This window comes from Bradyrhizobium sp. SZCCHNRI20481 (genome assembly GCF_032485055.1).
Taxonomy (GTDB): Bacteria; Pseudomonadota; Alphaproteobacteria; order Rhizobiales; family Xanthobacteraceae; genus Bradyrhizobium.
The window spans coordinates 56,201-112,419 of the sequence record NZ_JAUEUE010000007.1 but is presented as its reverse complement, the minus strand read 5'-3'; the positions used below and the strand labels follow the sequence as shown (position 1 = coordinate 112,419).

Below are 56,219 nucleotides of genomic sequence, written 5' to 3'. Positions count from 1 at the left end.
TGCGGCCGGCTTTCCGCTGGTGACCACCAAGCGGCTGCCGCTGAAGGCGATCGTGCACGAGCTGCTGTGGTTCCTGAAGGGCGACACCAACATCGGATATCTGCACGACAACGGCGTCACCATCTGGGACGAATGGGCCGATGCCAATGGCGATCTCGGCCCCGTCTACGGCTATCAGTGGCGCTCCTGGCCGACGCCGGACGGCGGCCATATCGACCAGATCGCGGGCGTGATCGATATGATCAGGCGCAACCCGGATTCGCGCCGGCTGATCGTGACCGCCTGGAACCCGGCCGATGTCGAGAAGATGGCGCTGCCGCCCTGCCACTGCCTGTTCCAGTTCTACGTCGTGAACGGCAAATTGTCGTGCCAGCTCTATCAGCGCTCGGCCGACGTGTTCCTCGGCGTGCCCTTCAACATCGCCTCCTACGCGTTGCTGACGATGATGGTGGCGCAGGTGACGGGATTGAAGCCCGGCGAATTCGTGCACTCCTTCGGCGACGTGCATCTCTATTCCAACCACATCGAGCAGGCGCGGCTGCAACTCACTCGCGCGCCCCGTCCGCTGCCAACCATGACGCTCAATCCGGACGTCACGGACATCTTCGGCTTCCGCTACGAGGACTTCGCGCTCGCCGGCTACGATCCGCATCCGCATATCAAGGCCGAGGTCGCGGTCTGACGCATGCCACTGTCGATCCGCAGCGCCCGGCCTGACGACATCGGAAGCGTGTTCGCGCTGATCCGGGAGCTCGCCGACTACGAGAAGCTCTCGCACGAGGTTTCAGCCAGCGAGGCGGACATCGCCGCGGCGCTGTTCTGCGCGCATCCCACGCTGTTCTGCGACATCGCCGAGTGGAACGGCGAGGTCGCGGGCTTTGCGGTCTGGTTCGTCAATTTCTCCACCTTCGCCGGAAAGCCCGGCATCTATCTCGAGGACCTGTTCGTTCGCCCAGCGTTCCGCCGCAACGGCATCGGCCAGGCGCTGCTCGGCCATCTCGCTCGCACCTGTGTCAAGCGCAACTGGGCGCGGCTGCAATGGTCGGTGCTCGACTGGAACGCGCCGTCGATCACCTTCTACAAGTCGCTCGGTGCCGAGCTGATGGACGACTGGAAGCTCTGCAAGGTCATGGGCGAGGCGCTCGCTCAGCTCGCGGAGAGGGCGCCGTGATCGAGATCGTGCTGATCGTCGCAGTCGCCGACAACGGCATCATCGGCGCCGCCGGTGCGATCCCGTGGCGGCAGAAGAGTGACATGCAGCGCTTCAAGGCGATGACCATGGGCCGCCCGATCGTGATGGGCCGCAAGACCTTCATCTCGTTTCCGCGCCGGCCGCTGCCGGGCCGCACCAACATCGTCGTCACCCGCGATGCCGAGTTTCGCGCGCCGGGCGCGATCGTGACCCATACCGTCGATGAAGCGCTCGGCATCGCGCGTGGTGATGCGCTGCGGCGTTCAGCCGCGGAGATCGCGGTTATCGGAGGCACCGAGCTCTTTGCTGCGACGATGCCGATCGCCGACCGGTTGGAGATCACCGAGGTGCATGCGAGCCCGCCGGGCGATACCGTGTTTCCGGCGATCGACGCGGCGCAATGGGAGGAGGTGGCGCGGGAGCGCCATGCCTCGGGGCCTGACGATCAGGCCGAATTCTCCTACGTCACCTATCGCCGGCGGCGGTGAGCGTTTGCCGGTGGGACCGGCGCGACGGCCGTTCAAGACCGTCCGTTAATGATGAAGTCGCGTTGTTTGGCCGCGTGGCGGATTTGAGGCCGCGGCAAACCGGCGCTTCCGGCCCTGTTTACATTGACAAAACCCGGTTCGGGCTTAGCTGGAGCGCTACGTTGTAAGGGGCGGGGCCGTCCCTTATAACCCGGCGACCGTCGGGGCCGGCGTTGGTGCACACTCAGCCTCTCGGAGGAGATCGATCGATGGCGTGGAAGAATCAGGGCGGAGGCCCGTGGGGTCAGGGTCCGAAGGGGCCCTGGGGCTCGGGACCGCAACCGGTCGGTCCAAGGCCGCCCGACCTGGAAGATCTTCTGCGGCGCGGCCAGGACCGGCTGCAGCAGTTCATCCCCGGTGGCGGCTTCGGCACCGCCGGCGTCCTGCTGATCGTGCTCGGCGCCATCATCATCTGGCTCGCCTCCGGTATCTACCGCGTGCAGTCCGAGGAGCTCGGCGTTGTGCTCCGCTTCGGCAAATATGTCCGCGATGAGCAGCCGGGCCTGCGCTATCACCTGCCTTATCCGATCGAGACCGTGCTGCTGCCCAAGGCGCTGCGCGTCAACTCGATCTCGATCGGCATCACCGCCAATGACGATCCCGGCCGGCGCGGCCGCGGCGGTCGCGATGTCCCCGAGGAAAGCCTGATGCTGACCGGCGACGAGAACATCGTCGACGTCGACGTCACCGTTCTCTGGCGCATCAAGCCGAAGGGCGCCGCCGACTTCCTGTTCAACATCCAGAACCCCGAGGGCACCGTGAAGGCGGTGGCCGAGAGCGCGATGCGCGAGGTGATCGGCCGGTCGAACATCCAGCCGATTCTCACCGGCGCCCGCACCGTGATCGAGCAGAACGTGCAGGAGCTGATGCAGAAGACGCTCGATAACTACGGCTCCGGCATCCAGATCACCCAGGTGCAGATGCAGAAGGTCGATCCGCCGGCCCAGGTGATCGAGGCGTTCCGCGACGTCCAGGCGGCGCGTGCCGACCTCGAGCGTCTCCAGAACGAAGCCCAGACCTACGCCAACAAGGTCGTGCCGGATGCGCGCGGTCGCGCCGCGCAGATCCTGCAGGTCGCCGAAGGCTACAAGGAGCAGGCGATCGCCGAGGCCAAGGGCCAGAGCGCGCGCTTCCTCAAGGTCTATGACGAGTACAAGAAGGCGCCCGACGTGACCCGCGAACGGATCTATCTCGAGACCATGGAGCGCGTGCTCGGCGGCTCGGAGAAGCTCGTGCTCGACAGCGGTGCCTCCGGCGGCCCCGTGCCGCTGCTGCCGCTCGGCGATCTTCTGCCGCGCCGTACGGCGCCGGCCGCTCAGCAGGGAGGCGTCCGATGAGGTCCCCCGTTGCAGGCATCGTCGCGCTCGTCGCCGTGCTCGTGCTCGTCGTCATCGGCTACAGCTCGCTGTTCACCGTGCAGCAGACCGAGCAGGCGCTGGTCGTGCGGTTCGGCAAGCCGGTCGACGTCGTCACCGAGCCTGGCCTGAACTTCAAGGCGCCGTTCATCGACAACGTGATCTCGATCGACAAGCGCATCCTCGACCTCGAGAACCCCTCGCAGGAAGTGATCGCCTTCGACCAGAAGCGGCTCGTCGTCGACGCCTTCGCGCGCTACAAGATCAAGAACGCGCTGCAATTCTACCAGAGCGTCGGCTCGATCCAGACCGCCAACGTCCAGCTCGGCACGCTGCTCAACGCCTCGTTGCGCCGCGTGCTCGGCGAGGTCACCTTCACGCAAGTCGTGCGCGACGAGCGCGAGGGCCTGATGCGCAAGATCCGCGATCAGCTCGACAAGGAGGCCGACGCCTATGGCATCCAGGTGGTCGACGTCCGCATCCGCCGCGCCGACCTGCCGGAGGCCAACAGCCAGGCCGTGTACAACCGGATGAAGACCGAGCGGCAGCGCGAGGCCGAGGAGTTCCGGGCGTTCGGCGGCCAGAAGGCCCAGGAGATCAGGTCGAAGGCCGATCGCGAGGCCACCGTGATCGTCGCCGAGGCCAACTCGCAGGCGGAGCAGACCCGCGGCGCCGGCGATGCCGAACGCAACCGGCTGTTCGCCGAGGCCTACAGCAAGGACCGCGACTTCTTCGCCTTCTATCGCTCGATGACGGCGTATGAGAACGGCCTGAAATCCGGCGACACCCGCTTCCTGCTGCGGCCCGATTCGGAGTTCTTCCGCTACTTCGCCAACCCCTCGGGGAAGCCGGCGGCGGAGACCTCGTCCACCGCCGGCTCGACCGCGGCCGTCGCGGTGCCGGCGCCCAAGCCCTGATGGCACCTGCCTGATGCCCAGGGCGGTTGATCCGGGCGAATAGGAGTTGACATGGACGGGGCGAAGCCGTTGCTTCGCCCCGTTACATATCAAGAAGGTTGAACGGGAGGTCCGGGTCCGATGAGGTCCATTGCGTTTTCCGATTTCCTCATCGGATTAGGTATCCTGTTCGTGCTCGAAGGCTTGATGTTCGCGGCCAGTCCGGAGTGGATGCGGCGGGCCATGAAGACTGCGATGACCACGCCCGACAACGTGCTGCGCGCGGTCGGCATCGGCTCCGCGGTGGCCGGTTTGGTCCTGATCTGGGTGATCCGGCGACCGATCTGAGCGGCGGATTGTTGTGCGTTTGCGCGTTCGCCGAACGAGGGGCGGCCGCGGCAAACGACGGTCCGCCGGCCGGCCAACGCCATTGTGAGGCGATGGCTGCGCCATTTTGCCGTATTAGGTCGCCCTCAATGATGAATCTGCGGTCCGATCCGGCGTGCTTGCGTCCCCCGCCGGTTCCGGCGCACTGTAACGGTTGAATTTGCCGACTTTTCTGGAGATCCGCCCGATGACCGCAACCCTTGCTTTCAGCCGTCGACTGCGCCCGATCCTGACCGCGGCGGTTCTTGCCGCGGGCTGGGCGCTCGCGCCGGCCCCGGCCTCGGCGCGGGGGCCGGAGGGGATCGCCGATGTCGCCGAAAAGGTGATCGACGCCGTCGTCAACATCTCGACCTCGCAGACTGTCGAGCCCAAGGGCGGCTCGTCCGAGGGGCGGAACGCCAATCCGCAGGTGCCACCGGGCTCGCCGTTCGAGGAGTTCTTCGACGACTTCTTCAAGAACCGCCGCGGCGGTCCGGGCGGCCGGGGCGGTGCCGACAACTCGCCACGCCGCACCAACTCGCTGGGCTCGGGCTTCATCGTCGACGACTCGGGCGTTGTCGTCACCAACAACCACGTCATTGCCGATGCCGATGAGATCAACGTGATCCTCAACGACGGCACCAAGATCAAGGCCGAGCTGGTCGGCGTCGACAAGAAGACCGACCTTGCGGTGCTCAAGTTCAAGCCGCCGCGGCCGCTGACCGTCGTCAAGTTCGGCGACTCCGACAAGCTCCGGCTCGGCGATTGGGTGGTCGCGATCGGCAACCCGTTCAGCCTCGGTGGCACCGTCACCGCCGGCATCGTCTCGGCCAAGAACCGCGACATCTCGTCGGGGCCCTATGACAGCTACATCCAGACCGACGCCGCCATCAACCGCGGCAATTCCGGCGGCCCGCTGTTCAACCTCGAGGGCGAGGTCATCGGCGTCAACACGCTGATCATCTCGCCGTCGGGCGGCTCGATCGGCATCGGCTTCGCGGTGCCATCGAAGACCGTGGCCGGCGTCGTCGACCAGTTGCGCCAGTTCGGCGAGCTGCGCCGCGGCTGGCTCGGCGTGCGCATCCAGGGCGTCACCGACGAGATCGCGGAGAGCCTCAACATCAAGCCGGCGCGCGGCGCGCTGGTCGCCGGCGTCGACGACAAGGGACCGGCCAAGCCGGCTGGCATCGAGCCGGGCGACGTCGTCGTCAAGTTCGACGGCCATGACATCAAGGAGCCGAAGGACCTGTCGCGCATCGTCGCCGACACCGCCGTCGGCAAGGAGGTCGACGTCATCGTCATCCGCAAGGGCCAGGAGCAGACGCTCAAGGTCAAGCTCGGTCGGCTCGAGGATACCGAGAAGGTGCAGCAGGCGGCGATCAAGAAGGACGAGCCGGCCGAGAAGCCGGTGACCCAGAAGGCGCTCGGGCTCGATCTCGCCGCGTTGTCGAAGGACCTGCGCGCCCGCTACAAGATCAAGGACAGCGTCAAGGGCGTCGTCGTCACCGGCGTTGACCAGGCCTCCGATGCCGCCGAGAAGCGGCTGTCGGCCGGCGACGTCATCGTCGAGGTCGCCCAGGAGGCGGTGACCTCGGGCGTCGACATCAAGAAGCGCGTCGACCAGCTCAAGAAGGACGGCAAGAAGTCGGTGCTGCTGCTCGTCTCCAACGCCGACGGCGAGCTGCGCTTCGTGGCGTTGAGTTTGCAGTAGGGCAGGAGTCCACGCCTCCACATCGCGGGGCACGGTGCGTAGGGTGGGGCAAAGGCGCACCGTGACCTACGCTTGGTACGACGCTCTCTCGCGCGCCGTGCCCACCATGTGGCTCTGCGTTCGCGGCACGACGGTGGGCACGCTGCCGCCCTGCGGACGGCTGCTTTGCCCACCCTACGGCAGCTCCACACTCCGCTGTCGTCCCGGCCTTGAGCCGGGACCCATAGCCCCAGGGAGCAGTTTGGGCCGGGCTGATCATTGGCCGTTTGCTCGTCACGACGGCCGCGGCGTATGGGTCCCGGATCGGCGCCCCGACGCGCTGGCGCGCGCCGTGGCTTGTCCGGGACGACGACGGTTCGCAAGGCGAATTCACGGCTCAAACAGCGATCGACATAGCTTTGCAGTCTCGCGGCGCATCGCGCCCGAGGTCTGCAATCAGTTCGTCCCTCGCGACAATGCAGAGGGCGCAGGGAATGCCGGGTGAAGGCCTCACCCATGGCCCGCCTGCTGAAAAAATGCAGGCGGCAGGTACCACAGGCAAAGCCGATTCAACCGGCATTCCCTGCGCGACGGTCTTCACGCTTATACGCAGTCTCCCTGGTGCGCCGGGCTTGTTGGCCACCATTGCCCATGCAATGCGAAGCATTGTCACGAGCGTGACACCAGCATCGGGGTGTCAGGACGCTGCGACTTCACGTCCGCGAGCGATCGTTCGTCCGCACTCTCATTGAAGAGAATGCTGCGATCTCTCGCGGCCACCGCTCCCCGCCTCGCGTGTCGTGACGATCGCGCGCTACGCCCCTCCGCAGTGAGGCGGGATGGCGCTAGACAATCATAAATTCTGTAAAATAGCAAGTAATTTATTTTTTTCAGAAGCCGACGGTAAGCCGTCGGCAGCCGCTCCACGGCAGGCGCCGGCTCAGAGCGACCGCTGGTTGACCCGCTTCGAAAGCTCCTCGGCACTTTCCTTGCGCTCGGAATAGCGGTCGACCAGATAGTCCGCCCGGTCGCGCGTCAGCAGCGTGAACTTGACGAGCTCCTCCATGACGTCCACGACGCGGTCGTAGTAGGACGACGGCTTCATGCGATCGGTGTCGTCGAACTCCGCGAACGCCTTTGGCACCGATGACTGGTTCGGGATGGTGATCAGCCGCATCCAGCGGCCGAGGACCCGAAGCTGATTGACCGCGTTGAACGACTGCGAGCCGCCGCTGACCTGCATCACGGCCAATGTCTTGCCCTGCGTCGGCCTGACGGCCCCGAGCGACAGCGGGATCCAGTCGATCTGCGTCTTCATCACGCCGGTCATCGCGCCGTGCCGCTCCGGCGAGCACCACACCATGCCTTCGCACCAGGTCACGAGGTCGCGCAGCTCGCGGACCTTCGGATGATCCGGCTCGGCGTCGTCGACCAGCGGCAAGCCGTGCGGATCGAAAGTCCGTGTCTCCGCGCCATAGCGGGCGAGAATGCGCGCCGCTTCCTCGGTCAGCAGCCGGCTGAACGAGCGTTGCCGGAGCGATCCGTAGAGCAGCAGGATTCGCGGAGGGTGGGAGGAGAGCGCAGGCTCCAGCAGCTTCGCGCGGTCGATGGCACGGAATGAGGTTTCGTCCAATTGAGGCATCGTGTCAGACAACGCGGTATCCTCCGGCAAAATGATCGGCGTTGGCCGTCCTCGTTCGAGATCCGCCGGTACAAGCGCTCAGAACGCGATGTCCGCAGCGGCGGCTTCGATGCCGGCGTTCGCGCAGATGTCGTCGTTGTCGCCTCCGGGCGCGCCGGATACGCCGATCGCTCCGACCTGCTGGCCAGCGGCCTCTATTGGCATGCCGCCGCCGACCATGACAACGCCGGGAACGTTGACGATGGCCCGTTCCCGAGCATCCGGTCGTGCCAGGCGGGCTGCGAGCGTGCTCGTCGCCTCGCGCCAGCTCGCGGCCGTCCGCGCCTTGCCCGTCGCGGCCTCTAGCGTATGCCAGCCGGCGAAACGATCGCGCAGGGTGACCAGCGCGAGCCCCGACGGATCGCTCACGGTCACGGCAGCCTGCCAGCCGCGTTTGCGGCACTCCGCGAGCGCCGCCTGTGCCGCCTTGAGCGCCGTGTCCGGCGCGATGATCCGGCGCGTCCACGTGGGTTCGTCGGCGCGCGCCACGACAGCCGGGCCGAGCAGGAGGACCACTGCGAGCAGCGGACGCAACACCATCACGCCGACAGCCATTTCGCCATGTCTTCTGGCTTCGGCAGGCCGCCCGCATGGACGACCTTGCCGTCGATCACCACGCCCGGCGTCGAGGCGATGCCGAACCGGGCGATGTCGGCGAAGTCCGTGATCTTTTCCAGCTCGATCTCGATGCCGAGCTTGCTTGCTTCCGAGGAGGCCATTGCTGCGGTCTGAACACAGCGCTTGCAGCCGGCGCCGAGAATTTTGACGTTCTTCATGGGGCTTGTCCTTTCATCAGAACAGGGCGTTGAAGAGATAGCCGACGGCGACGATGCCGGCGGCGACCACGCCCGCGAAGACAGCGATCAGCCGGAGCGTCAGCACCTTGCGCAGAATGAGCATCTCGGGAAACGAAAGCGCGATGACGCTCATCATGAAGGCGAGCACCGTTCCGAGCGCCGCGCCCTTGCCGAGCAGCGCCTCGACGACGGGAATGATGCCCGCAGCGTTGGCGTACATCGGCACGCCGATCAGCACCACGGCCGGCACGGACCACCATTGGTCCTTGCCCATGATCGAGGCGAGCAGGTCGTTCGGGACATAGCCGTGAATGAATGCGCCCGCCGCAATGCCGATGATGATCCAGGCCCAGACGCGGCCGACGATGTCGCGCACCGCGTCGATCCCGGCCCGGATCCGATCGGCGACGGTCTGTGAATCGGGCTGCAGCTCCGCCTGTCCTGCGCGCACGTCGCGAACCCATTGCTCGAGCCAGCCTTCGAGATGCAGTCGTCCGATGATCCATCCCGCCACGATCGCGATCGCCAGGCCGAAGGCCAGATAGATCGCGGCGATCCTCCAGCCGACCAGCGCGAACAGCAGGCCGAGCGCGACCTCGTTCACCATTGGCGCCGCAATCAGGAACGAGAAGGTCACGCCGAGTGGGACGCTCGCCGAGACGAAGCCGACGAAGAGCGGCACCGCCGAGCACGAGCAGAAGGGAGTGAATACGCCGAGGATCGCAGCCGCGACGTTGCCGAGGCCCTCGCGCTTGCCGGCGAGCAAATGCGCGGGTTCGCTCGGCTGAAAAGAAGCTGCGCACGACGCCCATGCCGAATACGACCAGCGTCATCAGCATCAGCACCTTGGGCGCGTCGAACACGAAGAAGCGCGTGGCTTGTTCCAGATGGCTGCCGCGGGGCACCGGCAGCAACGACACCAGCCATGCCGAGAGCGCCTCAAGCTGCCAGTAGATCGCAAACCACATCGCGACGGCAGTTGCCGTCGCCATGATCCAGATCGCAGCCGATGCCGACCCGTCAGGATAGGTCGAAGCTTCGGTTTTCATGCTGCGCTCCTGTCCGGCTCAGGCATGGCCGCCATGACGGCGTCGAGGATGGCGCGCCGATCGGGCGTCAGGTCAGGGCTCAGCCGATACCGGACCCACTGGGCGTCACGGCGGTCGATGACGAGACCTGCGGCCTTGAGGGCGGACATGTGCCGGCTCATGCGCGATGCGCTGGCTCGGAGCTGCTGCATGAGCTCGCAGACGCAATGCTCGCCGCCGTCCCAAAGGATGCGCAGGGCGGCGAGACGGGTCGGCTCGGCCAGAGCGACGAGCAGCGGGACGGGATCGGACATGGCGGCGATATATGCGTATTTTCGTATTTGCGCAATAACGCATATAATGGTTATGGATATGCGGTTTGACCGGCAATCGGCGCGGCGCGCGGCGTCAGGCTGACAATGGCTGGTGATGCATGGCCCGCGCGGCGACGCCCTGCGAGATCCAGGTTGGGAAATTAGGCGAGCTGCTTGGCGTCAGGCCAATGCACGCGCAGGATGGTCTTGCCGCCGGCGGCCGGAATGTCCGTGCGACTGGTCTCGACGACGCGGCCGCCGAGCGGGGCATGAAAGCGGAGAGCGGCGATGTTGGCCTCGAAGACCCAAAGGTGCAGCGGGCTGGGCGTCTGGGCTGTCCGCGGAGCGGATGTCCAGGATCTTCACCACGCGCGACGCCACGCGTTTTCTCGGATAGGGAGCGCGGCCTCGCCGAGCGAGACGCGCGCTGCCTATGTGACGATGGGTTGCTCGCGTCGCTCAGTTGCGAACGCTGCCCACGGTGGTCGGAGCGACGAGAGCGGCGCTGCGACGGTGCTGGGCGAGCACGGCGAGCTGGTGCGGGGAGGCGGCGCTGTCCGCGGCGATGGTCTGCTGCGCGGCCGATGCACCGACGACAGAAAGCTGGTGCGGGGTGGCCGGCAGCGCGCCGACTTCGTAGCTCGGCAGCTCACCGGCGACAGCCGCGCCGGTCAGCAGCGCGAGGGCAAGAAGAGAGCCGGGAATGATGTGCTTGATGGTCATCGGGAGGTCCTTTTGTGACGATGATCGATTGCATCGCGTGCAATCGCTTTCGTTTCCTTGGACACTCCCTAGCCTTGTCAGCTTTATATGCGCTGCAGCATGATTTGACAATTCATCGATTGGTGATGCGGTTAAAGCGACACTGCGCGCCCCGCCTTGATGCGGAGGGCGAATGATCTGATCTGCGATCTGAGATGAGATTGGAATGAAGTTACGTGCGAGTGCATAGGATTGAAATAAAATCCTAATGATGTGCTGATCAGGCTTTTCGTAACGGCTTTGCTTGCCTTGCGTCCGACTCTGGATTGCTTCGCTGCGCCGCTGCGCTCGCAATGACGGCCTGGCGGCTGCCCATGAATGCGTCCTCTCTCACAACAAGGGGAGAGGGCGCCGTATTGCGCTTCGCTTGCACGCGTCGTTTGACATCCGCGCCACGGCGGCGGCCCTGTCAGTCGACGAACTGATCGCGCGTGTAGCCTTGCGCATAGAGCAGGGCGGTGAGGTCGCCGTGGTCGATGCGGGCCGAGGCGGCGGCCGAGACCGCGGGCTTGGCGTGATAGGCGACGCCGAGGCCGGCCGCCTCGATCATGCCGAGGTCGTTGGCGCCGTCGCCGACCGCCAGGGTGTCGATCTCGTCGAGATCGAACGACTCGCGCAGCTCGATCAGGGTGGCGAGCTTGGCGTCGCGGCCGATGATCGGCTCGCGCACCTCGCCGGTGAGCTTGCCGCCATCGATGACGAGCTCATTGGCGCGGTTCTCCTGGAAGCCGATCTTGGCCGCGATGGCGCTGGTGAACAGCGTGAAGCCGCCGGAGATCAGGCAGGTATAGGCGCCGTGTGCGCGCATGGTCATCACCAGATGACGGCCGCCCGGCGTCAGCTTGATGCGTTTGGTCAGGACCTCGTCGACGACGCTCACCGGCAGGTCCTTCAGCAATGCGACGCGTTCGCGCAACGCCGGCTCGAACGCGATCTCGCCGCGCATGGCGCGCTCGGTAATGGCGGCGACACGCGGCTTCAGCCCGGCGAAGTCGGCGAGCTCGTCGATGCATTCCTGGCCGATCATGGTGCTATCCATGTCGGCGAGAAAAAGCTTCTTGCGCCGGACGGCTTCGGGCTGCACGACGATGTCGATCGGCATGTCGCCGCGCAGGTCGCGCAGGCGCGCCTCGAGCTTGTGGACCTCGCCGTCGTGGGCGAAGGGGATGTCGATCGCGACCTCGTCGAACAGCCAGCGCGGCGTGCCCGGCGAGGGCAGCACGGCCAGGAAGGCCTCCACGATCGTGGTATCAAGCGCGGGATCGGCGGGATTGCAGATGAAGGTGGCGACGAGAGACATCAGGTGACTTTGCCAGGGATCAACAAAGCCGTGCTTATCGCAGGGCCGACCGCCAGCGGCAAGTCGGCGCTGGCGATGGAACTTGCGCAAAAAGCGGGCGGGGTCGTTATCAACACCGATTCCATGCAGGTTTACCGTGACCTGAGAATCCTGACGGCGCGGCCAACACCTGACGACGAGGCTGATGTGCCGCACCGGCTCTACGGCCATGTCGATGCAGCCGTGAACTACTCGGCCGGCCACTATGTCCGGGATGCCGCGGTCGTTCTTGCCGAGGTGCACGCGGCCGGGCGGCTGCCGATTTTCATCGGCGGCACCGGGCTGTACTTCAAAGCGCTGACACGGGGATTGGCGGCGGTCCCGCCCGTCCCTGACGACGTCCGAGACGCGGTGCGCCTGCGGCTCGACCGCGACGGGGTCGAGGCGCTGCATGCCGAGCTGGCGCGGCGCGATCCGGCGGCGGGCGCGCGGCTGAACGTGCGCGACCGCACCCGCGTCGCCCGCGCGCTGGAGGTGATCGAAGCCACCGGTCGGCCATTGGCCGAGTGGCATGCCGAGACCACCCCGCCGCTGCTGCCGGCGGGCAGCTATCGGGCGCTGTTCATCGCGCCGGAGCGCGAGACGCTCTATGCGCGGATCGACGCGAGGTTCGATCTGATGCTGGATCGCGGCGCGCCGGAGGAGGTTGAACAGCTGGCGGCCCGCGGGCTCGATCCGCTGCTCCCGGCCATGAAGGCGCACGGCGTGCCGGCGCTGATCCGTTATCTCCGCGGGGAGATCACGCGGGAGGAGGCGGCCGTCATCGGCAAGGCCGACACCCGCCATTATGCCAAGCGGCAGTTCACCTGGTTTCGGCATCAGCTGCCGGAGTTCGGGTGGATGACGCCGGAGCAGGCGCGGGCGTGGGTGGCAGCGTTGAGCGAGCTTTGATATCGTGATATCGTAATGGCGGAGGCATAGATGGCTGACATCCTGATCCGCAAAGTGGACGATGCGACCAAGGAGCTGTTGCGGCTTCGCGCCGAACGGCGTGGCAAGAGCTTGGAAGCCGACCTGAGGGAGACGCTCGAAAAGCTCGCGCGTGAGGAAGCATCGTCGCCTGATGATGCAGAGCCGTTTGGCACTTGGCTCTTTAACATTACGAGACCGGGCGTCGACCTCGATGCGGAGCTTGAATTGCTTCGGTCCGCACCCATTCGGCCTGTCGAGTTCGAATGATCCTGCTTGATACCAACGTTATCTCGGAGGTGCAGAAACTTGCGCCGGCCATGCAAGTGATCGGTTGGCTTGATGCAAACTTTGCGAATACCGCAATTTCGAGCATTACGATTGTCGAATTGGCGGCCGGGCTGGCGTTGCTCAATGACGGCCGGCGGAAAGACAGTCTTCAAAAGGCTGTCAGCAGGACGATCCGCCGCTTCGGAAGCCGGGTCTACGCGTTCGACGCTGCTGCCGCTCAATCGGCAGCACTGCTGCTTGCACAAGCGCGGTCGCGAGGGCTGCCGTTGCATCAGATCCCGAACAAGCTTGCCGACCTGCAGATCGCCGGTATCGCGTCGGCCTATGGTCTCGATCTCGCAACACGTAACGTCGGAGATTTCGCCGGGCTGGGACTTGCGCTGATCGATCCTTGGGAGTGACCCGTCGCGGGCACTCCTGCGGAACGACCGGGGTGGCCAAATTACCGCTCGCCGAACGGCAAATTCCGCGTTAACCTGATAAAATCGCGTTCATGAGCTCGCTTTGCCTTGACATTGGGGCATCGCTGGCTATCTTTCGCGCAACCTTTGGGAAGTTCGATCGGCACCATGCGCAACATTATTACCGCCATCCTTATTGTAGTCGTACCCAGGCGCATCGCCGGGGATGGCTAGCGGCCATCCATGATCCGAGCGGTGCGCAGGGCCTTCCAGGGCCCTTTTTTATTGCCCGGAAGCCGTCGAACCGACCAGCCGAGCCACTGACCGAAGCCATCCGCTAGACCCGACCGACCAAGACGACAAGCCGCTGACAGAAGCGATCCGGAGCCTGCCATGACCGACAAGAGCCACGATCCGAACCAGATGACCGGCGCCGCGATGATCGTGCGCGCGCTCATCGACCACGGCGTGCAGCACCTCTTCGGCTATCCCGGCGGCGCGGTGCTTCCGATCTATGACGAGATCTTCCAGCAGAGCGAGGTCCAGCACATCCTGGTCCGCCACGAGCAGGGCGCCGGCCATGCTGCCGAAGGCTATGCCCGCTCGACCGGCAAGCCCGGCGTGGTGCTGGTGACCTCCGGCCCCGGCGCCACCAACATGGTGACCCCGCTGGCCGACGCGCTGATGGACTCGATCCCGCTGGTCTGCATCACCGGCCAGGTGCCGACGCACCTGATCGGCAACGACGCCTTCCAGGAGTGCGACACGGTCGGCATCACCCGGCCCTGCACCAAGCACAATTGGCTGGTCCGCAACGTCAACGATCTCGCCAAGGTGCTGCACGAGGCGTTCTACGTCGCGACCACGGGCCGTCCCGGCCCTGTTGTCGTCGACGTGCCGAAGGACGTGCAGTTCGCGACCGGAACCTATCATCCGCCGCGCAAGTCCGACGTGCACATCTCCTACGCCCCGCGCGTCAAGGGCGATGCGACGCAGATCCGCAAGGCGGTGGCGCTGCTGGCCGGCGCCAAGCGGCCGGTGATCTATTCCGGTGGCGGCGTCATCAATGCGGGGACCGAGGCCTCGAAGCTGTTGCGCGAGCTGGTCGAGGTGACGGGCTTCCCGATCACCTCGACCCTGATGGGGCTGGGCGCCTATCCGGCGTCGGGCACCAACTGGCTCGGCATGCTCGGCATGCACGGCACCTACGAGGCCAACATGACGATGCATGATTGCGACGTCATGCTGTGCGTCGGCGCGCGCTTCGACGACCGCATCACCGGCCGCACCGACGCGTTCTCGCCGAACTCGAAGAAGATCCACATCGACATCGATCCGTCCTCGATCAACAAGAACATCCGCGTCGACGTGCCGATCATCGGCGATTGCGGCGACGTGCTCGCCGACATCCTGCAGGTGTTCAGGGCCGAGGCGAAGAAGCCCGACATCAAGGCGTGGTGGCAGCAGATCGCCACCTGGCGCGCGCGCAACTCGCTCGCCTTCAAGCCGAACCGCGACGTCATCATGCCGCAATATGCGATCCAGCGGCTGTTCGAGCTGACGCGCGGGCGCGACACCTACATCACCACCGAGGTCGGCCAGCACCAGATGTGGGCGGCGCAGTTCTACGGCTTCGAGGAGCCGCACCGCTGGATGACCTCGGGCGGGCTCGGCACAATGGGCTACGGCCTGCCGGCGGCGATCGGCGTCCAGGTCGCCCATCCCGACAGCCTCGTCATCGACATCGGCGGCGACGCCTCGGTGCAGATGACGATGCAGGAGATGTCGACGGCCGTGCAGTACGAGCTGCCGGTCAAGATCTTCATCCTCAACAACCAGTACATGGGCATGGTGCGGCAGTGGCAGCAGCTCCTGCACGGCAACCGCCTGTCGCATTCCTACTCGGAGGCGCTGCCGGACTTCGTCAAGCTGGCGGAAGCCTATGGCGGCGTCGGCCTGCAGGTGTCTAAGCCCGGCGATCTCGACGGCGCGATCAAGGAGATGATCTCGGTCAAGAAGCCGGTGCTGTTCGACTGCCGCGTCGCGGCGCTGGAGAACTGCTTCCCGATGATTCCGTCCGGCAAGGCGCACAACGAGATGATCCTGCCCGCGGAAGCGTCCGATCCGGCCGCGGCGTTCGCCGGCGGCAAGGCGCTGGTGTGAGGACTGATCGTGAGGGCGATGCCAACCCAACACTCCGCTGCCATCGCCCGGCTTGCCGCCTTCGCTAAAGCTTCGGCGCGCCCTGAACGCGCGGCCTCGTCGAAGCCTTGGCGAAGACGGGACCGGGCGATCCAGTACGCCGCGGCAGCCGTGGCTCTCACGACTGCTGGTGGGTACTGGATGCCCACTTTCACGGGCATGACAGTCGTTATGAGGAGGTGGCCGTGTTCACACTAGCCGAGCTCGAAGCCGCCCACGCCATCGTCGCGGCCGCGGTGCCGGCGACGCCGGCGCATGCGTGGCCGCTGCTGGCGCAGCGGCTGGGGACGCATGTCGTCGTCAAGCACGAGAACCATACGCCGGCGGGCGCCTTCAAGGTGCGCGGCGGGCTGGTCTATGTCGACAACCTCAAGCGCACGCGGCCGGACGTCCGCGGCCTGATCACCGCGACGCGCGGCAATCATGGCCAGAGCGTCGCGTTTGCCGGCCGTCGCAACGGCCTGCCGGTGACGATCTACGTGCCGCGTGGCAATTCGGTCGAGAAGAACCGCGCCATGGCGGCGTTCGGCGCCGAGCTGATCGAGCACGGCAGCGACTTCCAGGAGGCGCGCGAGGAGGCTGGCCGCCACGCCGCGCGCGACGGCCTGCACATGGTGCCGTCGTTCCATCCCGATCTCGTGCGCGGCGTCGCCACCTACGCGCTGGAGCTGTTCCGCAGCGCGCCCGATCTCGACGTGCTCTACGTCTCGATCGGGCAGGGCTCAGGCATCTGCGGCTGCATCCTGGCGCGTGATCTCTTGGGCCTGAAGACCGAGATCGTCGGCGTGCAATCGACCGAGGCGCCGTCCTACGCGCTGTCGTTTGCGGCCCGCACCGTCGTGACGACCAACAGCGCCGATACGCACGCCGACGGCCTTGCCACCCGCAGTCCCGATGCCGATGCGCTGGCGATCATTCTTAAAGGCGCCTCGCGCATCGTGCAGGTCAGCGACGCCGAGATCGCCGAGGCCGTGCGCATTCTCTGGACCGACACCCACAATCTCGCCGAAGGCGCCGGCGCGGCACCGCTCGCAGGTGCGTTGCAGGAAAAGGGCAGGCTCGCCGGCAAGCGCGTCGGCCTGGTGCTCACGGGCGGCAACATCGATCTCGACCTGTTCAGGCGCTGGGTGCTGCCGGCGGCCACGCATGCCGAAGCGGGGGCCGCATGAGGAGCTCGCAACTCGCCACAAACACCGCCGTCATGCCCGGGCTTGACCCGGGCATCCACGAACCGCGCGCTCGACGCTCGACGTGGATGGCCGGGAGCGCAGACAAGTCTACGCAGTCTGCGCAAGGCAGACTGCTATGCCCGGCCATCACGGCTGAAATCCTATGGGGACACCAATGAACCAGCCAGCATCGGCCTATTTCATGGAAGAGCGTCACGATCCGAACGAGACGCACACGCTTGCGGTGCTGGTCCAGAACGAGCCGGGCGTGCTCGCGCGCGTCATCGGCCTGTTCTCGGGCCGCGGCTACAACATCGAGAGCCTCACCGTCTCCGAGACCGAGAGCCAGAAGCATCTGTCGCGCATCACCATCGTGACGACCGGCACGCCGATGGTGATCCAGCAGATCAAGCACCAGCTCGACCGCATGATCCCGGTCTACCGCGTCGTCGACATGACGCTGACCAAGCGCGCGATCGAGCGCGAGCTCGCAATGGTCAAGGTGCGCGGCACCGGCGAGCCGCGCGTCGAGGCGCTGCGGCTGGCGGATGCGTTCCGCGCCCGGGTGATCGACGCCACCACGGAAAGCTTCGTGTTCGAGATCACAGGCAATACCGACAAGATCACGCAATTCATCGATCTGATGCGTCCGCTCGGCCTGGTGGAAGTCGCCAGGACCGGCATTGCGGCGATCGGGCGGGGATCGGAAGGGATGTGAGCCATGCTGGCGCGCGACTGGTACTACAACGAACGCAACCGGATCGGGCTCGACCATGCCGTGGCCTCGATCTATGGCTCGGGCGATGATGCCGACGAGCGCGCGCGCGCCGCTCTGACGATGCTCGGCGTCAAGCCGGGTTGGCGGGTGGCCGACATCGGCTGCGGCAACGGCGTGCTGGCGACCGAAGCGGCGCTGCTGGGCGCGGTGGTCGACGCCATCGACATCTCGCCGGCGATGCTGGCGCTGACCCGGATCTACAGCCGCGACCGCCGTACCGCGGTGCGGATGCATTCGGCGGGGCTGCTGTCGTTCGCCTATGAGGCTGCGACCTACGACCTGATCGCCAGCGAGTTCACGCTGCACCATCTGCCGGACTTCTGGAAGGCGGTGGCGCTGGCGCGCATCTTCGCGGCGCTGAAGCCGGGCGCGCAGTTCTTCCTGCGCGACATCGTCTATGTCAGCATGCCCGACGGCGCCGAGCGCTCGGTCGAGCAGTGGGCGGACTTCAACATCAAGAACCACGACCTCGCTCGCGACAGCGTCATCACCCACATGCGTGACGAGAACTCGACCTTCGCCTGGGTGATGGAGCGCATGCTCGCCGAGGTCGGATTCGTGACCGTCTCCGCCGACTACCACGCGCCGATGCACGCCACCTACGTGCTGCAGAAGCCGACGGGGCAGGGCTAGGCGCTGATGCTTGTGCACGACGGTGAGGTGGCCACGCTGCCACCCTCCCCTGGAGGGGGAGGGTCGGCTCACATCGCGCGAAGCTGCGATGTGAGCCGGGGTGGGGTGATGCCTCCACGCCGGAGCCGTGTCTGCGGCCCACCCCACCCCGATCGCGCATTGCATGCGCGATCGACCCTCCCCCTCCAGGGGAGGGTGAAGAGTCGTCGTGCGGAGAGAACTCATTAGAATGTCCCAGCAGCTCCTCATCGCCTTCGTCACCTTCGCGTTCGTGATGGCGTTCACGCCGGGGCCGAACAACATCATGCTGCTGTCGTCGGGCGTGACCTACGGCTTCCGCCGCACGGTGCCGCACATGATGGGCGTCAGCTTCGGCTTCGCCTTCATGGTCGGGGCCGTCGGCTTCGGCCTCGCCACGGTGTTCATCTCCTATCCGGTGCTGCAGGAGGTGCTGAAATATCTTGGCGTCGCCTACCTGATCTATCTCGCCGTGGTGATCGCGTTCTCCGGATCGGCCAAGCCGGATGACGACACGACGCCGCGCGGCCCGATGTCGTTCTGGGGCGCGGCGCTGTTCCAGTGGGTCAACGCCAAGGGCTGGGTGATGGTGATCAGCACCATCACCGCCTATGCCGCGATCGCCAGCTTCCCTGCCAATGTCGCGCTGCAGGTCGGGATCAGCTTCGTGATGGCGATCGGCTCGACCATCACCTGGACCCTGTTCGGCACCGCACTGCGGCCGCTGCTGAGTTCCGAACGCGCGGTGCGCGGCTTCAACATCCTGATGGCGGTGCTGCTGCTCGCCTCGCTCTATCCCGTCTTCATGGACGCATGAGGGAGGCGGCCGCCATGCGAGATCGGGGTTTCCAACCACGCCCAAAATGCTCTAGACACGGGCCGGATTTCGTCCGGGCGCAGCCGCCCGTGCCTCACCCAAGCGTCTGACTTTTCAGCCAATTCCGGCCATCTCAAAGAGGAAACGACAATGCGTGTCTACTACGATCGCGACGCCGATCTGAACCTGATCAAGGGCAAGAAGGTCGTCATCGTCGGCTACGGCAGCCAGGGCCATGCCCACGCGCTCAACCTGAAGGATTCCGGCGTCAAGGACGTCGCGATCGCGCTGCGCAAGGGCTCGGCTTCGGCCAAGAAGGCCGAGGGCGCCGGCTTCAAGGTGATGGAAGTCGCCGAGGCCGCCAAATGGGCCGACCTGGTGATGATGCTGACCCCGGACGAGCTGCAGGGCGACATCTATCGCGAGCACCTGCACGACAACATGAAGCAGGGCGCCGCGCTCGTATTCGCCCACGGCCTCAACGTGCATTTCAACCTGCTCGACCCGCGCCCCGATCTCGACGTGCTGATGATCGCCCCGAAGGGCCCCGGCCACACCGTCCGCTCCGAATACCAGCGCGGCGGCGGCGTGCCGTGCCTGATTGCGATCGCCAAGGATTCCTCGGGCAACGCCCATGACCTCGGCCTGTCCTACGCCTCGGCGATCGGCGGCGGCCGCGCCGGCATCATCGAGACCACCTTCAAGGAAGAGTGCGAGACCGACCTGTTCGGCGAGCAGGCGGTGCTGTGCGGCGGCCTGGTCGAGCTGATCAAGGCCGGCTACGAGACCCTGACCGAGGCCGGCTACGCCCCGGAGATGGCCTATTTCGAGTGCCTCCACGAGGTGAAGCTGATCGTCGACCTGATCTATGAAGGCGGCATCGCCAACATGAACTACTCGATCTCCAACACCGCCGAATATGGCGAATACGTCACCGGCCCGCGCATCGTCACGGCCGAGACCAAGGCGGAGATGAAGAAGGTGCTCGGCGACATCCAGTCCGGCCGCTTCGCACGTGACTGGATGCTGGAGAACAAGGTCAACCAGACCTCGTTCAAGGCGACCCGCGCCAAGCTCGCCCAGCATCCGATCGAGGAGGTCGGCGCCCGGCTGCGCGACATGATGCCCTGGATCAAGAAGGGCGCGCTGGTCGACAAGTCGAAGAACTGAGTTCGCGCAGGACTTGCTGAGAATTGAGAACGGCGGGCCGAGGCCCGCCGTTTTTGTTTGGTAGGTGAGTCCTTAGGCTGTTTCAGGACGTCGCGCGGCGTGAGGCCAGCGGCGCGAGCAGGCGGACGATCTCGCTGACAGCGACCAGGCCGACGAGCCAGGCGGTGCTGGTCAGGCCGAGGCGGGCGACGATCGGGAGCGTGAAGCTCGCGGCACCGCCGAGCGCGGGCGTGGCGGCCAGCAGCACCAGCTCATACGCCGTGTAGGCGCCCAGCAGGGCGGCGGCAAAGGCGAGCGGAGCCGGGCTTGCGCGCAGAGCCTGCAGCACGCCCCGGGCCGTGGCAGTGGCGCTGAGCGCGGCGGCGCCGATCATCGCGCCCCAGGCCAGCGTGTTGGCATCGACCGGATAGTGCAGGGCGCCGAAGCCGATGCCCTGGTTGACCAGCCAGGCGCCGAGCATCACCGGCAGCGCCGTGCGCAGCGGAAGCATGGCGGCCGCAATCACGGCGAAGGCCGCAAACGGCGTCGCACAGGCGAACACGAAGCTCGCCAGCGCACAGGCGGTCGTCAGCAGCGCGAAACAAAACGCGGCTGCATGCCGCGGCGGGACGGGCGCGAGGCGAGCCTCGGAACCAGAGGGGGCGAGGACGTCGAGAGTCATGGAACATCTCCTGTTGTTGCAATTGTAGTCCAGTTTTGAGGCGGCTGTCAGCCGCTTCGGGAGGTCTGCATCACTGCACGCCGAAGCTCGCGAGCCGGATGCCGCCGAACACGCCGAAGCCGGGCGCCAAGAAGCCGGTCGGGTTCTGGGTGTGACGGTTGAACAGGTTATCGATCCGGCCAAACACCTTGACCTGGTCGGACAGCGCGTAGTCGCCGCGCAGGTTCACGAGCGCATAGCCGGGTGCGACGAGGCCGGTGGTCATGCCGTCGCGGCTGACATCGAGCCAGTCGCCGACCCGCAGCAAGGTGGCCGACAGGCTCAGCGCATCGATCGGCAGCCAGGTGGCGGTGGCGCTCCATTTCTCCTTCGGCCGGCGCAGCAACTGCTGGCCGGTAGCCGCGTCGACGGCGCGGGTGAAGGTGTAGTCCGCGCGCAGCGATATCCGATCGGTGAGCCGCGCCGTCACGAAGCTCTCGGTGCCTTCGGTGGTGGCGAGGCCGACATTGGCGTAGGAGGTGAAGGTCGCGTTGAAATTGATCAGGTTGGTGATGCTGTTGTGGAAGTAGGTCGTGCCGAAGCGGACGCGATCGTCGAACAGCGGCTGTTCGAAGCCGGCATCGTAGCCGGTGCTCTGCTCCGGCCGGAGGTTGGGATTGGCGAAGAAGTTGAACGCCGGAAAATCCTGGTGCAACTGGCTCAAGGTCGGTGCCTTGAAGCCGGTGCCGTAGCTCGCCTTCAGCTTGGTCTCGGTGACCGGCAGGATCACCGCCGGCGCGATCCGGTAGGTGCCATGGCCGCCGAACTGGTCGTTGACGTCGTTGCGCAGGCTCGCGACGACGAACCAGCGCTTCGCGAACTCGGTCTGCAGCTCGACGAAGCCGGCCTTGTTGCCGTTCTCGGCCGAAAGGTCGGTGGTCTTCAGCCGTTCGGTCTGCTGCTCCAGGCCGACGATCAGATTGTTGCGCGGGGCGAGCTCGGTCACCGCGTGCCAGTCATATTTGATGCGCTCGCCGGTCGCGACCGCGGCGACGGGATTACCGGCCGTCAGATCGGACGACCAGTTGTTCACATAGTTGACGCCGAAGTAGTTCCTGATGCGGCCGCCGAGCAGCGACCATACGGCTTCCTCGCGCGTCGCCAGTTGATGGACGGTGTGGTTGCTCTGGGCGGCGTCGGGAAAGCTGGGAAAGCCGCTGTCGCCGGTGAACAGCAGGGTGGCGTCGGTGTAGCGGACCACCGAATTGAGCGTCCAGGCCTCGTTGAGATCGACGCCGAGCTTGGACGAGGCGGTGACGTTGTCGTAGGCGTTGCCGATCGCCTTCTGCCCCGCAGGCAGCAATTGCCACGGGGTCACCGGAACGTCACCAGCGTCCAGACGCGCGACGTTGACTGCGTAGTTGACATTGTCCTGGGAGCCGCTGACGCCGGCTGACTGGTTGAAGGTCTTGAACGAGCCGCTCTCGACCGAGGCGGTCGCCCGCGCCGGTCCGTCGCCCTTGCGCGTGACCACCGAGATGACGCCGCCGATGGCATCGGAGCCGTACAGCCCGCTCTGCGGCCCGCGCAGCACCTCGAGCTGTTGGATGTCGGCGGCGAGCAGATGTGCGAAATCGAACGCGCCGTTGCCGTTGGTGACGTCGCCTGCGTCGATGCCGTCGATGATGAGCTTGGTGTGGTTGGCATTGGTGCCGCGCATGAAGACGTTGGTCTGGCCGCCCGGGCCGCCGGCCTGCACGATGTTCAATCCGGGGACCGTGCTCAGGATGTCCGGCACGGTGCGGGCCTGCTGCGCGGCGATATCCTTGTCGGTCACCACGGTGATCGCATTCGCGACGTTGGCGACCGGCGTCACAACGCCGGTCGGGCTGACGGCGACGGGGGCGCTGGCCGGCGCTGCCGGCTTTGCAGCCGGCGTCTGCCGTCGCGCGGCGTTGCGGGTTGGAGAACCGCCGGACACCGCCGGCCCTGCGGCAGCCGGCTTGCGCGGCGCGTCAACCTCGACCGGGGGCAGAAGGTCGGGGGAGGCGGATTGCTGCGCTGCTGTGGGCGAGGGGCCGAGCAGGGCGAATGACGAGAGGACGCAGAACGACGACAGAACGGCGCGACTGCGCCTGGCATGGGGAACGGGAGACACGAGGGACCTCGGCATGACGTCAGTGGCACGTCACCGCGAACGAGGTCTCACGCAGACCTTTGCAGACCTGCCTGAAAACGATGCCAATAACGCCCCGACCGGCATCCTCGCGTGTGACCACGGCTGACGGCAGGTCTCCTGGCTCGCGGGTCGTCACCTCCACGTCGCCTTCCCGGGACCGAGATTTCCCAGTGGCCTATGACGCGAGATTCGCCGCTTACAGTTGCGGGGGCAGCTGCGGCCTTCGATCACGTCTCTTGCGAGACGCATCCGGCACCGCATTCCCTTTTGAGCCCCGGTCGAGGGGCACCGTCACGATCACCGTAGGAGTGCGGGCGCACCAAAGTCAATCCGGCGCCCGGCGATCTCCTGGCGATAACGCTGGCCGGTCGGCTTGATGATGCCCGGCCGCCTGCGACAACCATAGCTGTCGTCCCTGCGTTCGCAGGGACGACAGCGGAGTATGAGGAGGCTCGCGAGTCGTTGCTGATGAGGATTGCGTCTTGTGAGCACCCGCTCACTTCTCGACCTTGTTGTGCACCATCCAGAATCGCAGCGTGCGCTGGGCGGTGTCGAGCGACAGGCGGCCGTAGTCGCGCTCGGCGAGCTTCAGGGTGTCGCTGTCGATGGCGTGCTTGATCGGCCGGTGGGTCAGGATCTTCGCCACCACCGACCAGGCCAGCCTGGCGGCACGGCAGGGGATCAGCACGATGTCGGTGCGCGGGCCCTCGAGCACCTTGGCCATCATCTCGGTCGGCACGTTGTTGAGCAGGCCGAGTGCGGCGGAAACCTCGCCGAACCGGCGGGTCTCGGCGAAGAAGGCGATGGCGGCATCGTTGAGCTCGTTCAGCCCTTTCATGCGCTTGACGGCCTCTTCGGCCAGCGTGAAGTCGCGCCCGACTAGGCCGCCGTCGCTGCGCGCAACGTCGGCGATCGCCTTGAGGATCTTCTTGATTTCCTGTTGCAACGCCGGCGGCGCCGAGGCCATTAGCTTGGCGCGCACGGCTTCGGTGGCGCGGCGCAGGAGGTCGCGCAGGTGCTTGGTGGGCAGATCGACGCGCAGCCCGATGATCTCGGACAATTCGTCGTCGTCCTCGGCATGCGCCATCATCCCGGAATAGCCGGTATCGGAGAAGCGCGCGGTCTGGTTGTTGGCGAGCTTGCGGATGACCCGGCGCTCGCCGCGGTCGACGATGATGTCGGTCACCGCCTCGGTCAGATGCGGACGGCTGGAGATCGCCATCAGGTGATCCTGGCCCTTGGTCGCCGCGACCTCGACCAGCGTATGCTCGGTCAGCCGGCTCGAGTGCATCAGCACGCTCTCGGCCACCGAGATTTCGTCGTCACGGGCGAGCTGCTGGATCAATTCGACGGGCGCGTAGTCGACCGGCGCGAGATGCTTGGAGAGCTCGGCCCGCGCGCGGGTCTCTACTCGCGAGACCAGCATGCACAGCACATTGTCGAACACCTTGATCTGGTCCTCGGTGAGGCGTTCGCCGTCATGCAGGAACAGATTGGTGACCTGGCGCAGCGTGTTGACGCGCTTCGCCGAGGAGCCGCTGCGGACGGCCTCTTCGAGCTCGGTGATGATGGAGTGTTCTGAAGGCGGGAGCTGTTCTGGCTGTGACACGATCGCGCTCGTTTGTCCGGATGGCCGGAGCGACAGCGACGCGCTTGTGATCCCGCTGCAAGGCTCTCGGCCGGAGCAGTTTTCGGCACGGGCGATAACAACGCGTTAGGGTCGGAGGACGTAGTACCCCGGAGAAACACGGATACGGAAAATTAAGGCGATACGCGTAGAGGGGACGACGAGCTGGAGCGCGGTTTTCCGGAGATTCGCCGGACAGGCGATGGAATGAGGCCCGAACACCTCCCCGCGGACGCGGCGACGACAGGCCAGCGAAACGGAAAGGTTAATGATCTCATAAGGTCACGGACCTTCCTTCATCCAGTTTGCTCGCTGCCCTCGATCTCACGTCAGCTGTCATCCTCCCAAGCATTGAAACTTAAACCCCATTCTTGCCGCGGCCATTTTGCTGATGCGCCGTGCGCTGCGTGCGGTCTCCCGGTGTTCCAGGGCGGGCTCGGAAGAGGGATGATCTCGCGCGAAAAATCAGCGCCAGCATCGCGCTGCATCCCGTGCGATAATCGCCGCGCAAATCGTTGAGGTCGCCATGAAATCCGTCGTCATCACCGGCGCGTCCACCGGCATCGGCTTCGCCTGTTCGAAGCTCCTGCTCGCGCGTGGCTTCCAGGTGTTCGGCAGCGTTCGCAAGCAGGCTGATGCAGACCGTCTGCGCAGCGAGCTCGGCGCCAACTTCACGCCGCTGCTGTTCGATGTGACCGACGAAGCGGCGGTGAAGGCGGCCGCCGGCGAGGTGCGAGCGGCGCTCAAGGGCGAGACGCTCGCCGGTCTGGTCAACAATGCCGGCATCGCCGTCGCGGGGCCGGTGACGGAGCTGCCGATCGAGCAGTTTCGCCATCAGATGGAAGTGAACGTCATCGGTCCGGTCATTGCGACCCAGGCGTTCGCGCCGCTGCTCGGCGCCGATCCGGCCATGAAGGGAGAGCGCGGCCGGATCGTGATGATCAGCTCGGTCGCGGGCCGCAACGGCAACCCGCTGATGGCGCCGTATTCGACCTCGAAGCATGCGGTCGAGGGGCTATCCGAGAGCCTGCGCCGCGAGCTGATGCTGTTCGGCATCGACGTCATCGTCATCGCGCCGGGGGCGGTGAAGACGCCGATCTGGGCCAAGGCCGAGGAGGTCGACCTGTCGCCGTATCAGGCCTCGCCGTTCTTCCCGGCGCTGCAGAAGATTCGTGGCTTCATACTGCATCTCGGCAAGACCGGGCTGCCGGCCGAGACCATCGCCGCGCGGGTGGCCGACGCCTTGACCCTGCCGGCGCCCAGGGTGCGCTACGAGATCGCGCCCGATGCTATCAGGCAATGGATCGTGCGGGTGCTTCCGAAGCGGACCGTCGATCGCATCATTGCCAAGCGGCTCGGCCTGACGCCGGTGACCAGGGCCTGATGCGGGCGATGACGACCATCGGCAAGACCCAGGCGGAGCTGACCCGCCTGGTCGAGGAGGAGATTCGCGCGCAGCCGGGGTGCGAGACGGCACGCGTGCCGGCCGTTCATGCGCTCGACGTGCGCAGTGGCCGCAACTGGGAGATCCCGCACGTCGTTCTCGGCGACAGCCTGATCAGCGACGTCGACCGCGCCGTGATGAGCGTGCAGCGCCGACTCGGGCGCGAGTTTCACCTGATCGATGATCCCGTCACGGAGCCAGCGTCGGAAGCCGCCGCGACGCCGCAGATCGACACCGACGACTCCTGACATTCCCTGCGCTGACGTGAGCGCTGCGGGCTCAGGTCAGCAGGCCCTGCCGCAGCGCCAGCCGTACCAGCTCGATGTCGCTGGCGACGCCGAGCTTGTCCTTGATCAGCGAGTGCAGGTTGGCAACCGTCTTCGGGCTGAGATGCAGCGCTGACGCGATCTCGTCGGTGGTCCGTTCGGCCAGCAGCATCTGCATCACCTCGAACTCGCGCGCGGACAGGACGTCGGCGGCCGCCCGCTCGCCGGACAGCCGGCTGAGCGCGAGCTCGTGATCGATGTCGGGGCTGATCGCGATGCGGCCGGCGAGCACGTCCATGACGGCGCGCACGAGCGTCTCCGGAGGGCTGCTCTTGGTGACATAGCCGCGGGCGCCGGCGCGGATCGCCTGCACCGCGAAGCCCGCATTCTCATGCATCGTGAAGACGAGGATGCGCGCGCTACGATCCCATTGCCGGATGCGGCGGATGCCCTCGATGCCGCCGACGCCCGGCATGGTCAGGTCCATGATAACGAGATCGGGCCTGACCTCCTTGAACAGCCGGTAGGCTTCGGCGCCATCGGCGGCCTCGGCGACCACGCGCAGCCCCGGCTGCTTCTGCAGCATCGACCTGTAGCCCTCGCGGACCACGGCATGGTCATCAACCAGCAGGATGGTGCCGGCGGGCGCCGTCATGCCGCGCAAGCCGTTTCCGGCTGGGTCGGCGAGAGATCGGGCAGGGCCGGCAGCGGAATCTCGACGCGGAGTCGCGCGCCACCGCCGGAGGTGGCCGCGAAGCTCATCTGGCCTCCCATGGAGGCGACGCGCTCGCGCATGCCGAGCAGGCCCATGCCCGGCTTGTCGGGAGCTTCACCTGCGGGACCGTCGTCTTCGACGGTGAGCACGGTCGCGCTCGCCGGCCCGTCCTGAAGCGTCAGCTGCAGCCGCACGCGCGTCGCTCCGGCGTGCTTGACGGTATTGGTGAGCGCCTCCTGGGCGATGCGGTAGAGGTTGGTGGCGATGATGCCGGGCAGTCGGTCGATGCCGCCCGACAGGCTGATCTCGAAAACGGTGCGGCCGTGCTGCCGCCTGTTCCATCCGGCGACGAGGCCTTCGAGGCTGGCGGCGAGGCCGAGCTCGTCGACATCAGGTGGGCGCAGCCGCATCAGCGCGCCGCGCAACTGGTCCATCATGTCGCTCGCGGTGCGCGCGATGCCGTCGCAATCGCCCACCAGAGCGGGGCAATCCTGCGCCGCGCTGTGACGGATCGACGCCGCGAGCGCCCGGATCGCCGCCAGCGACTGGCCGAATTCATCATGCAGCTCGCGCGCGAGGTTGCGGCGCTCGTCGTCCTCCAGGGCGATCAGGCGCCGGGTCAATTCGCTGCGCTGGGCCAGCGCTGTCTCCAGCCCCTCGGCGAGCTGGTTGAAGGCATCGCGGATCGCCGACAGCTCGGCAAGGTCGAACGGCGGCAGCCGTGCCGACAGATCATGGGCCGTGATCCGCTCCAGCCCGGCGCGGATCAGCCGGGTCGGGCGCAGCGCGCGGGCCAGCGCGGCGTAGGCCAGAATGCACAGCAGCGCCAGCGCCGTCCCGAGCACGGGCAGTAGCCGGCTGAGCTCGCGCCAGGCCTCCGCGGTCATGACGCCGGCATCGGCCCAGACGACGGCATCGCCGGTCGTTTCGCCGCGAAAGCTGACCGGCCGTGCCGCTTCCCGGCCCGGATCGAACAGCCGCCGATACAGCATCGCGAAGGCGCGGGGCGGATCGTCCGTCTGCGCCTCGGCGCCGCCGCAGATGCGCTGCACGATCGCGCCGTCGACGCCGCGATAGGCGATGCACAGGCCCGGTCGCATCGCGGCGGCGGCGACCGCATCGAGGTCGGGAAAGCCGGCCGGCGGGCTGTTGACCCAATGCATCTTGCTTTGCTGCAATTGCAGCGTCCTGGCCGTGATCTCGGCGATCCGCTCATTGCGCGCATGCACCGAGCGGTCGGTGTCGAACAGCACATAGGCGCAGATCGCCCCAAAGCAGAGCGCCGAGACCACCGAGATGCGCAGTGTCAGACGGTATTTGAGGTCGTAGCGGGTCCACATCTTCGGCACGTCCATGGTAGCCCTGCCCGCCGGCATTTAACGGCAGAACCGCCTGGGCCAAAAGCGCTGCGGCCTGGTCGCCGTCACCGTCGTGAAAATTTCCCGTGCCGCGCCGGGACCGCGGCCGCTGCGGCCATAGCGCCGCTGCGTCTAGCCTTGGATCGCCACACATCTCTGCAGGGGGATCCCATGTCAAACCGTCGCGTCGTCCGTTGTCTCGTTCTCGCGCTTGCTTTCGCGGCCGGTCCGGTCCGCGCCGCCTCCGGCGATGTCCCGGCTGTGCTGGTCGACGATTTCAGCTATCTCGACACGTCCGGCGAGCCGGTCGATCAGACCGCAGCGCATCAGCGGCGGCTGGATGCATTCATCGCCGCGCTCCGCAGCGACGTCGCCGCCGACGCGCGGCTGCGGCCGGTCAGCCCGTCCTGCGCGCCGTCCTGTCCCACCGATGCGTCCCCGGAGGCCCGGCTGCAGATGGCGGCCGCGGCCGGCGCAACCGTCGTGATCACCGGCGGAGTCCAGAAGCTCTCCACGCTGGTGCAGTGGGCGCGCGCCGCGGCCATCGACGTCGCCTCCCATCGGGTCGTCTTCGACAAGGTCTTCACCTTCCGCGGCGACAGCGACGAGGCCTGGCAGCGCGCTGCGATCTTCGTTTCGCGCCAGGTCCGTGACGCGCTGGCGCCGCCGGAGCCGATCCGGCTGGCGCTGCTGCCGTTCGAGCTCGACGACACCAGCGCAGGTGCGGCGCTCGGCGAGACCGAATCCGACCAGAAGGGGCTGCAGGAGGCGACCGACGCGGTGCGGCAGCTGCTGGCGCAGTCCGGGCGCTATCGCCTGGTGGACGCGGCCGGCGAGATCAAGCCGGGGCAGCCCGTGCGTGAGTGCGACGATTGCGAGGCCCGGGCGGCCCGCGCCGTCGGCGCCCAGCAATCGCTGCTCGGCATCGTCCGGCGGATCGGCCGCACCGAATACATCATCGGCTTTCGTGTCCGCCAGGCCGACAGTGGCGCGCTCGTCGCCGCCGGTGACAGCGGATTGCGCCTCGGCGCCAATTATTCCTGGAGTCGCGGCGCGGTGCGTCTGGTGCGCGAGCGGCTGCTCGAGACCGGCACCCAGAATTGAAAAAGGGCGAGGATCGGTACGCGAGGACGGCAGTGATGCCACCTCTCGTCGTGGCGCGAGACGACACGCCGCCCTCCGTGTAAATCCGGGCTGTTGTGATTTGTGACGATTTCATTACGGTCGGATGACAGGATAGGCTTCCTTGATCTGTCGGCATGCGCCGGCGAAGGGCGCCTGCATTCGACCGCCTGATGTCACTGACCCCGAACGACCAACCGATCACCACGCTCGCCGCGGCGAGCGCAACACGCTCCGCGGCCGTCCGGCTGTCCGCCGTCGCCGCGCCGCATGTCGCGGCGCTGGCCCTGATGCTGCACACCGAGACCGATTTCGGCTCGCGGCTCGGCTTCGTGCTGGCCTGGGGCATCCTGAACTGCTTCTGGCTGGTGCTGCTGCGGCGGCCTGCGGTGTCCGGCGCGTTGGCGTTGACCATGGTCGTGGTGCTGGTGCTGCTGTCGCAGCTCAAGCACGCCGTGGTCCAGATGACGGCGAACTTCGTCGACGTGATGCTGATCGATCACGACAGCGCGGCGTTCCTGTTCACGATCTTCCCGAACCTGAAGCTGTCGGTGCTGGTGGCGGCCGCCGTCGTGCTGCCGCTGATGGGGCTGCTGTGGTGGGCGGATCCGTTCCGGATCGCGCGGCTGCCGGCGCTGGCCGGCAAGCTCGCCTGCCTTGCCGCGCTCACGCTGTATTCGCTCAACTGGCGCGACGAGACCTGGCGCGGCTATTATGACGACGGCTATCTGTCGAAATTCGCCCGCTCCGGCGTCACGGCGGTGTCGGACTTCCTCGCCAACGGCTTCATGGAATCCGACGCCACGGCTGATCGAAGTCTGGCTGCCTTCGTCCCGGATTCCTGTCATCCGGCCGGACGGCGCCCGAACATCGTGCTGATCCACGACGAATCCAGCTTCGACATCCGCTCGGCGCCAGGCATCAAGGTGCCGGATGGCTATGGCAGCCATTTCAAGTCGTTCGACGGCAAGGCGCGGCAGTTCATGGCCGAGAGCAATGGCGGACCGAGCTGGTTCACCGAGTACAACGTGCTTGCCGGCCTGTCGTCGCGCTCGTTCGGCCGCTTCGCCTATTTCGTGACCCGGATCGCGTCCGGCCGGGTCGAGCGCGGCCTGCCGCTGGCGCTGCGCAATTGCGGCTACGACACGGTGTCGCTCTATCCCGCGCAGGGCGCCTTCATGAGCGCGCGCAGCTTCCAGACCACGGTCGGCGTCGACCGCTTCCTCGACGCGCGCGATCTCGGCGCCAAGGGCGTCGAGCCCGACGGCTTCTTCTACGATGCCGCGCTCGATCTGATGCAGCACCGGCCGCGCGGAAAGCCGCTGTTCATGTTCGTCTATCTCGCCGCCAACCATTTCCCGTGGGAGACGACGTTCCGGCCCGACCTGACGCCATCCTGGCGAGCGCCCGGCAATCTGCCTTCGATCGATGAGTATCTGCGCCGCCAGGCGATGAGCGCGACGGACTATCAGCGCTTCCTCGCCAGCCTGAAGAAGCGCTTCGGCGACCAGCCGTTCCTGATCGTGCGCTACGGCGATCACCAGCCGGAGTTCTCGCCGCACATTCTCGATCCCAAGCTCGACGAGGCCGGCATCGGCGAGAAGCTCGAGAGCTATGATCCGCGCTATTATCGGACCTATTACGCCGTCGATGCCGTCAATTTCGAGCCGCGCCAGAGCGCGGTCGTGATGGATCGGATCGACGCCGCCTATCTGCCGCTGGTCACGCTCGAAGCCGCCGGCATTCCGCTCGATCCGTCCTTCGCCGAGCAGAAGGACATCATGCTCCGCTGCAAGGGCGTGTTCTACGCCTGCGGCGACGGCGCCGAGGCGCGCCGCTTCAACCGCATGCTGATCGACGCCGAGCTGATCCGGGGGCTGTGACCGGCCGACGCCAAGGTCGGCCGGGCAACGTGTTTGCAACGCCCGCTGCTACTCCGCCGCCGTGTCGGTGACGATGCCGCCGATGTTCTGCCAGTGCGCGCCGTCGAACTGGATCATCTGCAACTGCTTGTTGACGCGATAGTCCGTCGGCGAGGTCGTGATGCTGATGCCCGGCAGCAGCATGCCGAGCTCGACACGGTTGAGGTTAGTGGCCTGCTTCAGCACGTTCTCCCGCGTCAGCTCGTCGCCGCACTGCTTCAGCACCTGGACCAGGAGCTCGGCGGTGATGTAGCCATAGACGTTGAAGTTCGAGCCCTTGTCGCCGTCGGGATAGTACTTCTCCATGAAGGCGAGATAGCGCTGCACGCCGGGGTCGTTCTTGAAGCCCTCCTCGAGCGGGTCCTTGACGTAGCCGACGCTGATAAGGCCCTTGGCATTCTCGAGCCCGGCGGGCTTCAGGGTGGCGCCCATCGAATTGGCGTTGATGTCGACGATGTGGACCGGCTTCCAGCCGAGCTCGGCGACCTTCCTGATCGCCTGCGCGGCCTGCTTCGGCGTCGAGGCGCTGAACAGCAGGTCGGCGCCAGCATCCTTCAGCTTCAGAATCTGCGAGTCGATCGTGGGCTCGGTGATCTCGTAGGAGGTCTCGGCGACGATCATCTTGGCGGCCTTGTCGCCCAGCCCGGCCTTCAGGCCGGCGAGATAGTCGCGGCCGAGATCGTCGTTCTGGTAGAGCACGCCGATCTTGGCGTCGGGATAGGTCTTGAGGATGTATTGGCCGTAGATGCGGCCTTCGACGACGTAGCTCGGATTGAATCCCATCGTCCAAGGAAAATGCTTGGGATCGGTGAAGCGCGAGGCGCCGGTGGCCGCGAACAGCTGCGGCACCTTCTTCGTGTTGAGATATTTCTGCACGGCGACATTCGGCGCGGTGCCGATGATCTGGAACGTCAGCAGCACCTCGTCGCTCTCGACCAGCTTGCGCACCTGCTCGACCGTCTTCGGCGGTGAATAGGCGTCGTCATACTGGATCAGGTTGATCTTGCGCCCGTTCACGCCGCCCTGGTCGTTGATCATCTTCATATAGGCGGCCTGCGCCTTGCCGATGGTGGCATAGGCCGACGCCGGGCCGCTCAGCGGCACGGTCTGCCCGACCTTGATCTCGCTGTCGCTGGCGCCGGTATCGTACTTCTTCTCGGCGGCCAGCGCCGGCGCGGTTGCCGCGAGCGACAGCAGAGCAAGCGCGGCCAGCGCGGTGGTCCCAATCCTCATCACATCCACTCCCTGAATATCTTTTGTGAAACTCACTCGGCCTTGATGGCGGCGTCGCGGATGACCGCGCTCCATTTTTTGGTTTCGTCGGCGATGAACTGGCCGAATGCTGCAGCGTCGCGCGGCTGCGGATCGAGCCCCTGGGCGAGCAGCTTCTGCTTCACCTCGGGGGCGGCGAGATCGGTGAGGATTTCGCGCGACAGCCGGTCGACGATGGGCTGCGGCGTCGCGCCCGGCGCCATGAAGCCGTACCAGCCCGACGCGACCACGTTCGGCAGGCCCTGCTCGCGCAGGGGCGGCGCCTGCGGATAGATCGCGCTGGGCTCGGTGGCGGCGACGCCGAGCACGCGGAACTGGCCGGCCTGGATGTAGGGCAGCGCGGTGCTGATCGCGGTCAGCGTCGCATCGACGCGGCCGGCGAGCAGCTCGGTGTAGGCCATCGAGTCGCCGCGGAAGGGAATGTTGAGGCCGGTCACCTTGGCGTCGCGGAACAGCAGCTCGGCGGCGAGATGCGGCTGCGAGCCGGCGCCCGGCGAGGCGAAGGTCAGGCCCTCGGGCTTGGACTTGCCGTAGGCGATCAGCTCGGCCAGCGTCTTGAACGGCGCGTTGGCGCTGATCATCAGGAAGATCGGCGCAACGACGGTGCCGGCCACGGGGCGCAGGTCCTTCACCGGATCGTAGGTCAGCTTGCCGAACAGCGCTTCGGCGGTGACGTAGGGCGCGGCGGCGTAGAGCAGGGTGTAGCCGTCGGGTGCGGCGCGGGCGACGAGGTCGTTGGCGATGCGGCTGCCGGCGCCGGGCTTGTTCTCGATGATGAACTGCTGGCCGAGGTGATGTTCGAACTCCGCCGCCAGAAGGCGCAGCGAGATGTCGCTGGCGCCGCCGGCGCCATAGGGACAGATCAGCCGCACCATGCGGGTCGGCCAATCGCCCTCGGCTCGTGCACGATGGCCGTAGCCCAGCGCCAGCGCGGCCCCTGCACCGAGCAGGCCGCGGCGCGTCATCGTCGGTTGTCTCATCGCGCGTCTCCCTGTCTGCTGCATCCCTTGTCCGGGCTGCTCCGACGCGTTCTTCGCCGCGCCTTGTCGTCTTTGCTCGCGCCGCGTCAGATCACCTTCCTGCGGGCGAGATCGTCCATCTCCTGGTCTGATAGTCCGAGCCAGCCCTGGTAGATCTCGCGGTTGTCCTGGCCGACGTCGCCGGCGGCATGGCGCAGCGTGGCGGGATCGTTGCCAAAGCGCGGCACGACGTTCGACATCGCCACCGAGCCGAAATCGCGGTCGGGCACGCGCGTGATCATCTCGCGCGCGATCGCCTGCGGATCAGTCGCGATCTGGTCGATCGCGTAGATCGGTGCGATCGTTCCCTTGGCCTCGGTGAAGCGGGCGACGACATCATCCAGGTCATGCGCGGCGCACCAGGCGGCGAAGATCGCGTTGAGTTCGGCCGCATGCTTCACCCGCGAGGCATTGTTCGCGAAGCGCGGATCGTCGATCAGGTCGGGACGATCGATCGCGCGACAATTGGCGGCGTAGAGCGCGTTGGTCGAGCCGGCGAGCGTCACCCAGCGATCGTCGCGGGTGCGATAGACCGCGGCCGGCGCCGAGTAGCCGTTGGCATTGCCGATCCGGCTGCGGCTGAAGCCGAGCTGATCGTGCTCGACCGGCAGCACGTCGAGCAGCCGGAACACGGCCTCCGTCAGCGCCAGGTCGATCTCCTCGCCCGGCGCCTCGGGATCAACAGCCCGCTTCCACAACGCTGCCAGCACGCCGAGTGCGCCGAACGCGCCGCCGATGGCATCGCCGATCGGATAGCCCGGATGGGTCGGCTCGCCCTCGGCCTCGCCGGTGATGTAGGTGAGCCCGCCCATCGCCTCGAAGATGCGGGCAAAGCCCGGACGGTCGCGGTACGGCCCGTCCTGGCCGAACGCGGTGGCGCGCAGGATGACGAGGCGCGGCTGGATCGACCACAGCACCTCTTTCGTCAGGCCCCAGCGGTCGAGCGTGCCGGGGCGGAAGTTCTCCATCAGGACGTCGAAGCGCGGCAGCAGCCGCTTGAACAGCGCGAGCCCCTCCGGCGTGCGCAGGTCGAGCGTCGCGAGGCTCTTGTTGCGGTTGGCGGTCTTCCACCACAGCGGCTTGCCGTCCTTGAACGGCGGAAAGGTGCGGACAGCGTCGCCATGGCCCGGCATCTCGATCTTCAGAACCTCGGCGCCGTAGTCGGCGAGCAGCGTCGCCGCGAACGGTGCAGCGATGATCGTCGCGATGTCCAGAACGCGCAAACCCTGGAGTGGCCCGGCCATGTCGTGATGCACCTGTCTCAGCCGGCTTCGGCCGCAAGCGCCGGCTCCGGCGCGCGCCTGATGATCTCGGGCTCGGCTTCGTTGATGAGCGCCCGGATGCTGGCGGCGAGCGCCGTGATGCGCGGACCGATCTCGGCCTCGAGCTGACCCGGCTGCAGCCGGAAAGCGGGAATGCCGCAATTGATCGCGAAGGCGCGGCCGGAGCTGTTCGCGTAATGCAGCGGCGCAGCGACGGCGTGAATCGCGGGCATGTATTCGCCGATGCAGGTGCAGAAGCCGCGCTCGGCACATTGCGTGATGCCGTCGAAATAGAGCGTGCGGAAGCTGGCCCATTGCTTGGCATCGTCGGCGGCGAGCTGCGCGTCGAAGCGCGCGGCTTCGGCTGGAGGCAGGATCGCGGCCGCCGCGCGTCCCATCGCGGTCGCGACCACGGTGATCGGCATGCCGATGTCGGGAACGTGCGGCCCGACATCGCCGGAGCGCGCCGTCTCGACATACACCACGGCGTTGCCGTCGAGCAGGCCGATCGAGACGGTGCCGCGCACGCTGGCGGCAAAATCCTGCATCAACGGTCGTGCGAGCTGCCGGAACGGCATGTCGGCGAGCAGCGGATGCGCCATCCGCAGCGCGCGGACACCAAGGCGATATTTCGCGAGGTCCTGGTCGAAGGAGAGATAGCCGAGCTCGGTGAGCGTGTGGGTCAGCCGGGCGACCGTAGGCCGCGGAATGCCGGTGCGCACCGATATGTCCATGTTTCCGAGCACGGGAGATTCCGTCCCGAACGCCTCCAGCACGATGAGGCCCTTGGCCAGCGTGGTGGCAAAGGCGGCGTCGCCGGCGCTGTCGGCCAGCATCGTTTCGAGGGCGCGATTGCGGACGGCGAGGGCGGATCGTGGAGGTGCGGGCATGCGGCGGAGAATGATCCAGGAATTTTGGAGAGTCCATATATTTGTAGATATAATGATTGTACGTCCACTATGTGGACAAATGTCGGACGTGCGGTGGCCACGCGCGATGCTCGCCCGATCGTGGCTTGTGACGCGGGTGGAGGCCCGCTACCGGTGCCGCCTCAACGTCCGGGAGGCCAATCGATGTCGACATCAGTCAAGCAGATGCTGGAAGCCGCCAACGCCGCGGTTCCGAAGATCACGCCGGCCGAGGCGCAGGCCATAATCGCCAAGGGCAACACCCTCATCGTCGACGTGCGCGATGCGCCGGAGGTCGAGAAGAGCGGCAAGATTGCCGGCGCCGTGCACGTTTCGCGCGGCATGCTCGAATTCCGCGCCGATCCGGACTCGCCCTATCACGACAAGAATTTCGCCAAGGACAAGAGCGTGATCCTGTATTGCGCCTCGGGCGGCCGCTCGGCGCTGTCGGGCAAGACGCTGAAGGATCTCGGCTACGCCAAGGTGTTCAACGTCGGCGCGTTCAAGGACTGGGCCGAGAATGGCGGCGCGGTGGAGAAGCCGATCGAGCCGGGGATGTGAGCGTGCCCAACTGATTGGTGCGGCGGTCGTCGCGCCAACCACCGCCGTCATTGCGAGCGAAGCGAAGCAATCCAGGGCTCCGCAAGGACTCTGGATTGCTTCGGCGCTACGCGCCTCGCAATGACGTGCTGCGAAGGCAGGGCTTACTTCGCGATCTTGCTCCACAGCCAGCGCGCCACCGCCTGCGGCGAGGACTGTGCGTCACTACCGGAAGCGCGCAGATTGGCCTGCTGCATGGTCGCGATGTCGATGCGGCCGAGCAGCGGCCGTAACGCATCCTGCAATGCGCGGTCCTCGGCGCGCTTCGGCGACAGCAGCAGGATCGCGTCGTAAGGCGGGATCGCCTGCTTGGGATCGTCGAGCACGACGAGGTCGTATTTCGCGATCAGCCCGTCGCTGGTGTAGCCGGCGATGACGTCGACCTCGCCGGAGGCGACCGCGGCATACATGAAGTCCGGCTGCATCTGGCGCTGGGCGCGGAAGGCGAGACCATAGGCGTCGCGCAGGGCCGCCCATTCCGGGCGCGAGAAGAACTCGTAGTCGCCGGCGATCGACATCTCGGAGGCATGGCGCGCGAGGTCGGCGATCGAGCGGATGCCGAGGGCTTCCGCCTTCTTGCGCGGCATCACCAGCGCATAGGCGTTCTCGAAGCCGAGCTCGCCGAGCAGGGTGACCTTGTCCTTGGCGAGATCCTGCTTCAACGCATCGAGCAGTGCGACGCGCGGCAGCTGCTCCGTGTGGTGGAACTGGTTCGCCCACAGCGTGCCGGAATACTCGACATAGAGATCGATGTCGCCGCTCTTGAGCGCACCATAGATGACGCTGGAGCCGAGGCCGGCGCGGGATGTGGCCGTGAGGCCTGCCGCCTGCAGCCGCTCGCTGAGCAGCGCCGACAGCACATATTGTTCGGTGAAGGTCTTGGCGCCGATCACGTAGCGCGCGGACGTGCCGGCGAGCGAGGGCAGCAGGCTGGCGCCGACCATCAGCGCGATCGTCGCGGTGCCGAGGCCCACGCGGGCGCGGCTGCGCGTGCGCAAGCCATGCTCGATCAGCGCTAGCAACTGATCGACCGCAAGCGCCAGCACCGCGGCGGCGACGCAGCCGAACACGACCAGCACCCAGTTCTGGGTCTGCAATCCGGCAAAGATGTAGTTGCCGAGCGAGGTCTGGCCGATCGGCGTCGACAAGGTCGCGGTGCCGATCACCCACACCGCCGCGGTGCGGATGCCAGCCATGATGACCGGCAGCGCCAGCGGCAGCTCCACCATCGTCAGCGCCTGGCGCTCGGTCATGCCGACGCCCTTGGCTGCCTCAATCAGGCTGGCGTCGACGCCGTTCAGCCCGGTGATGGTGTTGCGCAACACGGGCAGCATCGAATACAGCGCCAGCGCCAGCATGGCCGGCAGGAAGCCGAAGGCCGAGAACGACAGGCCGAACCAGCGCAAGGTCAGTGCCGCCAGCGCCAGCAGCAGCGGATAGAACAGCGCCAGCAGCGCCAGTCCCGGCACCGTCTGCACCACGCTGGCGACGCCGAGCAGCAGATTGCGCAGGGCAGGGCGATTGCGCGCGACGAGCGCGAGCGGGAAGCTGATGGCGAGACCGAGCGCGAGCGCCGCGATGCTGACGCGCAGATGGCTGCCGAGATAGTCGGCGAGATGCGACAGCGCCTCGGCGAAGCGTGGATCCGACAGGACGCTCATGCCGCCCCGCTGTCGGGCAGCAGCGCCACCAGCCGCGCCGCCTGCCGCCGCGGCGTCGTCATCAGCTCCGTCACGTAGGGTTCGCGGCTGGCCGCGAGCTCGGCCGGCGTGCCGACCTCGACGAGGCGTCCGCCGCGCATCACCGCGATGCGCTCGGCGAGCAGCAGCGCCTCGGTGATGTCATGCGTGATCATGATCGTGGTCAGCGCGAGCTTGTCGTGCAGCGCGCGATAGTCGCCGCCGAGCGCATCGCGCGTCAGCGGATCGAGCGCGCCGAACGGCTCGTCCATCAGCACGATGCGCGGCCGCGCCGCGAGCGCGCGGGCGACGCCGACACGCTGGCGCTGGCCGCCGGAGAGCTCGTGCGGCAGCCGGTCGCGATGCGCCTTGCGGTCGAGCTGGACGAGGTCGAGCAGCTCGTCGACGCGCGTGGCGATCTCGGCCGGCGGGGTCCCCAGCAGCCTGGGGGTGATGCCGATATTGGCGGCAACCGTCATGTGCGGGAACAGCGCCCCGTTCTGGAACACATTGCCAACCCGGCGACGCAGGCTGACAGGATCGAGGCCGGCGATATCCTCGCCGGCAATCCGGATCGTGCCGCCGTCCAGCTCGATCAGGCGGTTGGTCAGCCGCAGCAGCGTGGTCTTGCCCGAGCCGGAGCCGCCCACGATCGCCAGGAACTCACCCTCGGCGATCTCCAGCGATACGCCGTCGACCGCGGTCACGGCGCCTGCCGCGCCGGGGAAACTCTTGCGGACGTTGGCATAGACGATGAACGGCGTGCGCTGCATGCGGCCTTGTGGAACGGTTGGCCTTGGCTCAGGCCGAACACCTAGCACGTCCGGCCGCCGCGTTGAACTTCGCCCCGCAAGCGGCTAAGCCGTCCCGGCCATTCTCGGGGGAGGAACTTGGACGTGACGATGCCCACGGCCGCCGCGGTCGCGCTGGAGCGAACGACGGTGGCATTCCGTCTCGCCGGCGGACGCACCTACACCGCCGTCGAGACGGCGGATCTCAGCGTCGCCGACGGCGAGTTCGTCGCCATCGTCGGGCCGACCGGCTGCGGCAAATCCACCCTTCTCAACGTGGCGGCGGGCCTGCTGAAGCCGGCCGCCGGCCACGTGCGCATCTTCGGCCAGCCTCTGGCCGGCCTCAATCGCGACGCCGGCTACCTGTTCCAGGCCGATGCGCTGTTCCCATGGAAGACCGCGCTGGAGAACGTCGCGATCGGGCTCGAGGTCGCGGGCACGCCGTCGAAGGATGCGGCCGCCAAGGCGCAGCAATGGCTGACCTCGGTCGGCCTCGGCGCATTCGGCAACCGCTATCCGCACATGCTGTCGGGCGGCCAGCGCAAGCGCGTCGGCCTTGCCCAGGTGCTGATCCGCAATCCGCGTATCATCCTGATGGACGAGCCGTTCGGGCCGCTGGACGCGCAGACGCGGCAGATCATGGGCAATTTGCTGCTCGATCTCTGGAATGCCGACCGCAAGGCGGTGCTGTTCGTGACCCACGATCTCGAGGAGGCGATCGCGCTCGCCGACCGCGTCGTCATCATGTCGGCGGGGCCGGCCTCGCGCATCATCGGCGACTGGCGCGTCACGCTGCCGCGCCCGCGCGACATCTTCGAGGTGCGCATGAAGCACGAGTTCCACGAGCTGCACCGCGAGATCTGGCAGACGCTGAAGGCCGAGGTCGAGAAGACCTACAAGCAGGCGGAGGCAGTGTGACGGGGCGTTTGCAGGGCTTGAGTTGTCGCGCGCTTCCTTCTCGGCCACGGCGGTGCGCTCCCTCCCCCCTTGCGGGGGAGGGTTGGGGTGGGGGGTACCCAGCAAAGATTGGTGCTCGTGGCACCCCCACCCCCAACCCCTCCCCGCAAGGGGGAGGGGAGCAGAGCGGCGTGAGAGGCTTCACCTTCGTACCCACCACACCGCATGGAGCAGCGTGATGTCGCGTCTCGGTCTGCTCGCGCTGCAATTGCTCGTCGCGATCGTCGCGATTGCGCTGTGGCAACTGCTCGCCACCGTGCCCGTGTTTGGACGCATCTGGCTTCCGCCATTCTTCTTCTCCAATCCGGTCGACGTGTTCGCGCAGGTCGTCAAATGGTTCGCCACCGGCGCGATCTGGAAGCACCTCGCGATCACGCTGTGGGAGTCGATCCTGGCGTTCGCGATCGGCTCGCTCGGCGGCGTGCTGGTCGGCTTCTGGTTCGCGCGCAAGCCGCTGGTGGCCGCCGTGTTCGATCCCTACGTCAAGATGGCCAACGCGCTGCCGCGTGTCGTGTTGGCGCCGATCTTCACGCTGTGGCTCGGCCTCGGCATCTGGTCCAAGGTCGCGCTCGGCGTGACGCTGGTGTTCTTCATCGTGTTCTTCAACGTCTATCAGGGCGTCAAGGAGGTCTCGACCGTGGTGCGCGACAATGCCCGCATGCTCGGCATGAGCGAGCGGCAACTGATGCGCCACGTCTATTGGCCGTCGGCGCTGTCGTGGATGTTTTCGTCGCTGCACACGTCGGTGGGCTTCGCCGTCGTCGGCGCTGTCGTCGGCGAATATCTCGGCTCCGCGGCCGGCCTCGGCTATCTGATCCAGCAGGCCGAAGGCATCTTCGACGTCGCCGGCGTATTTGCCGGCATGTTCGTGCTGTCGGCGTTCGTCATCCTGATCGACATCTGTGTCACGCTGGTGGAGCGTCGGCTGCTGGTGTGGCGCCCGGATGCGGCGGATGGGCGATGATGGGCGCGGTGCCGCGCCACCCACCATTGTCGTCCCGGCGAACGCCGGGACCCATAACCACCGGCCGTCGTTTGTGGCACGCGCGATGACCAGTCTTCTCCATCCGCGACATCACGCGGTATGGGTCCCGGCGTTCGCCGGGACGACAGCGGCAATTCGGGGCGGCCTTCTCATTCACAGCACACACGCCTAATCTGATCGACAACACGAACGGAGGAAACCAATGAACAAGATGTTGAGCCGGGTCACCGGCGCGCTGCTGGCGCTGACGCTAAGCACCGGTCTCGCCAGCGCTGCCACCAAGGTCACGATCGCAATCGGGGGCGGCGCCTGCCTGTGCTATCTGCCGACCGTGCTGGCCAAGCAGCTCGGCGAATACGAGAAGGCCGGGCTCGAGGTCGAGCTGGTCGACCTCAAGGGCGGCTCGGATGCGCTGAAGGCCGTGCTCGGCGGCAGCGCCGACGTCGTCTCCGGCTATTTCGACCACTGCGTCAATCTCGCGGCCAAGAAGCAGGAGATGCAGTCCTTCGTCGTCTACGACCGCTATCCCGGCCTCGTGCTGGTGGTGGCGCCGTCGCACAACAAGGAGATCAGCTCGGTCAAGGATCTCGCCGGCAAGAAGGTAGGCGTCAGCGCGCCGGGCTCCTCGACCGACTTCTTCCTGAAATACATGCTGAAGAAGAACGGCCTCGATCCGTCGGGCACGGCCGTGATCGGCGTCGGTCTCGGCGCGACCGCCGTGGCCGCGATGGAGCAGGGCCAGATCGATGCGGCCGTGATGCTCGATCCCTCGGTCACCGTGCTGCAGGGCAAGCATCCGGATCTCAAGATCCTCAGCGATACCCGTACCCAGCACGACACGCTGGAGGTGTTCGGCGGCGAATATCCCGGCGGCGCGCTGTACTCGACGGCGGCCTGGATTGCCGGCCATGACAAGGAGACGCAGGCGCTGACCAACGCCATCGTGGCGACGCTGGGCTGGATCCATTCGCATACGCCGGAGGAGATCATGGCGAAGATGCCGGAGGAGCTGGTCGGCAAGGACAAGGCGCTCTATCTCGCGGCGCTGAAGAACACCATCCCGATGTACTCGCAGACCGGCAAGATGGACCCGAAGGGCGCCGACGCCGTGCTCGCGGTGTTCAGCACCGGTTCGCCCGACGTCGCCAAGGCCAATGTCGACGTCAGCAAGACCTTCACCAACAAGTTCGTCGAACAGGCGAAGGGCACGAAGTAGGGGGATGACCGAGGTCGTCATCCACCGCGTCACCGCGCTCGACCTCAAGGTCGAGCCGTGGGAGTGGCCGTTCGCGAAACAGCGCCGCGACGACATCGCGGCGCATTTCGCCGAATGCCGGCGCGCCAAGCCGGGCCTGTGGAACGGCCGCGTGCTGCTAGGGCGCAACCCGCGCTTCGCGGACGGCCTGTTCGAAGCGAGCTATTTCGAGACCGATTTCGCCAGCCTGCTGGCGTGGCGCGACTGGGGCTTTCCGGATCGCACCGCCTTCAACGGCTTCGGCATGGGCGCGCTGCGTGCCGCCGACGGCGCCTTCGTGCTCGGCGAGATGGGCGTGCATACCGCCAATGCCGGCCGGCTGTATTTTCCCGCCGGCACGCCGGATCTCGCCGACGTCAACAACGGCGTGCTCGATCTCGCCGCCAACGTCGCGCGGGAGGTCGAGGAGGAGACCGGGCTCGCGCCATCGGACTATCAGGCCGCGGCGCATTGGGACTGTGTCGTGACCGGCGCGTCGATCGCGCTGATGCGCGTGCTCGACGCCTCCGACATGGGCGAGGCTCTGCAGCGCCGCATCGAGGCCAATCTCGCGGCCCAGGACGAGCCGGAACTCTGCTCGATCCGGCTGGTTCGAAGCAGGAGCGATCTGACTGCGGCGATGCCGCGCTTCGTGACCGCCTTCCTCGAAACGCAATTCAGCCCCGGAGAGCCGTCCTCATGAGCAAGAAACCGCGCACGCTGGCCGATGAGCTCGATGGTTTCATCTCGCCGTTCCGGATCGATGGCGGGCACAGATTTCACCTCAAATCGCACAAGACCAAGGTCAAGGGCGGTCTCGACAAGGAGCAGGGCGAGGCGATCATCGAGCAGAACCGCCAGCGCCTCTCCGATTTCCAGGAGAAGCTGTACGCGCAGGACCGCTGGTCGGTGCTGGTGCTGCTGCAGGGCATGGATGCCTCGGGCAAGGACAGCGCCATCAAGAGCATCTTCGAGGGCGTCAATCCGCAGGGCTGCGAGGTCACCTCGTTCAAGCAGCCGACTTCGAAGGAGCTCGATCACGATTTCATGTGGCGCAGCGCCATCGCGCTCCCCGAGCGCGGCCGCATCGGCATCTTCAATCGTTCCTACTACGAGGAATGCCTGGTCACGCGCGTGCATCCGGAGATCCTCAAGGCCGAGAAGCTGCCGCCGAGGCTCGTCACCAAGAACATCTGGCGCGAGCGCTTCGAGGACATCTCCGCTTTCGAGCGTTACTTGTCGCGCAACGGCACCGTGATCCTGAAGTTCTTCTTCAACATTTCCAAGGAGGAGCAGCGCGCGCGCTTTCTCGACCGGCTGGAGGAGCCGGCGAAGAACTGGAAGTTCTCGATGGGGGACATCACCGAGCGCGCCAAGTGGCCCCGCTATCAGGCGGTCTATCAGGACATCGTGCGCCACACCTCGACGCCCTATGCGCCGTGGCATGTCGTTCCGGCCGACCACAAATGGTTCGCTCGTGTCGTCATCGGCTCGACCATCGTCGCCGCGCTGGAAAGCCTGGATCTGCATTTTCCGCGCGTCGATGCCGCCTCGCGCGAGGAGTTCAAGGCGGTGCGGAAGGCGCTGGAGAGCGAAGGCAAGGGCGGCAAGAAGGGCGGCGGCTGAGACGCGAAGCCAAAGCCGCAATCACCCGGCATTGCCTCACGCCGCGCCGGCCTGCCGCCGGTCGGCGTCGCCCGCCACCAGGAATCGACGCTCGAAATCGGTGGCCGGCATCGGCTTGCCGAAGTGATAGCCCTGTCCCTGCTCGCAGCCGAGCCGCAGCAGGAACTCCGCCGTCGCCTCGTTCTCGATGCCCTCGGCGATCACGGACAGGCCGAGCTGTTTGCTGAGGCTGACCGTCGAGCCGACGATGGCCGCGTCGTCGGCCTGGGTCAGCACGTCACGCACGAAGGAGCGGTCGATCTTCAGGCCATCGAGCGGGAATTTCTTCAGGTAGCTCAGGCTCGCATAGCCGGTGCCGAAATCGTCGAACACCAGGCTGACGCCGAGCGCCTGCAGCCGGTTGAACGTCTGCAGCACGCCGGGTTCGTCGTGCAGCAGGATGTCCTCGGTGACTTCGAGCTCGAGCAGGCGCGGCGACAGGCCGGTCGACGTGAGCAGCTTGCTGACGAAGGCGGCGAGGTCGCCGGACTGGAACTGGGACGGCGACAGGTTGACGCCGACGCGGATGTCGTGGCCGGCGAGCTGCCATTCCCGCGCCTGCCGGCAGGCGGTGGCCATGACCCAGGTCGCAACCGCCTCGGACAGATGCGAGGTGTTGACGACCGGAATGAAATCACCGGGAGGCACGAGGCCGCGCGTCGGATGACGCCAACGGATCAGCGCCTCGGCGCCGATCACGCGGCCGTTCAACAGCTCCACTTGCGGCTGGTAGAACAGCTCGAATTCGTTCCGCTCGACGGCGAGCGCAAGCTCGGCCTCCAGCGTCAATCGCTGCTCGAGCTCGCGGCGGATGGCGCTCTCGAAGAGCACATGGCTGCCCGGCCGGTCCATCTTGGCGCGACAGAGGGCGAGGTGCGCGTTGCTGAGCAACTCGTCTGCCGAGTGCCCGCCCTCGGGATGCACCGCGACGCCGAGGGTGACCTTGACGCGCTGCTGACGCGTGCCCGCGTCCAGCGGCGCCTCGAACAGCTGCGACAGATGGTCGGCGAGCTCGGCCACGGTGCCGCCGATGGCGGAGCAGGGAATGGCGACGGCGAACTCGTCGCCGCTGAGCCGGGCGACGCGGCCCATGTTGCCGATCTCGGTGCGGAGCCGCTCGGCCGCCGCGCGCAAGACGCTGTCGCCGAAGGCGTGGCCGAGCATGTCGTTGATGCGCTGGAACGCATCGAGCCCGATCACCAGCAGCGCCACGCGGTCGGACGCGGCATCCGCGGTCTCGATCATGGCCGCGAGCTCGCTCTGCAGCGTGTTGCGGTTGATCAGCGCGGTCAGCGTGTCGTGCTCGGCGAGGTAGCGGATGCGCTCGGCCTCGCGCTTGCGCACCGAGATGTCGCGCAGGATCACGCCGTATTGCAGGCCGTCGGCGCCCTGCCAGGCGGAGAAGCTCGCCTCGACCGGAAACACCTCGCCGTCCTTGCGGCGGCCGTCGAACTCGATCGTGGATCCGCCGGGCATCAACGTCGCCGGCAGCGCCGCCTCCTGCTGCGGAAACAGGTCGTGCGTGTCGCTGCCGTCGGCGCGCAGGCGCGCGAAGGGCTGGCCGATGATCTCGTCGGCACCGTAACCGAAGATCGCGACGGCGCCCGGATTCCACACCGTGATCCGCCGGTCCCGGTCGGTGCAGACAAGCCCGTCGCCGATCGACATCGCGATTCGCTCGAAGCGGCTCTCGGCAACGTGCCGTAGCAGGCCGCGGAAGCCGATCTCGTCGAGGGCCGTTGCCGCGAGATAGGCGACCAGCGCGATCTGTAGCAGCGAGGTGTCGAGCACCAGGGCATAGCGGTCGTGCAGCAGCAGCGCCGCGGCCTCGATCAGAACGCTGATCATGGCGATCAGCAGCGCGCGCCGCGCCGCCGAGAGCTGCCGCCAGCTCGCCAGCATGATGATGACGATCAGCAGCAGGCCGGCCATGGTGGCCGTCGTCGATGTCGAGAGCAGGGTGCGGTGCTGAATGATGGACTCGGCCGCTAGCGCCTGCAGCATGACGCCGGGCAGAACGCGGCCGTTCGGCACGCTGTAGTAGTCGCCGAGCTCGATGGCGGTCGCGCCGACGATCACCCGCTTGTCCTTGAGCTTGGCCAGCGCCGCCGCGTCGCCGCGGACGACGTCGACATACGACACCCTCGGCAGGGACGATGGATCGATGCCGTAGTCGACCAGGAACGAGCTGTGCTTGACCGCATCGCTTCCGGCGAGGAACGCTCCCATGGACTGCAGGTAGGTCTTCGCGCCGCCGGTCTCATCATTTTCGCCGAAAGCGTAGCTTCTGACGCGACCGTCGCGTGCCACCTCGATGTTCACGAAGGCCGACCATGCGAGCTGCTCGAACTGTGGCAGCGGTCGGTTGAGGTGAATGGTGGTTTCCTTCCCCGCCGCATCGAGCTGCCTGAAGACCGGCAGCACGACCGAGCTCTTGGCATTCTGCAGCGCGTTCAGGAAGGCCTGATCGCCGGCCGCGTCGGACGGCGTGCTGAAATCGACGTCGAAGGCGACGTCGCGGACACCGGCGCGCTGCAACTGCTCCAGCAGGTGCGCATACTGGGTCCGCGGCCACGGCCAAACGCCGATGGCTTCGATCGAGCGCGGGTCGATCGCGACCACCGCGATCTCGCCGCTGGCAGGGCGGTTGTCGAGGCGGAAGCGCAGATCGACGAGAGCTTGGCTCAACAGCTCGTGGCCGCCTGACAGGCCGACCGTCAGCAGCGCAACGACCACCAGAATATGCGGCATGAACCGCCTGAACATGCCCTCTCCCCAATGACTGCGTGCCACGTCGACGCCCGCTTTCGCGATCCCAATCTCATCCCATTCCGAGCGCAGAGCCATCAGGAACCCTGCTGGCCTGCGCTCCCCCACGACCACGCATGCCGGCGTGAAGCTCGATGGCGATCCTCAGTTCTTGTTGTGACCGTAGGCGTGGGCATTGCCGTTGCCGTGGCTGCCATTGCCATGGTCGCCGCTATTGCCGTTGCCGCTACCGCTGTTTCCGTTGCCGCCGTTACCGTTGCCGCTGTTACCGTTGCCGCTGTTTCCGTTACCGCCGTTGCCGTTACCGTTGTTGCTGTGGCCGTTGTTGCCGTGGCCGTTGTTGCCGTTGCCACTGCCGCCATTGTTGTTGCCGTTGCCGCCGTTGCCATTGCTGGCGGCATTGGCGCTGGCGGAGCCGCTCGGTGAGCCGATCGCTGCGGTGACGGCGGCTGCGACCGAGGAGTCTCCCGACGTGCCGCTTGCGGTGGCCGAGTTGCTCGTCGCATTGCCGCTGTTGCCGCGCGCGTCATTCCAGGCGGTGCTTCGTCCTGCACCGGCGCTCGCCGTGTGGGCGCCATGGGCGAGGCCGCGCGTCGCCTTCTGGATGTTCAGGTTGACCTCGCCGATCGATGACGAGATCCGCACGACACCCGGCTTCGTGCCGCCGAGGCCCGTTGCAGAATGCTGCTGTGCGACGACCGTTGCGCCCGAGCCGTTGGCGTTCAGTGCGTGGATCACGCTCCCCTTCGCTTCGCGCGGCGGATGCAGGCCGTCGCGCGGCACCGGAACGCGATCGATCGTGGAGGCGCGCGGGCGACCGTGCTCGATCGGGCTGAAGGTGCCGGCGCCGGACAGGCTGAGGCCGGAGCGGCCGGTCGCAAAGGCGGTGGCGGCCTGGCCGGGCATCACCTGGGCGATCTGGCCGGTCTTGAAATCCGACACCTGCACCTGGCCGCGGCTGACCTCGACCTTGGTGCTGCGGCCTGAGATCGTGACGCTGAACTGCGTGCCCTTCACGACGGCGGCGAGATAGGGCGTCTCGACCTCGAAATGTTGGACATTGCGCTTCTCGACGTCGAGCAGGATCGAGCCGGCGCGCTGCAGGATGGTCGTCGCCATGCCGTCCTTGGGCGCGGCGGGCAGGCCGACTTCGGAGTTCGGCGCGATGACGATCGTCTCGGCGCCGCGTGTCAGCCGGACGCGGCCGGTCGGCCCGGTGCGGATCGTATCGCCTGGCTTCAGCGGGTCCTCGCGACCGAGCGACACCTGCGCTGCGCCCTGGGTGGTGACCCAGACCTCACCGGACGATTTGCTCACCAGCCACGGCTCACCGTCGGCCGCGAATGCGGCCGGCGTTGCACCGAAAAGGCACGCGGCGACTAACGCCGGTATCAGGAAGCGCTTGAAGGACATGGCACGAACTCGCGTCGTTGGCGGCTTTTGAAACTAATCGAAATGTTTCAAGAGACCCTTAGGAGTTGCAGCCGTGTTTGCTTCCCGCATTTACGCTTCATTGACCTTAACAAACTAAAAACGAGGCATGCGCGCTGGTTGTGTTGAGCGAACTGGAAGGGCTGCGGGTTGGCGCGACAGGGCCATCATACCGCACGCCTCGCGACGGCTGCATGGAGCCGCGCTTGCCGCCGGCATTTCGCTGTCGGCGGCGGTGTTTGCAGCGACGGCCCACGCGCAGCAGGTCAGCCAACCGAGCTTCGATCCGCGGCAGACCGAGCGATATTTCGACGAGCAGCAGTCGCGCTCAACGCAACCGGCACCGCCGCGGCCGCGGGCGCCGCAATTCGCGACCCAGGGCGGCGGCGATCGCAAGCCCTTGTTTACCATGCGCGCCGTCACCCTGACGGGGGCGTCCGCGCTGCCTGCCGAGCAGCTCGCCGCGAGCTATCAGCCCTATCTCGGCAAGCCGGTGTCGCAGGCCGACCTCGCTGCGATCGCGACAGCGATCAGCGATCAGTATCGCGCCGCCGGCTATCATCTCAGCCGTGCGATCATCCCGCCGCAGGACATCCGCGATGGCCGGGTGCGGATCCAGATCGTCGAAGGCAGCATCACCGAAGTGGCCTTGAAGGGCGCCGGCGCGGAAGAGTTCGGCATCAGGCCGATGCTTGGCCCCGTGCTGGCGGAGCAGCCGTCCCGGCTCGAGACCCTGGAGCGGCAGTTGCTGCTGATCAACGGCCGCGGCGGCGTCCGTCTGGTTGATTCCTCCTTGGAAGAGATCGGCGGCACCACCGGCCGGTTCCGCCTGGTGATCGAGCTGCAGACCTGGCACGTCTACGGCTTTACCGGGATCGACAATCTCGGCTCGTCGACGGTGGGCCCGTGGCAGAGCTATGCCACCGCCGCCTTCAACTCCTATCTGCTGCCGGGCGACACGCTCACGGCTAACATGTCGACAACTCCCGGCGATCCGCGCCAACTCGCGTTCGGGCGACTGTCCTACGACGTGCCGGTCGGCACCGACGGGGCGCATATCGGCGCTTCCGCGCTGTATAGCGAGGTGCGACCGGGCGACTGGAGACGGCTGTTCAACGACAACACCGTGACCGAGACGCTCGAGCTGCGCGGCGGCCTCGCGCCGATCCAGTCGCAGCGTGCCTCGCTGAAGCTCAATCTCGCGGCCGCCTTCAGCGACGTGACCGAGCGTGACCTGTTCGGCATCTGGTATCGCGATCGCATCCGGACGCTGACCTTCACCGCCGACTACCGCTGGAAGGATGATGTCGGCGGCGACAGCTATCTCACGCTGGCCTATCGGCAGGGACTGAACGCGTTCGGGGCGACGCGGCTCGACGATCCACTCGCTTCGCGCACGGGCGCCTCGCCGAGCTTCTCGGTCTTCAACGGCTGGTTCGCGCGCTATCAGACCTTGTCCGAGGCGTGGTCGCTGAAGCTCGCCGCCGCTGGCCAGCTTGCTTCGGGTCCGCTGTATAATTCGCAGCAGTTCTATCTTGGCGGCCTCGCCTATGGCCGCGGCTATGGCAGCGCCGAGATCAGCGGCGACAATGGCGTCGCCGGCGCGTTCGAGGTCCGCTTCGAGCAGAAGCCGAACTGGCAGTATCTCACGAGCTATCAGCTCTACGGCTTCTTCGATGCCGGGCTCGCCTGGAACGATGGCTTCCGGCCGTCCGACGGCGTGGCGCTGACCTCGGCGGGCGCCGGGGTGCGCTTTACCTTCCCGAACGACTGGCGCGCCGATCTCGGCGTCGCCGTGCCGCTCAGCTACCGCGCACCCGACAATTCGACGCGCAGCGCGCGTCTGCTGTTGACGCTGTCGAGCGTGCTGAAGCTGTGCCCGCAGCGCGGCCAGGGCCCCTGCATCTGAGAACTGCGCGCTTGGTGCGGCAGCAGAGGTCCACTTCTCCCATTGGGAGAGGACCGAATGCTATGGCAACCGCTGCAGCCGACCAACTCACGCGCTGGCTGTCGCGATGGTTCATTGCCTTGGATGGCGCGTACTGCGAGATCGGCGAGACCTCGTCCATATCGTCGATGACAGCTTCGTCGAGGCGCTGGGAGCACATTGGTATGCTCGGGCGGCGAAGTCTCAAGAACGCTGAATTCTTCTGCTTCGGGCTGACAGCAGATGTGCCATTCCTACTCATGTCGCCATACCTTCACCGCCGAAATCAACAGTATTGCGGCGAGCGTCGGCAGGAGGATGGCACTCGGGACGACGCCAAGTAGCAGGCCGCCAACAAAGGCGCCAACGATAGAACCGGCAGCCATTGCCAGCATGAATGACGCATTGTCTCGGACCACGACGAAGCTCTGATCTCGGCTGTAACGCGCAAATCCGACAAGCATCGTCGGAAGGCTGACTGCCAACGAAAGGCTTCCCGCCAGCTTTACATCAAGGCCGAACAGCAGGATCAGCGTGGGAATAAGAAACTCACCTCCGGCTACGCCTAGCAGCGAAGCGATCACACCGATAATGAAACCTGCCAGTACGCCAGCGGCAACCAGGCGCCAGCCGGCGAACGGCGCGGTAGCCCCGGCAGAAGCGTCATGAACGAACAACAGCACGCCAGCTATAACAACCAGTAGCGTTGCAATGATTTTGTAGAGTGTTTCCGATTTCAGGCGCGTAGCCCATGAAGCACCGACATACGCCCCGACAAGGCTGCCGGCGAGAAGGTTCGCGATGATTGACCAATGTTCGCCGATCTCGGCAAAGGGCACTGTACGGGCACGGAACGCTAGCGCGGCCGCGACCACAATCAGGCTAGTGGCCTTGTTCAAGATGACGGCTTCGAGGCCTCGGAAACGAAATAGGCTGATCAGCAGCGGCAGCCTGAACTCCGCGCCGCCGAGGCCGATTAGACCGCCTAGCGCGCCGATTGCAGCGCCAGCGCCGAAAGCGACTGGTTTGTTTCGCACTGGAACACGTGGGCATGGGCGCGCAGGGCGGCCTGAACAATACTTGCCCGTGATCCGTCGCGGCGGCTGGCTTCACGCCTGCTTACGGCAGGGCGTGGGGCTCAGGAACCCTAGTCCAGAACTCGGTCATTTGTAAATGTCAGCTTCAGTACAAAAGCGGCCTATCGGTCCCGCTGCTGGCTGCTTGCGGTCGAGGCCCGGGAGCTGCCCTTGCGTGCGCAGCCGCCGCGCCGAAGAAGTTGGCATCGCGACTGCGGTGGCCGCATCAGATCTAGACCGGTTTGCCGGAGCCGTGGAACAGCCGGCCCTTCTCGGTGATCAGCACGATGACGAGCGCGCTCGACGTGCAGGCCAGGAAGCCTGCGGCGAAGGGCAGCGCGGTGCCGTCGAAGGCCTGACCGACGACGGCGCCGGCGGCCATGCCGAGCAGGGTCGTGATCGAGCCGTAGAGCGAGGACGCGGTGCCGGCATTCGCCCGCTGCGGCTCCATCGCCAGGGCGGTGAAGTTCGCGAACATCAGGCCGAACGTAAACATCATGCCGGCCGACAGCAGCATGAACAGCCACAGCGGCAGCATGCCGAGAACGGCCGCGCTGAAGCATGCCAGTGCGATGACGACGCTGCCGACCAGCGCGCCGTGCGAGATCATGCGCATGCCGAGCCGTCCGACGAGGCGGGCATTGAGGAAGCCGGCCACGGCAATGGTCACCGCGATCGCCGCGAAGGCGAGCGGGAAGTAGTGGCCGAGATGATAGACGCCGGTGAATAGCTGCTGCGAGGACAGGACATAGCCGAGGATGGCGCCGAAGATGCCGCTGGCCGCGAGCGCATAGCCCAGCGTCTGGCGGTTGGTGAGGGTGTTGCGGAAGGCGGCGGTGATCGCGGCGATCGAGAACGGCTTGCGCTCGCTCTCCGGCAGCGTCTCGGGCAGCCGCACCGCGGTCCACAGCAGCGCGACGATGCCGTACAAGGTCAGCACCACGAAGATGCCACGCCACTGCGTCAGCAGCATCACCGCCTGCCCGAACGACGGTGCGATCACGGGGATGGCGATGAACACCATCATCGCCAGCGAGACCACGCTCGCCATGCGGCGGCCGGCATAGCAGTCGCGCACGATCGAGGTCGCGATCACCCGCGTCGCCGCGGTGCCGAGGCCTTCGAGCGCGCGCGCCAGCAGCAGCAGCTCGAACGACGGGGCGGCGATCGCGAACAGGCTGGCGACCGCATACAGCACCATGCCGCCGATCAGCACCGGGCGCCGGCCGAAGCTGTCGGACAGTGGGCCGATGACGAACTGACCGAGGCCGAAGCCGATGACGAACGCCGACAGCACCGTCTGCAGCCGGTTGGCGACGTCGATGTGGAAAGAGGCGCCGATGTTCGGCAGCGCCGGCAGCATCATGTCCATCGCCAGCGGATTGAGCGCCATGATCGCCGCGACCACGATGACGAATTCGGTGAAGCCCATCGGCCGGTGACGGACGATCTCGATGGTGTCGGCACTGGTATCAGCCAAGGCGCGGGCCTTCCATGGTGTAGGGAAATGCGGAAATGGGCACCCATACGTATCGGCTTTGCTGCGTCGCACAAGGCGTGTTTCGGAATGGCTGGTCACCGGCGCCGGTCGTTGGCGCGATTGTGACCCGCCGTGACCCGCTGAAAATTGCGCCAGCGTCGACGCGATGGTAACGGCCGTGTGATCGACGTCAGGATCCAGGCCAGCATGAAGACCTACAAGATCGTCGTCTATGTCCCGGAAGCGGCGGGTGGCGCCGTGCGCCACGCGATGGGCGAGGCCGGCGCCGGCCGCATCGGCAATTACGACCACTGTTCGTTTACCGCGAAGGGCGTGGGCCGGTTTCGTCCGCTGGGAGGCGCCAATCCAGCCATCGGCGCGGTCGGCCAGCTCGAGACGGTCGAGGAGGAGCGCATCGAGACCGTCTGCGCCGAGGACCGGCTGAAGGCCGTGCTACAGGCGATCCGCGCTGCGCATCCCTATGAGGAGCCGGCGATCGACATCTACCCGATCGAGGTGGTTGCGTTGCGATCCGCCGACAGTGCTTGATCTCATTGAAGACCCGTTCGACTTTGTTGCGTCCCCAGTCATTTCAGCGTCGATTTCGCGCTCGCTCCATTTGAGGTTTTCGGGCGCCCTTTGTGAGCTAAGGCAGGAGAGCCAGCTATCTTAGTTTGGCTTGTCAATCTGCCGCCTGATCTCGCCGATGAACGCCGCCAGATTCCGGTCCTCCGGCGTCATGATTGCGAGCCTTTCGGCGTAGCCCAGCGCCGCCTTTGCATCGCCTGTCGCGCGGCTGAGCGAAACCAGAGCGGACAGCACATCCCTATCATTGGGATGGCTTTCCAGAGCTTCCTTTAGGACCGTCATTGCTTCGTCGGCTCGCCCGCCGGAATGCAGCGCCACCGCGTAGACATAGATATAGCGCGCGCGACCCGGTTCGAGTTCGGTTGCTCTGCGCAACTCGGCGAGCGCCTCGTCGTGCCGCTTCAGCCGGGTCAAGGTCAGGCCGAGTGCGTGATGCGCGGCCGCGTCGGCAGGTGATGCCGCAATTGCTCCGCGCAGAACAGCTTCTCCGTCGCCGTCGCGGCCAATTTGGCGATAGAGGTCGGCCAGATTGATGGCGGCCGCCGCATAGTGCGGGCTGAGCCTGAGGGCTGCCTTGTACTCGGTCTCCGCGTCCCCGGTCCGTCCGCGCAAGGCCAGGAAGTTTGCCAATGCGGTGCGGGCCTCGGGCCGTTCGGCATTGGCGCGCTGCGCCGTGATGAATTCGCCTGCCGCCTGATCGAAGCGTGCGCGATCGGGCAGCGGCTGGCTTGCAGTCGGAACGGAAGCGAGCAGGGAGGCGACCCTGATCCGCACGCCACGCACGGGATCGGTGAGCAGCGGCGAGACCAGCGGCCAAATCTGGCCGGCAGGCACGTTTTCCAGCATGTCCAGCGCGCCGATCCGCACCATGGGATCGGGATCGGCCAGGCCTGCCCGTGCGGTCGCAATGTTCGCCGGAGCGATGCGCGAGGCGAGTTCGCCGAGCGCGCTCGCACGCGCCACAGCCGGCGCGTTCCTGTCCGCGGCCAGAAGGTCAAGCAGCGCGGCGGCGTCGGCCTGGTCGCTGCGTGCTGCGCGGAATGCGGGCCCATAGGTCTGGAAGCCCTTTCGGTCGGGCCCGAACCATTGCTCGATCGCGGCGGCGGCCCATTGCGCCGGCTTGTCGCTGTGGCAGTCGTTGCAGGCGTTCGGCGTCTCCAACTCGACCGAAAGATCGGGTCGCGGAACGCGGAAGGCGTGATCGTGACGCCGGTCGATTTGCATGTAAGTGCGCGCCGGCATGTGGCACGACATGCAGGTCGGCGCCGGATCGGCTCCCGCGTGATGGCGATGCTTCGCATCGGCGTATTTTTCGGACGCATGGCATTGCAGGCAAACGCCTTCGCCGGAGACTCGGAGCTTTGCGCCGTGCGGCTCGTGACAATCGCTGCAGGTAACGCCGGCCGCAAACATCTTGCTCTGTTTGAACGGCGTATAGTTATAGGGCTCCTCCACATCGCGGATCTGGCCATCGGCATGATAAGTGGTCCGCGCGAGCGCCTCGACCATATGGGTCTGGGACAGCGATTGACCGGGTGCCCAGTCCTCGCTGAAGCCGGCACGGCGCGCGTGGCATAGCCCGCACGTCTCGATCTCCTTTCGCAGCGCGGCCGGCGCGGCTGAACGCATCGCATTTCCGCTCCGCGGATCGATCGGCCAAGTGACGCCGCGCCGTTCATCGAAGCGGACCAGCAATCCCTTGCTCGGATCCTCGTGCTTGCCGAACGGCCACCAGCGTTGCTTGTCACGCGCCCAGGCGGCGTGGGCGGAGCCCTGACCGTGACAGGTCTCGCAACCGACGCTGATTTCCGCCCATGTCGTCGCGAAGCGATCCGTCGCGGCGTCGTAATGCTTGCGCAGGCCGGTCGAGTGGCATTCCGCGCACATGAAATTCCAGTTCTGGTTCAGCTTGGTCCAGTGCAGGACGTCGTCGTGCTTGATCTCTTCCTCGGGATGGAGATGGAACCAACGCTGGCCGCCGTTGTCCTTGGGCCGGCCGTCCCATGCGATCGGCAGCGCCTGGATGCGCCCATCTGGAAATTCAACAAGATATTGTTGCAGCGGATCGATACCGAACGTGTACTTCACCTCAAACACGGCAAGCTTGCCGTCGGGCCCGTCGGTTTCGATCATGAATTTTCCGCCATCGCGGAAGAGGCGGGACTGCACACCGAAATAGTCGAAGCTCTTGTTGAAATCGCCGAGCACGGTCTTGTCGGTCGCGTGCGCCATCGCGGCCTTGTGCTGCGAAATATCCCATAATTTGGCTTCTGCCTGATGGCAGCCGGCGCAGCTTTCGCTGCCCACATAGGTGGCGACGAATGAGGCCTGCGCCGTGGAGGCCGGTCCGCCGGCCTTGAGGAGATGAAAAACCATGCCGACCACCAGCACGAGCGCGATCGTGACCGCTACTGCAATCCAGGTCGCGCGCCTGGAGAAGGCCGTTTCGCCGGAAGCAAGCCGATCCTGCGGCGCAGCCGGTGATGGGGCCGCGGCGGATCCCTTCCGCGATCCCTTCGTGCCGGCTTTTGGCCGCCTGCGTGTCAACGCTTTTACCTCACGGCCCAATTGGTCAGCTTGCGATCAAGCTGCTCCGTCGGTCATTTCCGCAAATGCAGGAATGTTTGCCAAGGTCGCTTGACCTGCATCAAGGCGTGCCTCCCGGAGGCCCCGATGATGAGCTGTTCGATGGGAGGATGCCAAGATGAAATTATCAATTGCCCTAACAGGGCTGTTGCTGGTGACGGGGTTCGTAGCCGCGAGCACTGAAAGGGCTAGTGCAGTGGTGTATTGTCAGTATGTCGAGTATCCCGTCGGCTGCGTCGTGAGGCCCGGCGTCGTGCTGCGGCCCCGCCCGGTGGCGCGCGCCGTGGTGACCCCAGGCGTGCGCGTGCGGGGAACGCCGATGAATCGAGGCGGGCCGGTCAATCGCGTCGGCAGACGCTAGAATTTTCGCTTCTCCTTGAGC

The 56,219-nt window shown here is 66.4% G+C and carries 53 protein-coding genes, 1 pseudogene and 1 riboswitch (2 of these 55 running past the window's edge); of the genes and pseudogenes, 31 read left to right on the top strand and 23 right to left on the bottom strand.

Going from position 1 to position 56,219, the window contains the following annotated elements:
- The 7 genes from QX132_RS13220 to QX132_RS13190 all read left to right on the top strand — a co-directional run.
- On the top strand, positions 1–682 hold the 3' portion of the coding sequence (locus tag QX132_RS13220; protein WP_316161439.1) for a thymidylate synthase. Its footprint begins 113 nt before the window's first position; the window shows 682 of its 795 coding nt (coding positions 114–795); its start codon lies off the left edge, out of view; it ends in the stop codon at positions 680–682.
- Between the two features lie 3 nt (positions 683–685).
- Positions 686–1,171: a GNAT family N-acetyltransferase gene (locus QX132_RS13215; protein WP_316161437.1), complete on the top strand. Its 486-nt coding sequence runs from the start codon at positions 686–688 to the stop codon at positions 1,169–1,171.
- Positions 1,168–1,680, top strand: coding sequence for a dihydrofolate reductase (locus QX132_RS13210; protein ID WP_315778705.1), 513 nt, complete (start codon positions 1,168–1,170; stop codon positions 1,678–1,680). The genes QX132_RS13215 and QX132_RS13210 overlap by 4 nt, the downstream gene beginning before the upstream one ends.
- 248 nt (positions 1,681–1,928) lie before the next feature.
- Positions 1,929–3,056: an FtsH protease activity modulator HflK gene (gene hflK, locus QX132_RS13205; RefSeq protein WP_315736878.1), complete on the top strand. Its 1,128-nt coding sequence runs from the start codon at positions 1,929–1,931 to the stop codon at positions 3,054–3,056.
- Positions 3,053–3,991, top strand: coding sequence for a protease modulator HflC (gene hflC / locus QX132_RS13200; protein WP_315736879.1), 939 nt, complete (start codon positions 3,053–3,055; stop codon positions 3,989–3,991). The genes hflK and hflC overlap by 4 nt, the downstream gene beginning before the upstream one ends.
- Before the next feature lie 120 nt (positions 3,992–4,111).
- Positions 4,112–4,318 (top strand): DUF2065 domain-containing protein, encoded by a 207-nt coding sequence (locus tag QX132_RS13195; RefSeq protein ID WP_008960820.1) that lies wholly within the window; start codon positions 4,112–4,114, stop codon positions 4,316–4,318.
- A gap of 226 nt (positions 4,319–4,544) precedes the next feature.
- A complete protein-coding gene (locus QX132_RS13190; RefSeq protein WP_315736881.1) occupies positions 4,545–6,047 on the top strand; it encodes a Do family serine endopeptidase in 1,503 nt (500 codons plus the stop codon).
- A 919-nt stretch (positions 6,048–6,966) separates the two neighbouring features.
- Here QX132_RS13190 and arsH read toward each other — a convergent pair.
- The 7 genes and pseudogenes from arsH to serB form a co-directional block, all read right to left on the bottom strand.
- Positions 6,967–7,668 (bottom strand): arsenical resistance protein ArsH, encoded by a 702-nt coding sequence (gene arsH / locus QX132_RS13185; protein ID WP_316161649.1) that lies wholly within the window; start codon positions 7,666–7,668, stop codon positions 6,967–6,969.
- A 78-nt stretch (positions 7,669–7,746) separates the two neighbouring features.
- Positions 7,747–8,262 carry a heme-binding protein gene (locus tag QX132_RS13180; protein ID WP_316161435.1) on the bottom strand — a complete coding sequence of 172 codons (516 nt, stop codon included), beginning with the start codon at positions 8,260–8,262 and terminating at the stop codon, positions 7,747–7,749.
- Complete coding sequence (locus QX132_RS13175) at positions 8,247–8,483, bottom strand: thioredoxin family protein (protein WP_316161433.1); 237 nt, start codon at positions 8,481–8,483, stop codon at positions 8,247–8,249. The genes QX132_RS13180 and QX132_RS13175 overlap by 16 nt, the downstream gene beginning before the upstream one ends.
- 16 nt (positions 8,484–8,499) lie before the next feature.
- A pseudogene (locus QX132_RS13170) lies at positions 8,500–9,496 on the bottom strand (permease).
- A 53-nt stretch (positions 9,497–9,549) separates the two neighbouring features.
- Entirely contained in the window at positions 9,550–9,846 is a 297-nt protein-coding gene (locus tag QX132_RS13165; protein WP_315771696.1) for a metalloregulator ArsR/SmtB family transcription factor, read from the bottom strand.
- A gap of 459 nt (positions 9,847–10,305) precedes the next feature.
- Entirely contained in the window at positions 10,306–10,569 is a 264-nt protein-coding gene (locus QX132_RS13160) for a hypothetical protein (RefSeq protein WP_315736882.1), read from the bottom strand.
- Between the two features lie 448 nt (positions 10,570–11,017).
- A complete protein-coding gene (gene serB, locus QX132_RS13155) occupies positions 11,018–11,908 on the bottom strand; it encodes a phosphoserine phosphatase SerB (RefSeq protein WP_315736884.1) in 891 nt (296 codons plus the stop codon).
- 3 nt (positions 11,909–11,911) lie between these two features.
- On the opposite strand from serB, the gene miaA reads away from it, so the two are divergent.
- The 9 genes from miaA to ilvC all read left to right on the top strand — a co-directional run bounded on the left by miaA (position 11,912) and on the right by ilvC (position 20,335).
- Positions 11,912–12,838, top strand: coding sequence for a tRNA (adenosine(37)-N6)-dimethylallyltransferase MiaA (gene miaA / locus QX132_RS13150; RefSeq protein WP_316161432.1), 927 nt, complete (start codon positions 11,912–11,914; stop codon positions 12,836–12,838).
- Positions 12,839–12,868: 30 nt separating this feature from the next.
- The gene (locus tag QX132_RS13145; protein WP_315771691.1) at positions 12,869–13,126 is read left to right on the top strand and encodes a FitA-like ribbon-helix-helix domain-containing protein; all 258 of its coding nucleotides are present in this window, start codon (positions 12,869–12,871) and stop codon (positions 13,124–13,126) included.
- Positions 13,123–13,548 carry a PIN domain-containing protein gene (locus QX132_RS13140; protein ID WP_316161431.1) on the top strand — a complete coding sequence of 142 codons (426 nt, stop codon included), beginning with the start codon at positions 13,123–13,125 and terminating at the stop codon, positions 13,546–13,548. The genes QX132_RS13145 and QX132_RS13140 overlap by 4 nt, the downstream gene beginning before the upstream one ends.
- A 393-nt stretch (positions 13,549–13,941) precedes the next feature.
- A complete protein-coding gene (locus QX132_RS13135) occupies positions 13,942–15,711 on the top strand; it encodes an acetolactate synthase 3 large subunit (RefSeq protein WP_315778685.1) in 1,770 nt (589 codons plus the stop codon).
- Between the two features lie 224 nt (positions 15,712–15,935).
- Positions 15,936–16,919 (top strand): threonine dehydratase, encoded by a 984-nt coding sequence (locus QX132_RS13130; protein WP_315771684.1) that lies wholly within the window; start codon positions 15,936–15,938, stop codon positions 16,917–16,919.
- 175 nt (positions 16,920–17,094) lie between these two features.
- Positions 17,095–17,637: an acetolactate synthase small subunit gene (gene ilvN, locus QX132_RS13125; RefSeq protein WP_315736889.1), complete on the top strand. Its 543-nt coding sequence runs from the start codon at positions 17,095–17,097 to the stop codon at positions 17,635–17,637.
- Between the two features lie 3 nt (positions 17,638–17,640).
- Positions 17,641–18,330, top strand: a complete 690-nt coding sequence (locus QX132_RS13120) for a class I SAM-dependent methyltransferase (protein ID WP_316161428.1) — start codon at positions 17,641–17,643, stop codon at positions 18,328–18,330.
- A 229-nt stretch (positions 18,331–18,559) separates the two neighbouring features.
- A complete protein-coding gene (locus QX132_RS13115; protein ID WP_316161427.1) occupies positions 18,560–19,165 on the top strand; it encodes a LysE family translocator in 606 nt (201 codons plus the stop codon).
- 150 nt (positions 19,166–19,315) lie between these two features.
- Positions 19,316–20,335 carry a ketol-acid reductoisomerase gene (ilvC, locus tag QX132_RS13110; protein ID WP_315736892.1) on the top strand — a complete coding sequence of 340 codons (1,020 nt, stop codon included), beginning with the start codon at positions 19,316–19,318 and terminating at the stop codon, positions 20,333–20,335.
- 82 nt (positions 20,336–20,417) lie between these two features.
- Here ilvC and QX132_RS13105 read toward each other — a convergent pair whose 3' ends face one another.
- The 3 genes from QX132_RS13105 to QX132_RS13095 all read right to left on the bottom strand — a co-directional run bounded on the left by QX132_RS13105 (position 20,418) and on the right by QX132_RS13095 (position 24,763).
- Entirely contained in the window at positions 20,418–20,996 is a 579-nt protein-coding gene (locus QX132_RS13105; protein ID WP_316161425.1) for a hypothetical protein, read from the bottom strand.
- Between the two features lie 70 nt (positions 20,997–21,066).
- Positions 21,067–23,148, bottom strand: a complete 2,082-nt coding sequence (locus tag QX132_RS13100; RefSeq protein ID WP_316161423.1) for a TonB-dependent receptor plug domain-containing protein — start codon at positions 23,146–23,148, stop codon at positions 21,067–21,069.
- A gap of 95 nt (positions 23,149–23,243) precedes the next feature.
- A riboswitch (cobalamin riboswitch) is annotated at positions 23,244–23,462 on the bottom strand.
- Positions 23,463–23,650: 188 nt separating this feature from the next.
- On the bottom strand, positions 23,651–24,763 hold the full coding sequence (locus QX132_RS13095) for a DUF2336 domain-containing protein (protein WP_316161422.1): 1,113 nt from the start codon (positions 24,761–24,763) through the stop codon (positions 23,651–23,653).
- Positions 24,764–25,307: 544 nt separating this feature from the next.
- On the opposite strand from QX132_RS13095, the gene QX132_RS13090 reads away from it, so the two are divergent.
- Together QX132_RS13090 and QX132_RS13085 are read left to right on the top strand one after the other, a co-directional pair.
- Entirely contained in the window at positions 25,308–26,165 is an 858-nt protein-coding gene (locus QX132_RS13090; protein WP_316161420.1) for an SDR family oxidoreductase, read from the top strand.
- Entirely contained in the window at positions 26,165–26,473 is a 309-nt protein-coding gene (locus QX132_RS13085) for a hypothetical protein (protein ID WP_316161418.1), read from the top strand. Before QX132_RS13090 ends, QX132_RS13085 begins: the two co-directional genes overlap by 1 nt.
- Before the next feature lie 31 nt (positions 26,474–26,504).
- Here QX132_RS13085 and QX132_RS13080 read toward each other — a convergent pair whose 3' ends face one another.
- Positions 26,505–27,146 (bottom strand): response regulator transcription factor, encoded by a 642-nt coding sequence (locus QX132_RS13080; protein ID WP_315736899.1) that lies wholly within the window; start codon positions 27,144–27,146, stop codon positions 26,505–26,507.
- Positions 27,143–28,546, bottom strand: coding sequence for a sensor histidine kinase (locus QX132_RS13075; protein WP_316161647.1), 1,404 nt, complete (start codon positions 28,544–28,546; stop codon positions 27,143–27,145). The genes QX132_RS13080 and QX132_RS13075 overlap by 4 nt, the downstream gene beginning before the upstream one ends.
- 189 nt (positions 28,547–28,735) lie before the next feature.
- Between QX132_RS13075 and QX132_RS13070 the strand changes: the two genes are divergently transcribed.
- Positions 28,736–29,668: a DUF2380 domain-containing protein gene (locus tag QX132_RS13070; protein WP_315756353.1), complete on the top strand. Its 933-nt coding sequence runs from the start codon at positions 28,736–28,738 to the stop codon at positions 29,666–29,668.
- Between the two features lie 191 nt (positions 29,669–29,859).
- Positions 29,860–31,569, top strand: a complete 1,710-nt coding sequence (locus QX132_RS13065; RefSeq protein ID WP_315778669.1) for a sulfatase-like hydrolase/transferase — start codon at positions 29,860–29,862, stop codon at positions 31,567–31,569.
- 48 nt (positions 31,570–31,617) lie between these two features.
- Here the strand turns inward: QX132_RS13065 and QX132_RS13060 are convergent, their stop codons facing one another.
- The 4 genes from QX132_RS13060 to QX132_RS13045 form a co-directional block, all read right to left on the bottom strand.
- On the bottom strand, positions 31,618–32,841 hold the full coding sequence (locus tag QX132_RS13060) for an ABC transporter substrate-binding protein (protein WP_315736904.1): 1,224 nt from the start codon (positions 32,839–32,841) through the stop codon (positions 31,618–31,620).
- Between the two features lie 32 nt (positions 32,842–32,873).
- Positions 32,874–33,860 carry a tripartite tricarboxylate transporter substrate binding protein gene (locus QX132_RS13055; protein ID WP_315778666.1) on the bottom strand — a complete coding sequence of 329 codons (987 nt, stop codon included), beginning with the start codon at positions 33,858–33,860 and terminating at the stop codon, positions 32,874–32,876.
- An 86-nt stretch (positions 33,861–33,946) separates the two neighbouring features.
- Positions 33,947–35,143 carry a CoA transferase gene (locus QX132_RS13050; RefSeq protein ID WP_316161414.1) on the bottom strand — a complete coding sequence of 399 codons (1,197 nt, stop codon included), beginning with the start codon at positions 35,141–35,143 and terminating at the stop codon, positions 33,947–33,949.
- Between the two features lie 17 nt (positions 35,144–35,160).
- Entirely contained in the window at positions 35,161–36,051 is an 891-nt protein-coding gene (locus QX132_RS13045) for an IclR family transcriptional regulator (RefSeq protein ID WP_316161413.1), read from the bottom strand.
- Between the two features lie 183 nt (positions 36,052–36,234).
- Here QX132_RS13045 and QX132_RS13040 point away from each other — a divergent pair, with 183 nt between their 5' ends.
- Complete coding sequence (locus QX132_RS13040) at positions 36,235–36,630, top strand: rhodanese-like domain-containing protein (RefSeq protein ID WP_316161412.1); 396 nt, start codon at positions 36,235–36,237, stop codon at positions 36,628–36,630.
- Positions 36,631–36,773: 143 nt separating this feature from the next.
- On the opposite strand, the gene QX132_RS13035 is transcribed toward QX132_RS13040, so the two are convergent.
- Both QX132_RS13035 and QX132_RS13030 read right to left on the bottom strand, forming a co-directional pair.
- The gene (locus QX132_RS13035; protein ID WP_316161411.1) at positions 36,774–38,330 is read right to left on the bottom strand and encodes a glycine betaine ABC transporter substrate-binding protein; all 1,557 of its coding nucleotides are present in this window, start codon (positions 38,328–38,330) and stop codon (positions 36,774–36,776) included.
- On the bottom strand, positions 38,327–39,121 hold the full coding sequence (locus QX132_RS13030) for an ATP-binding cassette domain-containing protein (RefSeq protein ID WP_316161410.1): 795 nt from the start codon (positions 39,119–39,121) through the stop codon (positions 38,327–38,329). The genes QX132_RS13035 and QX132_RS13030 overlap by 4 nt, the downstream gene beginning before the upstream one ends.
- Before the next feature lie 129 nt (positions 39,122–39,250).
- Between QX132_RS13030 and QX132_RS13025 the strand changes: the two genes are divergently transcribed.
- The 5 genes from QX132_RS13025 to QX132_RS13005 all read left to right on the top strand — a co-directional run bounded on the left by QX132_RS13025 (position 39,251) and on the right by QX132_RS13005 (position 43,941).
- Complete coding sequence (locus tag QX132_RS13025; protein ID WP_409997663.1) at positions 39,251–40,057, top strand: ABC transporter ATP-binding protein; 807 nt, start codon at positions 39,251–39,253, stop codon at positions 40,055–40,057.
- A 217-nt stretch (positions 40,058–40,274) separates the two neighbouring features.
- Positions 40,275–41,060 carry an ABC transporter permease gene (locus QX132_RS13020; protein WP_316161409.1) on the top strand — a complete coding sequence of 262 codons (786 nt, stop codon included), beginning with the start codon at positions 40,275–40,277 and terminating at the stop codon, positions 41,058–41,060.
- Between the two features lie 223 nt (positions 41,061–41,283).
- On the top strand, positions 41,284–42,297 hold the full coding sequence (locus tag QX132_RS13015) for an ABC transporter substrate-binding protein (protein ID WP_316161408.1): 1,014 nt from the start codon (positions 41,284–41,286) through the stop codon (positions 42,295–42,297).
- Positions 42,298–42,301: 4 nt separating this feature from the next.
- Positions 42,302–43,018, top strand: coding sequence for an NUDIX hydrolase (locus tag QX132_RS13010; RefSeq protein WP_316161406.1), 717 nt, complete (start codon positions 42,302–42,304; stop codon positions 43,016–43,018).
- Positions 43,015–43,941, top strand: a complete 927-nt coding sequence (locus tag QX132_RS13005) for a polyphosphate kinase 2 family protein (protein WP_315736918.1) — start codon at positions 43,015–43,017, stop codon at positions 43,939–43,941. The genes QX132_RS13010 and QX132_RS13005 overlap by 4 nt, the downstream gene beginning before the upstream one ends.
- Before the next feature lie 36 nt (positions 43,942–43,977).
- Here the strand turns inward: QX132_RS13005 and QX132_RS13000 are convergent, their stop codons facing one another.
- Together QX132_RS13000 and QX132_RS12995 are read right to left on the bottom strand one after the other, a co-directional pair.
- Positions 43,978–46,746, bottom strand: a complete 2,769-nt coding sequence (locus QX132_RS13000) for an EAL domain-containing protein (RefSeq protein WP_316161404.1) — start codon at positions 46,744–46,746, stop codon at positions 43,978–43,980.
- A gap of 147 nt (positions 46,747–46,893) precedes the next feature.
- A complete protein-coding gene (locus tag QX132_RS12995; RefSeq protein ID WP_316161403.1) occupies positions 46,894–48,162 on the bottom strand; it encodes a FecR family protein in 1,269 nt (422 codons plus the stop codon).
- A 127-nt stretch (positions 48,163–48,289) separates the two neighbouring features.
- On the opposite strand from QX132_RS12995, the gene QX132_RS12990 reads away from it, so the two are divergent.
- Positions 48,290–50,089 (top strand): ShlB/FhaC/HecB family hemolysin secretion/activation protein, encoded by a 1,800-nt coding sequence (locus tag QX132_RS12990; protein WP_316161402.1) that lies wholly within the window; start codon positions 48,290–48,292, stop codon positions 50,087–50,089.
- 272 nt (positions 50,090–50,361) lie between these two features.
- Here the strand turns inward: QX132_RS12990 and QX132_RS12985 are convergent, their stop codons facing one another.
- Both QX132_RS12985 and QX132_RS12980 read right to left on the bottom strand, forming a co-directional pair.
- Positions 50,362–51,144: a sulfite exporter TauE/SafE family protein gene (locus QX132_RS12985; protein ID WP_315811326.1), complete on the bottom strand. Its 783-nt coding sequence runs from the start codon at positions 51,142–51,144 to the stop codon at positions 50,362–50,364.
- A 271-nt stretch (positions 51,145–51,415) separates the two neighbouring features.
- The gene (locus QX132_RS12980) at positions 51,416–52,663 is read right to left on the bottom strand and encodes a multidrug effflux MFS transporter (RefSeq protein ID WP_315771655.1); all 1,248 of its coding nucleotides are present in this window, start codon (positions 52,661–52,663) and stop codon (positions 51,416–51,418) included.
- Between the two features lie 207 nt (positions 52,664–52,870).
- Here QX132_RS12980 and QX132_RS12975 point away from each other — a divergent pair, with 207 nt between their 5' ends.
- Complete coding sequence (locus tag QX132_RS12975) at positions 52,871–53,212, top strand: YqfO family protein (RefSeq protein WP_316161400.1); 342 nt, start codon at positions 52,871–52,873, stop codon at positions 53,210–53,212.
- Between the two features lie 120 nt (positions 53,213–53,332).
- On the opposite strand, the gene QX132_RS12970 is transcribed toward QX132_RS12975, so the two are convergent.
- On the bottom strand, positions 53,333–55,642 hold the full coding sequence (locus QX132_RS12970) for a tetratricopeptide repeat protein (RefSeq protein ID WP_410051282.1): 2,310 nt from the start codon (positions 55,640–55,642) through the stop codon (positions 53,333–53,335).
- On the opposite strand from QX132_RS12970, the gene QX132_RS12965 reads away from it, so the two are divergent.
- The 3 genes from QX132_RS12965 to QX132_RS12955 all read left to right on the top strand — a co-directional run.
- Positions 55,626–55,892 carry a hypothetical protein gene (locus tag QX132_RS12965; protein ID WP_315736926.1) on the top strand — a complete coding sequence of 89 codons (267 nt, stop codon included), beginning with the start codon at positions 55,626–55,628 and terminating at the stop codon, positions 55,890–55,892. The genes QX132_RS12970 and QX132_RS12965 overlap by 17 nt on opposite strands.
- 63 nt (positions 55,893–55,955) lie before the next feature.
- The gene (locus tag QX132_RS12960) at positions 55,956–56,198 is read left to right on the top strand and encodes a hypothetical protein (protein WP_315736927.1); all 243 of its coding nucleotides are present in this window, start codon (positions 55,956–55,958) and stop codon (positions 56,196–56,198) included.
- Positions 56,199–56,213: 15 nt separating this feature from the next.
- Positions 56,214–56,219: the 5' end (the start) of an arylsulfatase gene (locus tag QX132_RS12955; protein ID WP_315778645.1), read on the top strand. 2,553 nt of this gene lie beyond the right edge of the window; the window shows 6 of its 2,559 coding nt (coding positions 1–6); the start codon lies at positions 56,214–56,216; its stop codon lies beyond the right edge, outside the window.

Bases quoted from the DNA above. Each gene is read 5' to 3' on its own strand.
- QX132_RS13215 (WP_316161437.1), top strand. From the start codon at position 686: ATGCCACTGTCGATCCGCAGCGCCCGGCCTGACGACATCGGAAGCGTG.
- hflK (WP_315736878.1), top strand. From the start codon at position 1,929: ATGGCGTGGAAGAATCAGGGCGGAGGCCCGTGGGGTCAGGGTCCGAAG.
- hflC (WP_315736879.1), top strand. From the start codon at position 3,053: ATGAGGTCCCCCGTTGCAGGCATCGTCGCGCTCGTCGCCGTGCTCGTG.
- QX132_RS13195 (WP_008960820.1), top strand. From the start codon at position 4,112: ATGAGGTCCATTGCGTTTTCCGATTTCCTCATCGGATTAGGTATCCTG.
- QX132_RS13190 (WP_315736881.1), top strand. From the start codon at position 4,545: ATGACCGCAACCCTTGCTTTCAGCCGTCGACTGCGCCCGATCCTGACC.
- arsH (WP_316161649.1), bottom strand. From the start codon at position 7,668: ATGCCTCAATTGGACGAAACCTCATTCCGTGCCATCGACCGCGCGAAG.
- QX132_RS13180 (WP_316161435.1), bottom strand. From the start codon at position 8,262: ATGGCTGTCGGCGTGATGGTGTTGCGTCCGCTGCTCGCAGTGGTCCTC.
- QX132_RS13175 (WP_316161433.1), bottom strand. From the start codon at position 8,483: ATGAAGAACGTCAAAATTCTCGGCGCCGGCTGCAAGCGCTGTGTTCAG.
- QX132_RS13165 (WP_315771696.1), bottom strand. From the start codon at position 9,846: ATGTCCGATCCCGTCCCGCTGCTCGTCGCTCTGGCCGAGCCGACCCGT.
- QX132_RS13160 (WP_315736882.1), bottom strand. From the start codon at position 10,569: ATGACCATCAAGCACATCATTCCCGGCTCTCTTCTTGCCCTCGCGCTG.
- serB (WP_315736884.1), bottom strand. From the start codon at position 11,908: ATGTCTCTCGTCGCCACCTTCATCTGCAATCCCGCCGATCCCGCGCTT.
- QX132_RS13145 (WP_315771691.1), top strand. From the start codon at position 12,869: ATGGCTGACATCCTGATCCGCAAAGTGGACGATGCGACCAAGGAGCTG.
- QX132_RS13140 (WP_316161431.1), top strand. From the start codon at position 13,123: ATGATCCTGCTTGATACCAACGTTATCTCGGAGGTGCAGAAACTTGCG.
- QX132_RS13135 (WP_315778685.1), top strand. From the start codon at position 13,942: ATGACCGACAAGAGCCACGATCCGAACCAGATGACCGGCGCCGCGATG.
- ilvN (WP_315736889.1), top strand. From the start codon at position 17,095: ATGAACCAGCCAGCATCGGCCTATTTCATGGAAGAGCGTCACGATCCG.
- QX132_RS13120 (WP_316161428.1), top strand. From the start codon at position 17,641: ATGCTGGCGCGCGACTGGTACTACAACGAACGCAACCGGATCGGGCTC.
- QX132_RS13115 (WP_316161427.1), top strand. From the start codon at position 18,560: ATGTCCCAGCAGCTCCTCATCGCCTTCGTCACCTTCGCGTTCGTGATG.
- ilvC (WP_315736892.1), top strand. From the start codon at position 19,316: ATGCGTGTCTACTACGATCGCGACGCCGATCTGAACCTGATCAAGGGC.
- QX132_RS13105 (WP_316161425.1), bottom strand. From the start codon at position 20,996: ATGACTCTCGACGTCCTCGCCCCCTCTGGTTCCGAGGCTCGCCTCGCG.
- QX132_RS13100 (WP_316161423.1), bottom strand. From the start codon at position 23,148: ATGCCGAGGTCCCTCGTGTCTCCCGTTCCCCATGCCAGGCGCAGTCGC.
- QX132_RS13090 (WP_316161420.1), top strand. From the start codon at position 25,308: ATGAAATCCGTCGTCATCACCGGCGCGTCCACCGGCATCGGCTTCGCC.
- QX132_RS13085 (WP_316161418.1), top strand. From the start codon at position 26,165: ATGCGGGCGATGACGACCATCGGCAAGACCCAGGCGGAGCTGACCCGC.
- QX132_RS13080 (WP_315736899.1), bottom strand. From the start codon at position 27,146: ATGACGGCGCCCGCCGGCACCATCCTGCTGGTTGATGACCATGCCGTG.
- QX132_RS13075 (WP_316161647.1), bottom strand. From the start codon at position 28,546: ATGTGGACCCGCTACGACCTCAAATACCGTCTGACACTGCGCATCTCG.
- QX132_RS13070 (WP_315756353.1), top strand. From the start codon at position 28,736: ATGTCAAACCGTCGCGTCGTCCGTTGTCTCGTTCTCGCGCTTGCTTTC.
- QX132_RS13065 (WP_315778669.1), top strand. From the start codon at position 29,860: ATGTCACTGACCCCGAACGACCAACCGATCACCACGCTCGCCGCGGCG.
- QX132_RS13060 (WP_315736904.1), bottom strand. From the start codon at position 32,841: ATGAGGATTGGGACCACCGCGCTGGCCGCGCTTGCTCTGCTGTCGCTC.
- QX132_RS13055 (WP_315778666.1), bottom strand. From the start codon at position 33,860: ATGAGACAACCGACGATGACGCGCCGCGGCCTGCTCGGTGCAGGGGCC.
- QX132_RS13050 (WP_316161414.1), bottom strand. From the start codon at position 35,143: ATGGCCGGGCCACTCCAGGGTTTGCGCGTTCTGGACATCGCGACGATC.
- QX132_RS13045 (WP_316161413.1), bottom strand. From the start codon at position 36,051: ATGCCCGCACCTCCACGATCCGCCCTCGCCGTCCGCAATCGCGCCCTC.
- QX132_RS13040 (WP_316161412.1), top strand. From the start codon at position 36,235: ATGTCGACATCAGTCAAGCAGATGCTGGAAGCCGCCAACGCCGCGGTT.
- QX132_RS13035 (WP_316161411.1), bottom strand. From the start codon at position 38,330: ATGAGCGTCCTGTCGGATCCACGCTTCGCCGAGGCGCTGTCGCATCTC.
- QX132_RS13030 (WP_316161410.1), bottom strand. From the start codon at position 39,121: ATGCAGCGCACGCCGTTCATCGTCTATGCCAACGTCCGCAAGAGTTTC.
- QX132_RS13025 (WP_409997663.1), top strand. From the start codon at position 39,251: ATGCCCACGGCCGCCGCGGTCGCGCTGGAGCGAACGACGGTGGCATTC.
- QX132_RS13020 (WP_316161409.1), top strand. From the start codon at position 40,275: ATGTCGCGTCTCGGTCTGCTCGCGCTGCAATTGCTCGTCGCGATCGTC.
- QX132_RS13015 (WP_316161408.1), top strand. From the start codon at position 41,284: ATGAACAAGATGTTGAGCCGGGTCACCGGCGCGCTGCTGGCGCTGACG.
- QX132_RS13010 (WP_316161406.1), top strand. From the start codon at position 42,302: ATGACCGAGGTCGTCATCCACCGCGTCACCGCGCTCGACCTCAAGGTC.
- QX132_RS13005 (WP_315736918.1), top strand. From the start codon at position 43,015: ATGAGCAAGAAACCGCGCACGCTGGCCGATGAGCTCGATGGTTTCATC.
- QX132_RS13000 (WP_316161404.1), bottom strand. From the start codon at position 46,746: ATGTTCAGGCGGTTCATGCCGCATATTCTGGTGGTCGTTGCGCTGCTG.
- QX132_RS12995 (WP_316161403.1), bottom strand. From the start codon at position 48,162: ATGTCCTTCAAGCGCTTCCTGATACCGGCGTTAGTCGCCGCGTGCCTT.
- QX132_RS12990 (WP_316161402.1), top strand. From the start codon at position 48,290: ATGCGCGCTGGTTGTGTTGAGCGAACTGGAAGGGCTGCGGGTTGGCGC.
- QX132_RS12975 (WP_316161400.1), top strand. From the start codon at position 52,871: ATGAAGACCTACAAGATCGTCGTCTATGTCCCGGAAGCGGCGGGTGGC.
- QX132_RS12965 (WP_315736926.1), top strand. From the start codon at position 55,626: ATGCCGACCACCAGCACGAGCGCGATCGTGACCGCTACTGCAATCCAG.
- QX132_RS12960 (WP_315736927.1), top strand. From the start codon at position 55,956: ATGAAATTATCAATTGCCCTAACAGGGCTGTTGCTGGTGACGGGGTTC.